Raw genomic sequence first — 55,505 nt, 5'->3', positions numbered from 1 at the left:
GCACAGCAGGGTCCGGGCCTGCTCGAACGGCTCGCGGATGCGCTCGTGCGCCGCGAGGGCGGTGGCGAACGCGGCCCGCGCGGCCTCGTACGACGCGGCCAGCAGGCCCCGGCAGCGGGCGGCGGCGGCTTCCGCGGCCGCCAGCCCGGTGGCCCGCGCCCGTGCCTCCAGCCAGTCCGCGACCTCCCCGGCGCGGGCGGTGTTGCCCGTCCGCAGCTGCGCCTCGACGAGATCGGCCGCGCACGGCACCACCAGCGGATTGCCCACCCCCTGCGCGGTGACCAGCGCGAAGCTCTGTTCCAGCTGGTCGGCGGCGGCGCAATGGTCGCCGTGGGCGAGCGCGGCCAGCCCCAGCGCGGCGGTCAGGTGCCGCTCCAGACAGCCGATGCCGTACCCGCCGACCTCCCGCCGGGCCCGGCCGACCTGCTCCTCGCACCGCACCCGGTCGCCGCGCAGCGCGTCCAGCCGGGCCAGGCACGCCAGGCTGTAGCCGACGCAGGAGATCTGGCCCAGCTCCTCCGACCAGTGCAGGGCCTCCGTGGCGTCGCCGTACCCGGCGTTCCAGTGACCGACCCGGGCCTCCAGATCGCTGCGTACGGCCAGCGTGAACGGCAGGACGCCGGGCGCGCTGTGCCGGCGGGCCGACTCCACGGCGGAGTTGAGCAGCCGGCGGCTGCGGTCGCGGTCCTCGACCCAGTTCCACGCCTGCCCGGCCAGCGCGTACAGCTGCTGATTGCGTACGGGATCGCCGGTGCAGTGCCCGTCGGCGGCGCCCAGCATGGCCACGCCCCGGCCGATCTGCCCGGAGACCGCCAGCGCCGAGCCGAGCAGAGCCATGCTCAGCCAGCGGTCCGGCCCCGACTCGGAGGCCAGACGGAACGAATCTTCGGCGGTCCGCACGGCTGCGGCCACCCGGCCGTCCATGCTGGCGGGCACCACCGCTTCAGCAAGCAGGACACACGCCCGTACGGCATCGGTGCGGCAGATGGTGCGCGCGGCCTCGGCGAGGAGTTCGTAAGCGCGCGCGGGCTCACCGTTCCAGGTGTGGATGCGCCCCAACAACAGCTCGATGTCGGCGCGCACGGAGGGCTCCGTGGTCGTACGCAGCGCTTCCTCGCACCACTGGGAACTGGACGCCGAGCCGCCCAGGAAGGCGTCGGACGCGGCGCGGTGCAGCAGGTCCGCGCGCGCTGCCCGGTCTTCGGTCAGCTCCGCGGCACGCCGCCAGGTCAGTGCCGACTCCTCGAACGCGCTGCGCCTGCGGGCCTCTTCCGCCGCCTCCGCCAGCGCGGCGGCGGCCTGGGCGTCGGGGCCGGTGGCGGCGGCCGCCCGGTACCACGCGTGCAGCGGGCCGCGCGTGACCTGCGCGAGGGCGCCGAACGCGGCGAGCCGGTGGGCCAGCGGCGCCCGACCGAGCACCAGCGGGCGCAGCACGGGATGCCGGAAGTCCAGCCCGTCACCGGTCGACGTCACCAGGCCGTCTTCCTCGGCCGGGCACAGGGACGACAGCGACAGGCCGAGCACCCCCAGCGCCTCGCACAGCCCGGCCAGCGCGGTCGACCGGTGCGCGGCGAGTACGGTGAGGGCCTGCCGGGTGGCCTCGGGGAGCGCGTTGATCCGGGCCGACCAGGCGCGCTCCAGATGCCGCCCCAGCGACGGCGGGTTGTGCATCGGCTCCTCGCCGCGCGTCTGTTCCGGGGTGAGGGAGCGGGCGGCCTCCAGCAGGGCCAGCGGATTGCCGCCACTGATCTTCACCAGGTCCGCCTCCACCGCCGGCGCCGTCACGACGCCCGCCCGCCGCAGCAGCTGCCCGCACTCGCTCCGCGACAGCCCGGTCACCTCGACGGACGGCAGGCTGTGCGGCGCGCCCGGCTCACCGGGCTCCTCGCGCGAGGTGAACGCGAGCGCCACCCGCTCGCCCGCCACCCGCCGCGCGACGAACAGCAGCACCCGCTGGGAGGACGGGTCGACCCACTGCAGATCGTCCACGAGCACCGCCACCGGCTTCTTCTCGCCGAGCGCGGCCAGCACGTTCAGCGCGCCCATGCAGGCCGCGTACGGGTTGGCCAGCGGCTCCCCCGACAGGGCCAGGCACGATTCCAGCGCCGCGCGCTGCACCCCGGGGAGCTCCCTGAATTCCGCATCAAACGGGAGCAACAGGTCGGCGAGCACCGCGAACGGCAGGACCGTCTCCGACTCGATGCCCCGGGCCCGCAGCGCGGCGTCCCCGGCCTGCTCGGCGGCGTACTCCAGCAGCGCCGTCTTGCCCACGCCGGGCTCGCCCCACAGCAGTAACGCCGCACCTCCGTCCGCCCCGGCGGCCAGCAGGTCGTCGATGAGACGGCGTTCGCGCCCGCGGCCCACCAGGCCCGGGCCCGCCGGGCGGGGGAGCCGGGACGAGCCGGTGGTCCGTCGCCTGCCGTCCATGTCGCCCCCCGGGCGCTCGCATGTCCCGTGTGCGGCCCGTACTCCGGCGCCGGGACCATCATGCTCCCCCGGGCAGCGCCCCTGAAGGGCCTCGCACATTCTTCGGGCACATGTGGGGACCTCCCCGAAGCGGCCGCGTCGCGCGAGGAGTTGAGTGGGGGCACGCGCGGACACGGAGAACCACGGGGGGCGCGCTATGACAGGCTCCGCAGGGCCCGTTCCTCGGCTGGACGCGGTCGAGATCAAGGCCACGTTCTCCGGCGCGCGGGCGGAGGTGGCCGCCAAGGCTCTGGCACCGGACGACGGGGGCGTCTGGTGCCAGGTCTTCTTCTGCGAAGGCCCCCGCCACCGCCACCCGGGCGAACTGCCGCTGCTGGAGGCCGGGGTGATCCTGCGTCTGCGGTCCCGCCAGGGGAAGAAGGGCGACGCCACGGCCAGACTCCGGCCCTGCCGCCGGGCCCGCGTCCCCGCCCACTGGCTGGACTACCACCGGCACGGTGACGACGAGCTCCGCCTGGAGAGCGACTGGGCGGGGGAGCGCCAGGTCCTCTCGGCCTCCCTCACCCGTACCCGGGACCGCCGGGGCATCGACGCGGCGGCCGCCGGGCACCGCCCGCTGCACACCGCCTTCTCCGCCGCCCAGGAACGCTTCCTCGCCGACTGCGCGGACCTCGCCGTCGACTTCCGGGAGCTGACCGTGTACGGGCCGGTGCGCGCCCAGCGCTGGCGCGACGTCCGCCGCCGGCACCACGAACTGACCGTCGAACGCTGGTCACTGACCCCGCCCACCGGGCCGCCGCTGGACTGGCTGGAGGTCTCCGAGCGGGTGGAGCCGGAGGGCTCCGAGGTCGTCCGGGCATCGCTGCTGGCCCTGCTGCGGCAGCTGGACCTGGAGCCGGACCTCGAACAGGAGAGCAAGACCCGGCGCGTCCTGGAGGCGCTGACCAGGGACGCATGAGGGCACGAGGGGGGAGGTGGGCAGCAGGGGGGCCGCCGTTCCGCCTGGCGTGTTCGAGGCCCGGGGCCAGCGGGTGGTCATGCGTACGACACCGCCCGCCCGGGCCGGTGCCACATCGGCCAGCGGCTCTCCGGCACACGGGAACCACCGGCACCACCGGCAGCCCCTACGGGCCGACGCACCGACCGGACAAGGAGGCCGTCATGGCCTATCCGCAAGGCCCGCCCGGCGAGGACTGGGGCGGCAAGACACCCTCGACCGGCCCGTCCCGGCCATCGCCCGACGGGCCCCCGCCGCCGCAGTACCAGCCCCAGTACCCGTCCCAGCCCCAGCACCAGCCGCAGTACGGCCCCGGGTACCAGCAGTACGCCAGGCCGCCCCAGACCTATCTGATCCCGGCGATCCTGGTGACGCTCTTCTGCTTCCTGCCCACCGGCATCGCGGCCGTCGTCTTCGCCACCCAGGTCAACGCCAAGGCCGGCGCCGGTGACCTGGCCGGTGCCGAACAGGCGTCGAGGAAGGCGAAGCTGTGGACGTTCCTCAGCCTCGGGATCGGCCTCGTCGGCGGCCTCGCCGTCGTCCTCTCCAACGCCGCGGGCGGTGGCTACTGACCACGCCCGCGCCGGACCGCGCCCGGCGCCGGACGCTCGAAGCCTGGTCCGGCGCCCTGCTGTTCGCCGCCCTGACCGTGCTCGTGGCCGTCCGCGATCCCGAGGCCCCGGGCCACTACCCCAGCTGCCCCCTCCGCTCCGCGACCGGCCTCCTCTGCCCCGGCTGCGGCACCTTACGGGCGCTGCGCGACCTCACCCAGGGCGACGTGGCCGCCGCCCTGGCCCACAACGCGCTCTTCGTCGCCGCCCTGCCCCTGGCCCTGTTCTCCTGGCTGCGCGCGGTCCGGGGCCGGCCGCCGGTGCTGACCTCGGTGTGGGCGGGCGTGGCGGCCGTGGGGGTGCTGTTCCTCTGGGGCGTTCTGCGTAACTGCGGATGACCGGTGCGCGGGGGCCGGGGAGGTGCGGGACACTCCTCCGTGGGGCTGACAGCGGCAGACAGGTGATATCCCGCGCGCCTGGTGCGCCCGCGCGGGAGATGCGGGCAGCTTCCTGGTGTCCGGTCCACCAGCGAGGTGCAGGAGTTCCATGACGACGACGGCCGACGACGCGGCGGGAGAGAAGAGCCCGCACCCGGCGGGGGCAGCGGGCATCAGTTTCGCGCACCCACCGTCCGACGGGACGGAGGAAGCGGCTCGGCGCGCGGTGCTGCGGGCCACGGACCACCTGCTGGCCCGGCAGCACACCGAGGGCTGGTGGAAGGAGACCTTCAGCACGGATGTGAGCTATGACGCCCACGACCTGTTCCTGCGGCACCTGCTGGGCGTCCTGGACGAACGGGTGGCCGCTGCGAGCGGCCGGTGGATCCGCTCGCAGCAGAGCGCGGACGGCTCCTGGCCCCTCGTCTTCGACGGCGCGGGTCACTTGGGCACCACCGCCCAGGCGTACGTGGCGCTGCGGCTCGCCGGGCACCGTCCGGACGAGGAGCACATGCTCCGGAGCGCGGCGTGGGTGCGCGAGCGGGGCGGCGTCGCGGCCGCCCCGCTGGAGGCCCGTATCTGGCTCGCCATGCTCGGTCTGTGGAGCTGGGACGATCTGCCCGAGATTCCGCCGGAGATCGTCGCCCTGCCCAAGTGGGCCCCGCTGAACATCTATTCCTTCGGTTTCGTGATGCGCCAGGCGCTCGTCGCCCTCAGCATCATCAGCGCGCACCGGTTCGTGCGGCCGGTCCCCTTCGGCGTCGACGAACTCGTCGCCACGTCCGACGGCACCGACGCCGCGCTCCGTACGCCGGCCCCGGTCACCAGCTGGGAGGGCGTCTTCCGGCGCGCGAACACCGCGCTGCGCGCGTACCGCCGAGTCGTCCCCCGCCCGGTGCGCGCGATCGCGGCGAACGCGGGGGCCCGCTGGCTTGTCGAACGGCAGGAGGCGGACGGCAGCTTCGGGGCGTGCACCCCCATCACCACATGGGTGGCCATCGCCCTGCGTCTGCGGGGCTACTCCACGGACCACCCGGTGCTCAAGGCCGCTTTCGGTTTCCTGGACGACTGCGCTTCCTGGCCCGCGGACGGTGTACGGAAACTGCAGACCGTGCACGGTCCGGTCTGGGACACCTGCCTGTCGATCACGGCACTGCGCGACGCCGGCCTGTCCGCCGGCCACCCGGCGCTGGTCAGGGCCGCGGACTGGCTGCTCGCCCGGCAGACCGACCGGCCCGGCGACTGGGCGGTACGGCGGCCCCACCTCGCTCCTGGAGGGTGGCCCTTCCAGTTCCACAACCAGAATTACCCCGACCTCGACGACACCTCCGAGGTGGTTCTCGCGCTGCTCCGCGTCGACCACCCCGAACCGGCACGCGTCGACGACGCCGTGCGCAGGGCGACGCGGTGGAGCCTGGGCATGCAGAGCGCGAACGGGGGGTGGGCGGCCTTCGACGCCGACAACACCAGCTCCCTGCCCAGTAAGCTCCCCTTCTTCGACTTCGGCGAGTACTGCGCCGACCAGCCGACCGCGGACGTCACGGCCCACGTGGTGGAGATGCTGGCGGCCCTCGGCATGGCGCGCGACCCCGCCACCCGGCGTGCCGTGCGCCGGCTGCTCGGGCAGCAGGAGGACAGCGGCGCGTGGTCCGGGCGCTGGGGAGTCAACCACGTCTTCGGCACCGGCAGCGTCCTGCAGGCCCTCTCCGCGGCCGGGACGCCAGGTGACCATCCCGCCGTCCGGCGCGCGGTCACCTGGCTGACGTCGGTGCAGAACGAGGACGGCGGCTGGGGCGAGGACTGGGAGTCGTACGCCGATCCGGAGCGTCTCGGCCGTGGCCCCTCCACCCCGTCACAGACGGCCTGGGCGCTGCTCGGACTGCTCGCCGCGGGGGAACACGACAGCGACGCGGTGCGCGCCGGTGTGCGCCTCCTGACCGATCGGCAGACGGACGCCGGGACCTGGGAGGAACCGCAGTTCACCGGCGTACTCGTCCCCCGGGCCGTGGCCTGCCGCTACGGGTACTACCGGCATGTCTTCCCTCTCATGGCCCTGGCCCGCTACACCCGCCGGCACCGCCCGGAGGACATCCGCTAACGAGACCGCCGCAGGGAGGCCCGCACGGCCGCCTCCGGCGGGCCGGCCGCGGTCACCGGTGCGGGAACCCCGGTGGCCGCGGCGCCCACCGCGCAGTGGGAGCGCGTACGGACGTGGAAGACGAGCAGGGCCGCAGCGCTGGTCGCGGCGGCCCAGGCGAGCGAAAGCAGGCTGTGGGACCAGGGGGCGCCGGAGGTGAACGCGGCGGCCAGCGTCAGCTGGTTCGCGCCGTACAGGGGCAGTACTTCGAGACCGGACAGGTCGACCACCGTGAAGACCGGGTTCTGCAGGCCGGTGTCGACCAGGCTGAGCATGATGACGAGGAAGAAGCCCTCCAGCTCACCACGGACCAGCGATCCCAGCAGCAGGCCGATGCCGCCGTAGGCGAGGCCGGCGCCGCAGAGGCCGAGGGCCAGCGGGCCCAACTGCCGTACGGACACCGAGGTCCCGAGCACGGCCACGGTGTACAGGGCCAGGAGAGCGGCGATGAGGGCGACGGCGGTGACCTTCGCCAGCAGCATCGGGACGCGGGGGTAACCGGCCAGCAGCAGCCGGCGGTCCACCTCCCCGGCCTTGAACGTCTCCATGAACGTCACGAAACCGGTGACCAGGGTGACGGCGGCGAGCGCGTTGACGACCTGGCTGACGTGGCTCGCCTGCGCGGCGGCTTCCGTGCCGAGGGAGTCCAGGGGGAAACGCACCTCCCGGTCCGAAGCGCACAGGCGGGCCACGGCGATCCACCCGGGAATGAAGGCGACCGCCAGGAGCAGGGCCATGCGATTGCGCAGCTGGCCGAGGAGCGTGCAGTGCAGCATCTCGGCGAACGCCGCCGGGTACGGCCTCATCGGGCGGTCTCCTCGGTTTCCAGGCGGCCTTCGCGCAGGTGGCGGACCGCGTCGAAGTGGTGCAGGTCGTGCAGCAGGTGCGAGACCACGACGATCGAGCGGCCCGCGTCGCGCAGGCGGGCCGCCAGCGCCCAGAAGCGCTGGTGGGTGTCCCAGTCGAAGCCCTGGTACGGCTCGTCCAGCACCAGCAGCTGCGGATCGTGCATCAGGGCGATCAGCAGGTTCAGCTTCTGCTGCGTCCCTCCGCTGAGCTCCCCCGTCCGCCGGCGCCCGCAGTGGGCGAACCCCAGTACGTCCATCAGCTCGTGGGCCCGCGCCAGCGACGGCAGCCGGTAGGCCACCTGGAACAGCCGCAGATGCTGCAGGACGGTGAACGACTCGTTCAGCACCGCCTGCTGCGGGCAGTACCCCACCGCACCGGCGCGCACCACCGTGCCCCGGTCAGGTGTCAGCTGCCCCACCGCGATGCGCAGCAGCGTGCTCTTGCCCGCGCCGTTCTCGCCGACCACACCGACCAGTGCCCCGGGTGGTACGTCGAGGTCGGCGCCGCACAGCACCTGCCTGCGGCCGTACGCCTTCCAGACGCCCTCGATACGCAGCCGTGACTGCCGTTGCGTGACCTCTGACGGCACATGGGCCCTTTCGTCAGCGAAGTGTGTAGATGGAGGCGGCGAGGGCGAAGGTGTACCACTGCTCCACCAGGCGGTAGCTGCGCTGGTCCTGCTCCGGGCCGCGCAGGAGCAGCACCCTGGCCGCCAGGAGCAGGCTCAGGCCGCAGAGAAGGACGTCGGTGGCCACGAGCCACCAGTGCCGGCCGGCGGGCGCCATCAGGAAGTGGTGGATGAACACGGGGCCGACGGCGAAGCCGGCGCACAGGAAGATCCGGGTGGGCAGTTCGCCGAAGACCAGCGGCATGGTGGAGCGGCGGACCGCGCGGTCACCGTGCATGTCGCGCAGGTCCTGGACGGACATCAGGAAGGTCACCGTGATCGTCAGCGTCCAGATCCAGCGCCAGGCGTCCGGCGTGAGTCCGGTGACGATCTCCCACGCGGCCGCCAACTGGGCGATCACCCCGATCCCGGCGTACAGGTTCCTGCCCAGCCAGTGGCGGCCCCAACCGTACTCGTGCTGGAGCAGGGAGAGGATCTGCCACATCAGCGCCCATTTCAGGACGCCCAGGCAGTAGCCGTAGACGGGGAAGGCGATCCGGACGGCGATCAGGCGCAGTTGGGCGCCCCGCACGGTGCTCTCGCCGGTGACCAGCGGCCGGAAAGGCTTGTTGAGGCGGTCCTCCTCGACGCCGACCAGCTGATTGGCCAGGGTGTGCTCGTAGATGAACAGCCAGAAGTACACCGCTCCCAGAGCCACGGTGGCCCCGGCCCCGGGCAGGGACAGCCGCGTGTGCACGGTGGCCGCCGCGACGAAACAGGTGCCGGGGAAGATCGTGGTCCAGCGGTCGACGCGGATGAACAGCCAGCTCAGGCGGATCTCCCGCCAGACGGTCTGCGCCACCGCCGTGGGTGCGCTCGTCGTCGGGGTCGTCATGGGGCGGCTCCGTACTGGTCGGGCAGCGGTTCCCGGTCCGCTCGGCTCGCGGTGCCGTCGGCGGCCGGGGCCGCCGTACTCATGCCGTGCGGTGGACGGCCGCCTCCGCTACGGCCCTGAGCGTGCGCACCGCGCTGCGCGTGAAGGGCGCCGCGTCCAGGACGTCCAGCGCCTGCCGGTACCGTTCCGCGATCATCCGCTCGACGTCGGCCCGGGCTCCGGTGCTCGTGAGGATGTCGCGGACCTCCGCGGCGCCCGGCTCGTCCAGCTCCGGATCGCCGAGCAGCGCGCGCAGCCGGTCGGCCTGCGCGGGAGCGGCGGCCCGCAGCGCGCGGACGACGAGGCTGGTGCACTTGCCCTCACGCAGGTCGTCCAGGTGCGACTTGCCCATCCGGTCCGGGTCGCCGAACACCCCGAGCACGTCGTCCCGGAGCTGGAACGCCTCGCCGAGGGGCACACCGTAGGCGCTGCAGGCGTCCAGGACCTGCTGGCCCGCGCCGGCCAGGGCGGCGCCGACCTGCAAGGGCCGTTCGATGGTGTACTTGGCGGTCTTGTAGCGGACGACGGTCAGCGCCGTCTCCATGCTCACGTCGAGATCGCCGGTGGTCAGCAGGTCCAGGTGCTGGCCTGCGATCAGTTCGGCCCGCGCGAGGTCGACGACGCGCAGTACGGCGACGCGGTGGGCGTCGGGCATGGGCGTGGTGTGCAGCAGTTCGTCGGACCAGACGAGGGCGAGGTCGCCCACCAGAATGGCGCCACTGGTGCCGAAACGGTCCGCCATTTCCGGCAGCGGATGCCGGTCGGCCAGCAGCCGGTGGACCGAGGGGCGTCCCCGGCGACTGTCGGCCGCGTCCATGATGTCGTCGTGCACGAGGGCGCAGGCGTGCGCCAATTCGATCGAGGCGGCCAGTCTGACGGCGTGCGCGGGGTCTCCCTCACCGCCCGCGGCCCGCCAGCCGGCCACGCACAGCAGCGGGCGGACCCGCTTGCCCCCGTCGATGAAGTCGCGCAGCAGGAGGACGAGCGCCGACTGGCCGGGGACCGCGGCGGCCTGCGCCCTCTCCGTCAGGAACGAGGACAGCAGGTCGTCGATGGCGGCGCGGGGGGCGAAGAACTCGGACTCGACCGGAAGCGTCTCAGTACGCATCGGAAGGGCGCGTCTCCGCTCCGTGGGCCGACTCGAGCGGGTGCCCGACCAGGTGCGGACCGCGGCCGGCCGGGCCGGGCCGTCGCCGGGCCCCCGGATCTCCGTAGCTGCGGCGAGCACGGCCCGAAAGGACCGAAGCCGGCGGGGTCTGGGCCGGCCGAACGCGCTGTTTGTTCATTCATCCAATCCTTCGGTCAACTTCCGCCCGTGCCTCCGAACGAAACGTGGGCTTAGTTGATGTACACCGAAGTCCAAGGAAATCATGCCTGTACGGCCGTTTTATACCTATTTGTTGTAACCGTTTGGCGGAGGAAGGTTCAGGCGGCCGCGCCCAGCCCCTCGCCCAGCGCGGCGATGGCCTCGGGGGAGTGGCCCGCCGCGCGCAGCGGGGCCCGTACGTCGTGTTCCAGGTCGGGGAGGTAGCCGAGGAGTACGTCGGCGGGGCCGTGGACACGGACGCCGGAGGCCGTCGCGGCGGGCAGCAGAAGCGTCTCGGCCGGGCCGAGGGTCTCCCGTACCGCCCCGCAGGTCACCTCCGTCGCCGCACCGATGTTGCTGAGCACCACGCACGTGTCGAACGCCGGCACGGCGTCCCCCGGCGCCCGTACCCGCCAGTTCTCCAGCGCGAAGTACGGCCCGGCGCACAGCATCCGGCGCTCCACCCCGCCCTCCGCCGGCAGCCGCAGCCCGGCGTGGAAGTCCGGGCGGTGCTCCGGCTTCCACTCGCACAGCAGCGCCTCGACGTTGGCGCGCCACTGCGCGTCGTCGATCGGCGCGCCGTCCTCCATCCGGTGCCGCATCGCGTGCTGTTGCAGGTCGGAGGTCTGCTCGATCTCGTAGACGAGGGTGTTCGGGCCGAAGCTGTGCGGGGTGCCGCCCGGGACGTACAGGGTCTGGCCCGCGCGTACGGGCAGGCGCCGCAGCACGGCGTCGAAGTCCTGGTCGAGCAGCGCCTGCCGCAGCCGGCCGTGGTCCACGCCCGGCCGTACCCCGGCCAGCGCCGTGCTGCCGGGCGGCGCGTACAGGATGTGCCAGGCCTCCGTCTTGCCGTTCGGCTCGCCCTCCCGCTCACGGGCCGCCGTGTCGTCGGGGTGCAGATGGACCGGCAGGGGCCGGTGCGCGTCGATGAACTTCGTCAGCAGCGGGAACCGGGAGCCGCGCCAGCCGCGCCCGACCAGCTCGTCGGGGTGGCTCAGGGCCAGCTCCCGCAGGGTGTGACCGGCCAGCGCCCCGTTCAGGACGTGGGAGTGTTCCCCCTCGACATCACTGATCTCCCACGTCTCCGCCACCGGCCCGTCGGGCAGCCCGGTCCGGCCGAGCCGTTCGGGAACGGCCCGGCCGCCGAAGACGTGCTGCTTGGCCGGTGTGGTCAGCCGCATCGGATACCAGTTCATCGTTCGAGTACACCCCTGCTTTCCGCGCGTCCGGATTCATTACGCCGACCACTGGCGCGCCCCGGGCCGCCCGTACGGCGGGCGCGGCGGCGCCGCGTGGCGCATGGCGGCGGGTGCCCGGCGCGGACCGGCCGAATCCCGCCCCTCGTCGGCGCGGGGATTTCCGCCCGTTCGAAATCGGTCTGTTTACCGGCCGGGCCGACGGGCACGCGACTGACTGTCAAGGAAACGGCCCGATCGAAAAGGAGCGCGACCATGACCGCCGAGAAGAAGACTTCCACGAAGGCCGACCGCGCCAAGGGCGCCGTCAAGGAGAACGTCGGCCGTGCGGTCGGCAACGAGCGCATGACGGCGGAGGGCCGCGCGGAACGCGCCAAGGGCGACATACGCGAGGCGGGCGAGAAGGCCAAGGACGCCTTCAAGCGGTGACATCACCGGTGTGACCCTGCCCTTTCCGGGGCAGCCGCTCCGATGTGACCCTTTGTGCCCCTGGGTGATTTTCTGCGCGCCCCTCTGAAAAAGCGCGCGGATATGCGCATACACATCAGAGTTCCGGGCGGTGGCTCGGCGGAATTCCCGCCGGACCATCGCCCGGCCCTTTTTTTCGGGACGTGTCCGGTAACGTCGACGGACACGTCCCGGACCCGTTGCGGTCCGTCGCCGCTACGCCTCGGCGTCCTGCGGGTACCAGCGCAGCTCGACCGTGTTGCCGTCCGGGTCCAGGACGTACACGGACTGCGCGTCGCCCCGGGCGCCGTACCGCCGGCCGGGGCCGTCCACGACCGTGAAGACGCCCGACTCGACGACCTCCTGCCAGTCCAGCGGCTCGACGACCAGGCAGATGTGGTCGACGTTGGACTCGCCGCGGTCCCCTTCGACGAGGTCGATGATGGTCGTCGGGCTCACGCGGGCGGAGGGGAACGGGACCTTGCCCGCGCGCCACTCCTCGACGCGTACCGGTTCGAGGCCGAGCGGGCCGCAGTAGAAGCCGAGGGCGCGCTCGGCGTCCGCGACGTTGAGGACGAGGTGGTCGAAGGCGATGACGCGCATGGGGTTCGTCCGTCTCCTGGCTGGAAAAGGGGCTCGCACGGTGCGGTCCGCCGCTGGCCGGCGGGTTGGAATGGACGATAGCGGGTGCGCCCGGCCGTGTGATCGGCCGCCGGGTCTGCGTCCGAGGTCCCGGTGGGTGGCGACGGAAGTCCCGGTCGGTGGCGGACCGGCAGGTGAGGCCATTGATCCAGACCAATCGGGACGTTTCTGAATCAACTACAACTTTACCGTCACTTGGTGTTATGGAAACTCTGTTTACACCAGCCTCTCAGACAACAGGCGGCGGTCGTAGGCCTGTTGAGGAGTCAACGACCGGTCGCGTTCACGAGGCAAGGCGAGAGGCAGGAACAGCAACATGGCGATGAACCGCACCGTGCGGTACGGAGGGCGTGCGCTGGTGCTCGCGGCGGCGGCCGCGGGCCTGGCCGCGGCGACGGCCGTGCCCGCCGCGGCGGCCGGAGGGCCGGACCGCAAGCAGCTGATAGCCGACTGCGCCTCCGGCGAAGGCAAGTGCACCTTCAACGAGCCGGTACTCGGCAAGGCGTACCTGGGCGACTTCCGGCAGGTCTCCAACTCGCTCTACAACTGCAGCACATCGCCCGCCACACAGTCGATGGGCTGGTCCGACACGGTGGGCTCCACCGACACGGCCGGGGTCTCCGTCACCGCCGGCGGCAAGCTCGCGGGCATCATCGACCTCAGCGTCACGGCGCAGTACAGCCACACCTGGTCCAGCTCGCACACCGAGAACAGCTCGCTGAACATGACGGTCCAGCCCGGCGAGGTGGGCTGGATCTCGCGCGCCCAGGTCATGCAGACCGTCTCGGGCACCTGGCAGACCCACTACGACAGCCCCAAGTGGGGGCACTACTACTGGTACGTCCCCGACACCGTCACCGGCCCGGCCGCCAACGGTACGGACGGCGTCAGCAACGCGGTGGTGGTCAAGACCCGCACGATGACGGCGTCCGAGAAGGCGTCCTGCTCCGCCGGCGCGCACCAGGGAGAGACGTTCCAGCTCAAGCGCTGACGGGCGACGGCGTGCGGGCACGGCGCGGTGTCCGCACGCGTGCGTACGTCAGCCGGCGCCGCCGCCGTCCATGCGCAGCCGTACCAGCTCGTCCAGCCGCTCCAGGCTGCGGTCCAGCTCGTCGGTGACCGCGTCGGCACCGGGGTCGTGCTGCTCCTCGAAGAAGGACAGGTGGACCGTCACCTCGCTGGCGCCGCTGCCGATGCCGGCGACCTGGAGCCAGCCGGCGTAGCTGCCGCTGTCCCTGGTGCCCCACTCCAGCCGCATCTGGTCCCGCTCGGCGCGGAAGAGGCCGGCCTCGTCCGCGCCCGTGCGGTCCTCGTGCACCGTCACGGCCGGCAGATCCCCCGCCTCCACGTGCAGTCCCTGCGGCAGCCAGCTGTCGAGTTGACCCACGACACTCGCCTGGTCGAACACATGCTCGGGAAGTGCGGGCATCGTACGGGAACGCTCGTATTCGCTCATGCCAAACCCATCGTCGTCGCAAGCCTTCCGTGCCCCCTCCGTACCGTGTGCCCGCGAACGGCGTCCGAAGGCCCACAACCACCCGTTCGCTGGGACCGGGTCCGCCCATCAGCCGCACCGTCATGGGTCGCGGCGCCGACGGCGGCAACAGGCAAGCGCGGTGTCCGCCCCGGGAAAGACAGGGCGGCCGTGGCCGGGTTGACTTCCGGCCACCGACCCCACCCGACCGGACGGAACGCGGAGCACGCCATGCCCGAGCAGCCAGGCGACGAGTTCTGGAAGAACCTCCAGCCGATCAAGGACTCCGTCCAGCCGGACGCCCTGCCCGAGGTGTACGTCCCGGACGCGGCCACCGACGACGACCGGTACTACGCCCCCTTCACCGAGACCGTGGGCTCCCGCCCGCTGTGGATCAACGTCAAGGACAACACCTGGTCCGACATCCTGTGCGCCAGGGAGGCGGGGCTGGTCAACCGGCACTACCACCCGCACGAGGTGTTCGCCTACACGATCTCCGGCAAGTGGGGCTACCTGGAACGGCCCTGGACCGCGACGGCCGGGGACTTCGTGTACGAGGCGCCGGGCGAGGGGCACACCCTGGTCGCGTACGAGAGCGACCAGCCCATGAAGACCCTGTTCATCGTCAAGGGGCCGCTCATCTGGCTCGACGAGAACGGCGACCCCACCGGCTACTTCGACGTGCACGACTACATCGCGATGTGCCGCGCCCACTACGAGCGGGTGGGCCTCGGCGCCGATCACGTCGACGGGCTGTTCCGCTGAGCGGGCGCCGCCCCTCCCGGGCCGTGTCCGGGCGCGGCGCCCGGGAGTAGGCTGCGCCTCCCGGCCCGGCCTGCCCGGCCGGGGCCACGCCATCGGACACTCGCGCACGGCAAGGAGGCGGAGGTGCCCGGACATTCCGCCGCCCGCTACTCCCGCATGTCGACCCGGACCGTCGCCCCGGCGGACCGGGTGGGTGTGTGGGAGGACTACAACCGGCGGGCCCTGGTCGGCCTGCGCTGCTCCCCGTACTCCGAGGACGGCCTGCTGGCCACCCAGACCAACACCGGACTCGGCGGTCTGCGGCTCGCCGACATCGCGGGCAACGAGCACGTCGTCGAACGCAGCCCGCAGACCTGCCGGACGTCCCCCAAGGACTCGGTCTTCGCCTCGCTGCTCGTCTCCGGCCAGGCGGTCTTCCTGCACAGCGGAGGCTGCTTCACCCTCGCCGCCGGCGACCTGGTGCTGTACGACACCCGGCGCTCGTACCTCCTCGGATTCCCCACCGCCATGCGCCAGCTCCTGGTGGACGTGCCCCGCGAGGTGTTCACCGAACGGTGTCTGCCCGGCGGCGTGCCCGTACCGCTGGTCTTCAGCAGCGACACGGCGGCCGAGGCGCCGCTCCTGCGCCGCCTCGAAGCCGTACTGTCCGGGCGCTTCGGCGGCCCGCACCCCGGCGACGCGGCGGCGGCCGAGCGCGGCGTGCTGGACCTGCTGCACTGCCTGGCCGTACGCGGCGGCCCGGACGGTACGGACCAGGGAACCCGGTTGCTGCTCGCCCGGGACCACATCGACCGGCACCTCGCCGACCCCCGGCTGTGCGCCGCCCACGTCGCGGACGCGCTCGGCATCTCCACACGCCAGCTGAGCCGCGACTTCCGGCAGACCGGCCGCAGCCCGTCCCGCCACATCCTCGAACGCCGCCTGGAACGGGCCCGGCAGCAGCTCGCCGACCCCGCGTCCGCCCGGCTGACGGTCGCGGACATCGCCCACCGCTGGGGATTCGCCAGTCAGCCGCACTTCACCCGGGTCTTCCGCGAACACTTCGGGCGGACGCCGGGAGAGGTCCGCCCGCCGCGCCGTGCCCGGAGCGACGGGCAGGAAAAAGCCCTCCGCGCGGAGAACTGACCGCACGGAGGGCGCCGGGTCCGCACCGGCCGGCGCGGACCCGGCCGGGTGTCAGTCGTCGAGGGGCACGTTGTAGACGACGCGCCCGTTCAGCTCGGGGCGGGGGCGTACGTACTTGCGGTACGGGGATTCGTTGGAGACCCAGAGCTGCTCGGTGGCGGGCCAGTACGAGAGGTTCTCGGCGGCCGCCGGGGTACGGCTCCACACCCGCACGGCACCGCCGGAGTCGCCCCGGTACAGGCAGTACGGCTCACCGAACACCCGGCGGGCGTCCGGGCACATCGCGGTGAAGTAGAACCGCTCGTCGTGCTGGACGACGCCTTGCGGACCGGCCAGCGGAACGCGGTACCCGGCGCTGGCCCGCACCAGCCCACGCCCGTCGGAGCGCAGGAGGTGGGACGACGTGCTCAGCGGCCAGCGCACCACACGGGAGGTCGGCGAGCTGGTCTCGACGGTCACCAGCGACGGCGCGAACGACGAACCGTGGTCGATGGAGGCACCGCTGAAGCACGGCGTCTCGTTCGAGCCGCTCCCACACCCGTTACGCCCGACGAAGGAGTACTGCGCGACCTGCGGCAGCGCCGCCGCCTGCCAGTTGGCGCTCACCGAGCCCCGGCTCACCCCCACGCGCCCGGAGGACGTGGTGGTGGCCCACAGGTGGCGTACGTCGAAGACGCGCAGCCGCTCGCTGCTGTACAGGAAGAGGTAGGGGCCGTACCAGGAGAGGGTGTCGCCGTGGCCCTTCAGGGCGGTGAACCCGCCCTTGCCCTGCGGGGTGACGAGCAGGGCACTGCGGTACCGAGGCCGTCCCCGGTCGGTGACGTCCGTGAAGGACACCTTCATGAAGTGGTCGACCAGCTTGGCGCCGCGCCAGGGGCGGTTCCTGGGGTTGCGCGGGGCACTCGGGTGGTCGTAGCTGGACGCCCAGCTCGCGGCGACGATGCTGCGCCCCTGCCAGCGGCCCGAGCGCGGCTCGGCCTCACCGGACCCGGTGAGCCCCTGCGGAACGTACGCCCAGCCCAGGTCGTCCGCCGACCCGCGCTGCCAGCAGAAGCCGTCCGCGCCGCTCAGCGGCACCCTGGTCGGGCAGCGCGACAGATGCGTCGCCGCCTGCGCACGGGAGTTCAGCCAGGACGTGAGGGAAGCGGGGCGCAGCTGGCGGTGGCGCCGTTCGAGTGCCAGAACGCGTCCGCCGTCCGAGCCGTCGTACCGGAGCTGGAAACCCTGGTGGCCGATGGGGGTGATGACCCCCTTGGACCTGCCGCCGGGCATGGCCCGCTGCGGGAGCTGCTCGTGCTGGAAGGCCCGCTGCTCGCCCTCGTGGGCGTAGCGCGACGAGTCCGCGGCGGCCGGCGGCGGCTCCTGGGGCGTCGCCGCCGGGGCGCCGACCGTGAGGGCGGCCGCCAACGACCCTACCGCGGCCACCAGGGCTGTACACCGAGAAAACTTCAATTCTACCAGCCACTCTTTCCGCAATTCCGTCCCCGGCCCGCGCGCACGGCGGTGCCGGGGCACGGCGCGGTGCGGACGCGGGGCGGGGGGAGGTGGTTGCAGCGTCATGGGGCTCCCCGAATGGCAGCTCCCTGATCACGGCAGAAAGGATTCCACTGATAAGCCGTCCTGGTGGAGTACGTCGGCGCCAACAGGCGCGTACTTCACCCGTACGAGGTATGCGTGGTGAGGGCTGTGCTGGTGCTGAAACGTTTTCGTCGGTAAATAGGATGAGCTTTTGGAAAGATGATGGGAATGCGGAAAACGGGCCGTCCTGCTCCTGTTTTCCGTGCGTTTCCGCCGAGTGCGGCGATGTTCCGCCGAGCGGCGCCGCGTTCTCCGGAGGCGGCCGGGGGTCATCCCGAATGCCCTTCCGAAAGTCGATCGGAGGGCCATGGAGGACGCCGCCGCCCCGCGGGTCTTCCGCGGGGCGGCGGCGCGTACGGTGCTATCCGGCCGCTCCGGCGCACGCGGGATGACCCCACCCGTCCGGATTCTTCGCGATCGTCTCGCCCTTGCCGTACGACTGTCCGCACCGGCACTGACCCGGGAACCGCGCCTTGACGGAACCGCCCCGCGGCCGCGTGCTCTTGCCCGCCCGCGCGGACGGGACGCGGGCGGCCGACGACTGCCGGGGGCGCCCGCCGGAGGCCGCGCCGGCCGGTTCCGGCGCCGGGAGCGCGGAGCCCTGGGCGCTGCCGATGGCCTGCTGGCTGCGCGCGGTGTCGCTGGCGGCGCCGTCCGCCGCCGCGTTCAGCGGGTCGCCGTCGACCTGGTGGGCCGGTACGTAGACGAACTCCACCGCCCGCCCGGTGAGCAGCTCGTCGATGCCGACGATCAGGTCACGGTTGGCCACCGGCTTGCCCGCCGCGGTCTTCCAGCCCTTCTTGCGCCACCCCGGCAGCCACGTCGTGACCGCCTTCATCGCGTACTGCGAGTCCATCCGCACCTGGAGCGGTACGGCGGGGTCGGTGGCCGCCAACAGCTCCCGCAGCGCGGTCAGTTCCGCCACGTTGTTGGTCGCGGTCCCCAGCGGGCCGGCCGCCCAGCGCTCCACCGTCCCCGCGCCGTCCCCGACGACCCATGCCCAGGCCGCGGGCCCGGGGTTCCCTTTCGACGCCCCGTCGCACGCGGCTGTGATCTGTTCTGCCATCCCTCGATACTGCCAGCCTTCGCGGCCCGTGCCGACCACCGGCCTGCCCGGCCCCCGGAGCCCCGGCGGGCAGGCGGCCGTGCACCTGCCCGCCCGCCGGGGCCGTACCGTCTCAGCAGGTGGGGCGCTGCGCGTGGGCCGGGTCGAGGGCGTTCTGGACGAGGCGGGTCGCCGTCCGGTCGTAGGTGATGTTGATGTGGGCGGTGGTGTTGACGAGACAGTGGCTCTGGATCGTCTGGTTGCTGACGTTGCGGGCCGGTGCCAGGAACGCCGAGGTGTACGGGGTCACGACCTCGTCGTACCAGGTGGCGATCACCGTGTAGTCGACGGCCGGATCGGTCTCGCCACCCGCGTTCAGCTCTTTCAGGAAGCGCGAGCCGACGATCTGCTGCTCGCAGGCGGGACAGGCCGCGCCGACGACGACGTCCGCGCCGGGGACCAGCCGGGCCAGCAGGCCGAGGCCGAGGAGCGAGGTGCCGTGGTTGGACGGGACGACGGCCACCAGCCGGGCGACCTTCGCCGCCCCGCCGAGGTTCTTGATGTAGTGCCGCGGCATCATGCCGCCCTGCGAGTGCCCGACGATGTCTACCTTGTCCGTGCCGGTCGCCGCCCGCACCCGGTCGACGAACGCGGCGAGCTGCCCCGCCGAGGCGGCGATGTCGCCGGTACCGAGCACCGGGCCCGTGGTCCCGCCGTAGTTGAGGGCGAAGACGCAGTACCCGTCGTCCTTGAGCTTGGGGGAGAGGGCGGCCCAGTTGGCGTACCGGTTCTCGAAGGTGCCGTGGACGAGGACGACCGGGCGGGGGTGCGCCCGGCCCGGCTTGCACGTCCAGTCGTTGGCGCCGGTGGGCAGGGCGGTGGGCCGGGTCGTGGAGTAGAGGAAGGCGGACAGGAAGTTGCTCTGCGGGGGGCCGACCGGGTCGGCGGCCGTGGAAGTGCCCGAGGCGGCCGTGTCGGGCACTACTGCTCGGTCCGCCGGTGCTTGAACGGCCGGAGCGGTCGGCGTGGTCGCCGCGGCCCGGCCGCCCGGTGCCTCGGCCGCCGTCCGTGCCGTCGCGGGTGCCGCGGTCGCTCCGGCCAGTACCAGGCCGGCCGCCACCGCGAGCCCGGTCAGCGCGGCGAGCGGCCGTCGCCGGTGTCTTGCGCGCATGGTCCCGTTGCTGCGCATCAGTTGTTCTCCTCATGCCGTGGTTCGGTACGGGCGCCACAAGGGCGGACGCCACGGCGCCGGACCGGGACCGCGTGGTGCGTGCGGGCGGCGCCCGGAGGCTACCGGCTCGTAACGTCGAGGCCACGTTCGCGCCGTACGGCCGGTGGCACCAGGGAAAACGGTGAGGAGAGGGGAAAGGTGTCACCTGCGTGACACTTTCGTGCAGCGCCGGGTCAGCCGCCACAGCCTCCGCACAGGGGGCCGGAGGCGGTACGGCACGTGCGCTGCCCGCACAAGGCTGGACCGGCGGGGCCGGGAGAGGGCACGATCCCGGCCCGGGGACATGCGTGTCCCGCCGCCCACGGTCCGGAGGAGGCCCGCGATGCACCAGCCGCCGGGTGACACGTTCGCGCGCGGCCCCTGGCACGAACTGCCCGCGGCGTTCGGCGCGTTGCTACGGCCGCGGATCGACGCCATCGCCGCGTCGATGGTCGAGGCCATCCGCCAGGAGGTGCCCGCCTACCGGCGCCCGCTCGACTCCTCCGTGGGCCGGGATCTGGTCGCTTCGGCGTGCCGCGCGATGCGCCAGTTCGCGGAGCTGACGGAGGCCCCGGAGAGCTCACAGGACCACCACGTACGGCACTTCCGCCACCTGGGGCGCGTGGAGTTCCGCAACGGGCGCACCACGGACGGCCTTCAGGCCGCCTTCCGGGTCGGCGCGCGGGTGGGCGGCCGCCGTTACGCCGAGATCGCCCGTACGGCGTCGCTGCCCACCGAGATCGTCCTGCCGCTGCACGAAGCCGTACTGACCCACATCAACGCCCTGTCCAACGAGGCGGTCAAGGGCTTCGTCGCCGCCCAGGCCCACGCGGAGGGCGAGGTCCAGCGCAACCGGCGGGCCCTGGCACAGGCGCTGCTGGAACAGCCGCACGGCACACCGCGCGAACCGCTCGGAACCCTCGCGGCGCGGGCCCGCTGGCCGCTGCCCGCCAAGGTTGCCTGCCTCGTCGTCCGCGGCGCGGCGGGCAGCCGCGGCACCGTGCCGTGGCCGGACGCGCTGGTGGTGCCGCGCGGCGCCGACCTCGTGGCGGTCCTCCCGGAGCCGCCCGGCGGCGGCCCCGCCGGGACCGAGGAGGTACGCGCCGCGGTACGCGGCCGCACCGCGGCGCTCGGGCCGGCCGTCGCGCCGCAGGACGCCTGGGTGTCCCTCCTCTGCGTACGGCTCGCGCTGAACCATCACCGGGACACGGGCGCGCCGGACGGCGAGCTTTTGATCGTCGGCGACCGGCTGGCCGACGTCCACCTGCTCGGCGGCGCGCACATCGGGCGCCTGCTGGAGGACCGGATGCTCGGTGTCCTGGACGGGCTGCCCGCGGGCCGGGCGGCACGGCTGGCGGAGACGCTCGAAGCGCTCCTGATGTCCTGGGGCCGCACCGCCCCCGAGGTCGCGCAGACCCTCGGCATCCACCCGCAGACGGCACGCAAGCGCCTGCGGCAGCTGGACGCGCTCTTCGACGGCCGGCTCGCCGACCCCGGATTCCGCTTCGGGGCACTGCTGGCGCTGCGCACCCGGGCGCTACGGGGCTGAGCCGTACGGGCCGCCCGGTACGGGACAGCAGTCCGGTACGGGCCGCACGCCGCCCGGCACGGGGCAGCCGCCCGGTACGGGACGAGCGCCCGGCACGGAACCGCCGTGCAGCCGGTACGGCCCGGTGCTCACTCCTTCAGCGGGTCGTGGCCGATGTCCATCAGGCCGTGCCGCCAGTCCGCGCCCCCGGCCTTCGGGTCCGTGCCCTCCGGGTGCTGGCTGCCGACGATCTCCACGACGCGGCGCATCGCCTCGGCGTCGTTCCCGGTGAGGTCGGTACGGCGCTTGCCCAGGATCTCCAGCACCTGCCGCCCCAGGGGCCGCCCGGCCCGGTCGGGCACCTCCTCGCTGTTCTCGCCCGCGGACTCGACGCTCAGCCATTCCCGCAGCTCACGCGAGGTCATGTTGACGGCCTTGTGGAACTCGTCCCACAGCCCGTCGTCGATCTGCGCTGTCATGGACGCCTCCTGGAGATCGTTTCGAACGTACGCACACTGGGTGTCCGGTGCCCCGCTCGGACAAACCCCGTGCTCACCCACGCAGCCCCACCAGCACCGGCCGGTGGTCGCTGCCCACGCGGTCCGGGAGCACGGCGGCCCCGGTGGCGCGCAGCCCGCGGACCAGGACGTGGTCGATGCGGACGAGCGGGAACGCCGCGGGCCAGGTGAAACCGGGGCCCCGCCCGGCGTCGCGCTGGGTGGAGGCGAGCTGCCGGGCCAGCGGCGCCAGGCCCCGGTCGCGCAGGCTGCCGTTCAGGTCGCCCAGCAGCACCACGCGCGCGGCCCGGTCAGCGCCGATCCGGGACGCCAGGTCGGCCGCGCTGCGGTCCCGCGCCCCTATGGTGAAGCCCGCGTCGGCACGGACCCGTACGGACGGCAGGCGCACCGCGTAGAAGGCGGTGTCGCCTCCGGGGGTGCGGACCACGGCCCGTATCGCGTGCGGCCAGGCACCGCCCAGGTCCAGGGGCGTCACCTCGCCCACCGGGTAACGCGACCACAGGCCCAGGGTGTTCGCCGTGGTGTGGTGGGGGTAGGCCGCGCCGAGCGCCTTCTCGTACGCGGGCAGGGCGGACGCCGGGACCTTCTCCAGCGCCACCACGTCGGCGCCCGTGCCGGCCACCTGCCGGGCGACGTCGGCGGGGGAGGTGCGCTCGCCGCCGACGTTGTACGTCAGGACGTGGAAGTCGGCCCGCGCGTCGTCGCCTCCCGGGAGGTACCCCGGCAGGAACTGGCAGGCCCACACCACCGCGGGCACCAGCGCCGCGGCCATCCCCACCACGGAGCGGCGCAGCGCCGCCCACCCGAGCAGGACCGGGACCGCGGCGCCGAACCAGGGCAGCGCGGTCTCGACCAGGCTGCCCAGATGTCCGGGCGTGTTGGGCAGCAGGCCGGGGAAGGCCAGCAGAGCGGCGAGGAGCAGGGCCGGTACGGCCATCCGGAGGCCGGGCCGCCGGGCGCCGGATGGCCGTACCGGCCCCCGCCACCGGTTCACCGACGCCGTCCGTCCGTACGGCGCGAGAGGCAGCGCCAGCCCGCGACGGCGAACCCGACGGCGGTGCAGCCGGCCCCCAGGAGCCCCGCGCAGATCAGCCGGGTGGCGGCCGGCGGGGACAGGGCGACGGCGGCCACCACCACCGCCGGGAGGACGGCCACGGCGAGCAGGACGCGGACGCCCTCCGCCACGCCGGCGGGGTGTCCGGACGAGCCGGGTGCGGTCTCGCGCTGGGGGTGGGGCTGACGCATGGTGTTTCTCCTCGGGTACGGCCGTTCGCGGATGACAGCTCCCGTCGGCCCGGGACGCGACCGCCTGACGGCCCTGGCGTCCTGGGCGTCCGGGTGTCTAGGCGGCGTTCGCGGGGCGGTGTTCGGCGGGCAGCAGCAGGACCCGGTCGTCGGCGTCGTACTCGTACAGCTCGGCGTAGCGGCCCCAGGTGACCGCCGTGGCCAGCTGCCGGCGGGCGGCGTGCTCGGGGACGTGGCCGCAGAGCCGGCCGACCAGGTACGGCTCGCGCAGCCGGCCGCCCGCCGAAGCCAGCAGGAGCGTGCGGATGGTGGCGATGAGCGGGACGTTGGCGAGCGCGGCGGCCGCGAACAGGTGCTTGCGGGGCAGGATGTCGGCGCGCGCGAAGCCGCGGCCGGTCGTCGTGAGGTGCAGCCGGCTGGCGGTGACCTTGGCGTAGCCGAGCAACTGCGCCGCCTCGACCAGCGGCATCAGGTCGTCGAGCTCGTACGACAGCGCGTCGCCCAGCGCCGCCAGGTCCAGCGAACCGCCGCGGGTGTCCAGGAACTCCAGCAGTCCGGTCAGCGCTTCCACGGAGACGTCCGGCAGCGGACCGGCGACCCGTAGCGGGTCCTGGGCGACCGCGTCGTCGGGCGCGGCCATGGTGCGCCGGCCGGTCAGCGCTTCGTACGCGTCCTCGACCAGCGCCTCGAAGCCGGGGTCGCGGCGGTCACGGGGGCGCGGCAGGGCGACGCGCAGCTCGGCCTTGACGCGGCCCGGGCCGGTGTCGAGCACCAGGATCCGGTCGGCGAGCTGGACGGCCTCCTCGATGGAGTGGGTGACCAGCAGCGCGGTACGGGTGGGGGAGTCGGGGTGGGCGAGCAGGTCCAGCAGCTCGTTGCGGAGGGTCTGCGCGGTCAGGACGTCCAGGGCCGAGAACGGCTCGTCCATGAGCAGCACGTCCGGCTCGACGACCAGGGCACGGGCGAAACCGACCCGCTGCCGCATCCCGCCGGACAGCTCCTTGGGGTAGGCGTTCTCGAAGCCGTCCAGGCCGACCATGTCGATGGCGCGCAGCGCCCGGCCCCGCCGTTCGACGGCGTGCACGCCCCGGGCCTGGAGGCCGAGTTCGACGTTCTGCTGCACCGTCAGCCACGGCATCAGGGCGAAGGACTGGAACAGCATCGCCGTACCGGGGTTCGGGCCGGTGACCGGCGTCCCGCGGTAGTGGACGGTGCCGCCGGAGGGCGCGAGCAGCCCGGCGACGTGGCGCAGCAGCGTCGACTTGCCCGAGCCGGACTTGCCGAGCAGGGCGATGACCTCGCCCTCGTACAGGTCGAAGGTCACGTCGTCGAGGACCGGCAGGACGCCGCCGGAAGGGGCGGGGAAGGTCTTGCGGAGGGTGCGGACGCTGATGACAGAGGTGTTCATGGTGAGGCTCCGAAGGGGGAAGTGGCCAAGGGGGCGATGGTGGGGCGGGCGTGGCCGGGCCGCGGGCACCGCTACAGCGAGCAGCGCTTCATCGCGAACCGGTACAGCCGCCGCCAGAACAGCCGGTTGATGACGACGACGTAGACGCTCATCAGGACGGCGCCGAGGAAGTTGCGGGCGAAGTCGCCGTCGGTGGTGGCCTGCTGGATGTACGCGCCGATGCCGAACGCGGTGAGCGTGGTGGTGCCGTAACTGACGGTCTCCGCCTGGATCGAGGCGTTCCAGGCGCCGCCCGACGCGGTCAGCGCCCCGGTGACGTAGGAGGGAAAGACGGCCGGCAGGATCAGCTTCCGCCAGCGCAGCCAGCCGCGCAGCCCCAGGTCGGCGGCGGCCTCGCGCAGGTCGCCGGGGATGGCGCCGGCCCCCGCGATGACGTTGAACAGCACGTACCACTGGGCGCCCAGCGCCATCAGGACGATGCAGCCCCAGTTCAGCGAGATGCCGGAGGCGCCCAGTACCACCACCGCGAGCGGGAAGACGAAGTTGGTCGGGAAGGACGCCAGGACCTGGACGACCGGCTGGGCGATCCGGTTGACCTTGGGGTTCATCCCGATCCACGCGCCGATGGGCACCCACACCACGGTCGAGAACGCGACCAGCAGCAGCACCCGGCCGTAGGTGACCAGGGCCAGCAGCGCGTCGTGGCCGATCTCCGGCAGCGGCACGTGCGCCAGAACGTAGGAGAACGCCTTCCACACGATGGCCGCGACGGCCGCGGTGTAGAGCACGGTGAAGGCGATGTCGGCCGCCCTGCGGCGCGCGGCGTCGTGCCGCAGCCTTCCGCGGCCGGTGCCCAGCACCCGCATGGCACGGTCCAGCCGCTCACCGGCCGGGCGCAGGGCGCGCGCCAGGTGGCCGGGCAGGGTGGAGCGGCGCAGCAGCTGCAGGAACCAGCTGCGCGGCTGCTCGGCGATCTCGCACTCCTCGGTGCGGAACCGCTCGGCCCAGGCCGTCAGCGGCCGCCAGAAGAAGAAGTTGACCGACACCACCGTCACGATCATCACGACGACGGCCAGCCCGACCCGGGCGCCTTCACCGTCGTCCAGCGCCTGGGCCACGTACGAGCCGATGCCCGGCAGGGCGTTGTCGCGGTGGTTGACGCTGATCGTCTCGGAGGCGCTGAGCGCGAACCAGGCGGCACCGAAGCTGATCATGCCGTTCCAGACCTGGGAGATCATGCCGCTGGGCACGTCCAGCTTCCAGAACCGCTGCCACCGGGTGAGCCCCATCAGCCGGGCCGCCTCGTCCAGCTCCCGGGGCTGGGTGGCCAGCGACTGGTAGAAGGCCAGCGCCATGTTCCACACCAGCGCGGTGAAGACGGCGAAGACCGAGGCGCACTCCAGGCCCAGCGTGGAGTGCGGGAACAGGGCGACGAAGCCGGTGACGGTGATGCTGAGGAAGGTCAGGACCGGTACGGACTGGAGGATGTCGATCGCCGGGACGATCACCTTGGCGGCCCGCCGGGACCGCGCGGCCCAGGTGCCGAACACGAAGGTGAAGAGCACCGCGGGCACCAGTCCGGCGAACATCCGCAGGACGGAACGCGCCGCGTAGTACGGCAGATTTCCGGGGTCGGTGGAGACGGCCGGCGGATTTCCCGGACGGAAAGGCTGGTCGGTGCTGGCCCCGACCCGGGCCACGAGGTAAAAGAGTGCGACGACACCGCAGAGAATGAAGAGGTCCACGGGGCGCATTCGGGCAGCGCGTATCGCGCCGCCGGACGGGAACTGGCGGAGTTTCGTCATGGAGGTACCCGAGAGAATTCGTGCGGGCAGGCCGGCGCGGCGGCGCAGTGGCCGCCACGGGGCGCGCTGCCCGGCAGCGGGACGCAGCGGGCCGTACGGGGCCCGATCAGCGGGGACGGCGGCCAGCGGGACTGGGAGGATCGCCGTACTGCACAACGACCACCTCCTCGAATTCTTCGGCACAGGGCTGCGGCGGCCTCGGACGGCCGGCAACGAAAAGAATGATGGCACGCAATGCGCGACCTGGTCAAAAACTCATGCGAGATTTCGGAAAGCTGAAAGCCTCCTCAGGAAACCGGCCCCGGCCGCCCCGTGGCAGCGGGCCGGTGAAAGGGAATCCGTAATTCCTGAGGAGGCTTTCAGGATTTCCTGAAGGCGCATTCAGAATCGACCGGTGCGGGCCCCGTCGCCCCGGCCCCGGGCCGGACCGGCCCCCGGGGCACCGGCGTCCCGCCGGGTGATGGGACAATGGCGGTGATGATTAAGGAAGACCACCGCAGCGAGAACCAGACCGACCCGGCCACCTCCGAGGACACCGAGGCGGACACCGTACGGCGGCAGGCCCGGCTGACCCTGGCGGGCCAGGCCCGTGACGCCGACGAGCTGAAGATGCTCCTGGAGATGCTGGGCCTGCACCCCTCCCAGGAGGGCGAGAGCTGAGCGCCCCAGGAGGCGAGAGCTGAGCGGACACGCGGGCGGGCCCGGCCTGTGACCGGGGCCCGCCCGTGTACCGTCCGCTCGGCGCGGTACGGGGATCAGCGTCCCTGTAGTGCCTTGACGTTGTTGCCGAACGACCACGCTTTCGAGCCGTCCCAGTTCAGTGACCAGGTCATCAGGCCCTTGAGCCCGCCCCGGTAGGTGTTCCACGCCTGGCTCACCAGCCCGGGCGACATGTAGCCGCCGCCCGCCCCCGGCTGCGCCGGCAGGCCGGGTACCTGCTTGTCGTACGGGACCTTGATGGTCGTGCCCTGGATGACCAGCCCCTTGTTCAGGCAGTCCGTCTGCTTCGTGAAGCCCTGGACGGTGCCGGCGGAGTACGCGTCGCCGGAGCAGCCGTACATGCTCCCGTTGTAGTACTGCATGTTGAGCCACCAGAGGCGGCCGTTGTCCGCGTACTTCTTCACGATGGGCAGGTACGCGCCCCAGATCGAGCCGTAGGTCACGCTGCCGCCGGTGACGTACGCGGTCTCCGGAGCCATCGTCAGGCCGAAGTTCGCGGGCATCCTGGCGAGCACGCCGTCGATGATGCGGATCAGGTTGGCCTGTGAGGCCGAGAGCGTGTTGATGTTGCCGCTGCCGGTCAGGCCGGTCTCGATGTCGATGTCGATGCCGTCGAAGTTGTACTTCTTCAGGATCGGCACCACCGTCTCGACGAACCGGTCGGCGACCTTGCTGGAGCTGAGGTCGATACCGGCCGCCGCGCCGCCGATGGACATCAGGATCGTCTGGCCCGCCGCCTTGGCCTCGCACATCTCGGCGGGCGTCGCGACCTTCACGGTCGCGTCCATGCCGTCCTCCCACAGGACCGTGCCGTCCGAGCGGATGACGGGGAAGGCGGCGTTGAGCACGTTGTAGCCGTGCGCGCCGATGCGGGAGTCGGTGATCGGGGTCCAGCCGAACGGCGGGTGGACGCCGTTGGCCGCGCCGTCCCAGTTCTCCCAGTACCCCTGGAGCACCTTGCCGGCGGGCCTGGACTTGACCGGGCAGGTGGTCTCCCGTGGTGCGGCGCTCGGCGCCGCGGCGGTCAGCAGTGAGACGGCGCAGGCCGACGCCAGGCCGATTCCGAGCAGGCGGGACGCCCGACCGAACATGAGGTGCTCCTTTCCGGCCGTGGCCGGGGAGACTGAGGAGGGGGAACGGTGGCGCGCGGGGAGGGAACGCGTGGTGCTGGTGGTGCGCGGGGGGTGATTGGGGCACTGCACGGTGCGTTGCCCGAACCGTAGGGTGGCCCATGGAGACCGTCAATAGGTCTGGACCAACTCGGTGCGAGGGCGCGCTCGGTACGCGGTGGGGCGCGGTACGGAGGTGGGCGGTACGGGGCGGACGCGGTACGGGGGCGGACGTGCGCCGCCCGTACGTCACGACCTGGGCAGCGCCGGCGCCCCGTCGCCCTCGGTCGGTACCCCGCCACCCTTGCTGCCCCCGCTGCCCTCGGCCCGCAGCTCCTGACGGGGCGTCGGCAGGTCACGGGCCCGCCGGAGCGGCGAGCAGAGCAGGAACACGGCGGCCAGCGGAATCCCCGCCGTGGTGATCCAGATGGCCGCGCGCAGGCCGAGCGCGGAGCCGAGCGCACCGCCGAGCAACGCGCCGAGCGGGATCGTGCCGTAACCGAGGAAGGTCGAACCGGCGGTGACCCGGCCGAGCAACTGCGGCGGGCAGTAGCGCTGCTGGAACCCTGCCTTGATCACATTCCCGGCCACCACCCCGGCCGAGACGCAGCAGCCGCCCGCGACGAAGAACACGACCCCGGCGCCGTCCGTGGTCAGCGGGATCAGCAGCGCGAACAGCGCCAGGCCGAACTCGAACAGCAGCGTCGCGCGGGCCGTCCCCACCCGAACGGCGGCCCGGCGGGCGAGGAAGGCGCCCACCACCCCGCCGGCTCCGGTCGCCGCGACCAGGCCGCCGACCACCGCGGGGGACAGGCCGACGGTCTGCACGAGGAAGATCACCAGGACGGCCTGGTACCCCATCAGGGCCAGGTTGGAGGCGGCACCGAACAGGGTCAGCGTACGCAGCCAGGGATCACCGGCGATCAGCCGCAGCCCTTCGCCGACCTCGCCGACGAGCGCTCCCGGGCGCCGCTCCGTCCGCTCGACGCGGGGCTCGCGGTGCCGGATGCCCGCCAGGCACAGCAGCGCGACGAGGAAGGTCGCGGCCTGGGCGAACATCCCGTTCACCGCCCCGGCCGCCTGCGTGATCAGACCGCCGGAGCCCTGCCCGGCGACCTGCGCGGCGGACGCGCTGCCGTGCAGCTTGGCGTTGCCCTCGGCCTGGTCGTCGGGGGCGAGGATGCTGGGCAGGTAGGCGGTGTAGGCGGTCTGGAAGAACACCGTCGCCGTACCCGTCAGCAGGGCGACGGCCAGCAGCAGGCCCGTACTCAGTAAGCCGCACCACGCGGCCACCGGCACACCGGCGAACAGCACGCACGAGACCGCGGCGGCGGTCAGCATGACCGGCCGGCGCCGCAGCCGGTCCACCCAGGCGCCCACCGGCAGCCCGATGACCAGCCAGGGCAGCCAGGCGGCGGCGCTCAGCATCCCCACCTCGAAGGCCCCGGCGTGCAGGGTCGACACGGCGACCAGCGGCATCGCCACTCCGGTCACCGAGGCGCCGAACTTGCCGGCGGTCTCGCCGCACCACAGCAGCCGGAAGTCGCGGTGGCGACGCAGCAGGCTGCCGCGCCGCTCGGTGTTCCGCGTCACGCCTCGTCCCGTTCTCTCCGCGGGAAGGACTGGAGCTGGACGACGACGGGGAGCGCGTCCGGCGCGGCGGCGTCCGGGGCGGGGGTGTGGCGCGCGACGACCGCGAACAGTTCGGCGTTGAGCGCCTTGAGCTGGGCGGGGGAGAGCCGCAGGTCGTGCCAGTCCGCGACGGTGCCGGCCTGCCGCCAGGTCTGGTCCCAGTCCTCGGTGACGTAGTCCGTGACCCGGTTGAAGTACTGCTGCACGAGTTCATGGAGATAGACGGAAAGGGCGCCCCGGGAATCGGGGTCGTCGTGGAAGTCGGCGGTGTTCAGATCGTTGGTGACATCGACCCGTTTCCACCAGCGCTCGCGTTTGGTGCCGCGTCCGGTCTCCTCCTCGATGAAGCCGTGTTCGGCGAGGTGGCGCAGGTGCCAGCTGACGGTGCCGGTGTTCTCTCCGAGGCGTTCGGAGAGCCGGGCGGAGGTGGCCGGTCCGTCGAGGGTGAGCAGTTCGAAGATGCGCATCCGCAGCGGGTGGGCGAGCCCGCGCAGACTGCGGGCGTCCAGGCGGCGGGCGGGGCGGGAGGGCACGGGGCGGGTGGCGCCGGAGTGTTCGGGGGCGCGTTCGGGGGCGCGTTCGGGCTGGTGGGACATGGCGGCAGCATAGGTTGCAGAGAGTTCTCTGCACAGGGGTTGCAGAGAACTCTCTGCAAGGTGTCCCAAGGATGACCGTCCCACTCGGCCGGGGGAGGCGCGTCCCGCGCCGCCCGGCGGCAGGTGCCGGTGTCTCGCACGCACCGGTGCGCGCATACCGGTGCGCGCACACAAAAAACCCCGGTCCGTATTGACGGCCGGGGTGAAACTCTGCGTATATTAGGCGTTTGCATGTCTTGGTAATTCTTCAATACATGACTTGCCACTAGAGAACACGGTATCGGAGCGGAGCTGAATTGTCAAACGAGGAATTGCGGCAGGAGCAGGAATTCACCGACCTGCTCTACGGGCGCCTCGCCGAACTGCGGGCCGGGGCCGAGTCCGCCGTCCAGCGCGCGCTGCCGCTGGAGGGGAACAACTTCCAGGCACGGCTGGAACGCGATGTGACGGTCGCCGAACAGTCCGGGCTGCTGGCCGCCCTCGACGCGGGGGAGAACGGCCTGTGCTTCGGCCGCCTCGCGTTCCGCGACGGCGCCGACCACCACATCGGCCGTATCGGCATCCGCCGCGACGACGCCGACCGTACGCCGATGGTCGTCGACTGGCGGGCCGACGTCGCCCGCCCCTTCTACCTCGCCACCGGCCACACCCCCATGGGCCTGCGCCGCCGGCGTCACATCACCACCCAGGGGCGGCAGGTCACCGCCCTGCACGACGAGATCCTGGACCTCACCGACGCCGAACGCACCGGCCACGAGGGCTCCGACGCGGACGCCGTGCTGCTGGCCGCCCTCGACGCCGCCCGCACCGGCCGGATGCACGACATCGTGCAGACCATCCAGGCCGAGCAGGACCGGATCATCCGCGCCCCGCACCAGGGCGTCATGGTCGTGGAAGGCGGACCCGGCACCGGCAAGACCGCCGTTGCCCTGCACCGCGCCGCGTACCTGCTGTACGCGCACCGCGAGCACCTCGCCCGCCGCGCCGTGCTGATCGTCGGCCCCAACCCGGCCTTCCTCGGCTACATCGAGGAGGTACTGCCCTCGCTCGGCGAGACGGGTGTCCTGCTCGCCACGCCCGCCGAACTGTTCCCCGGCGTGACCGCGACCGGCACCGACACCGCGCGTGCCGCCGAGGTCAAGGGCGGGGCGGCGATGGCGGACGCGCTGGCACGGTTCGTCCGCGACCGGCAGGCCCTGCCCGACCCCGCCCGCGTCATCGACCACGAGGACGGCGAACTGCTGCTGGACGCGGACATCGCGGCCGCCGCCCGGGAGCACGCGCGCACCACCCGGCTGCCGCACAACCTCGCCCGCCCCTACTTCGCCTTCCACGTCATCGACGCGCTCACCGCGCAGTTGGCCGACCGGATCGGCGCCGACCCGTACGGCGGTCCCAACCTTCTCGGCCCGGACGACGTCGCCCAGCTCGGCAAGGCGGTCGCGGCCAGCCCCGACGTGCACGCCGCGATCCAGGAGCTGTGGCCCGAACTCACCCCGCGGCAACTGGTCGCCGACTTCCTCGCCGACCCCGTCCACCTCCCGGACGCCGACGCGGACGCGATCCGCCGGACCAACGGCCACCACGGCCCCTGGCCGGAGGAGGACGCCTGGACCCCCGCCGACATCCCGCTGCTGGACGAGGCCGCCGAACTCCTCGGCGAGGACGACTCCGCGGCCCGCGCCGCCCAGGAGGCGGAGCGCCAGGAGCGGATCAAGTACGCCCAGGGCGTGCTGGACCTGTCCTACGGCTCCCGTACCCAGGAGTTCGAGGACAAGGACGACGAGGACTCCGAGGTGCTGGCCGCGCACGACCTCATCGACGCGGACCGGCTCGCCCACCGCCACGAGGAGGCCGACCACCGCAGCGCCGCCGAACGGGCCGCGGCCGACCGTACCTGGGCCTTCGGCCACATCATCGTGGACGAGGCGCAGGAACTGTCCGCGATGATGTGGCGGCTGCTGATGCGCCGCTGCCCGACCCGCTCCATGACGCTGGTCGGCGACCCGGCGCAGACCGCGGAACCGGGCGGCTGCGGCGCCTGGGAGTCGATCCTCGCCCCGTACGTGGACGACCGCTGGGAACTGGTCCGGCTGGGCGTCAACTACCGCACCCCCAGCGAGATCATGGACGTCGCGGCCGAGGTGCCCCGCACCGCGGACGCCTCCTTCGAGCCGCCGCGCTCGATCCGCTCCACCGGCGTACGGCCCTGGGCCCTCGGCACCACCCCCGGCGACCTGCCGCGGGCGGTCGCCGACGCGGTGGTACGGGAGACGGCCGACGGTGCCCGGTCCCGCCCGGCGGAAGCGCGAGAAGACGGCGACGGCGGTACGGCGGCAGGCGGCCCCGGGGAGGGCCGGCTCGCGGTCATCGCGCCGCGGGACCGGCACCCGGCCCTGGCCGTCACGCTCTCCGCCGCCCTGCCGGACGTGTCCACCGGCGCCGACCTCGACCTGACCCGCCCGGTCGTCCTGCTCGACCCGCGGCAGGCCAAGGGCCTGGAGTTCGACACCGTACTCGTGGTCGAACCGGCCGAGTTCGGGACCAGCGACCTGTACGTCGCCCTCACCCGGGCGACGCAGCGACTGGGCGTGGTGCACACCGGAGCGCTGCCGACGGCGCTGCGGTCCCTGGCGGAGGCGGCTACGCAAACCGAGACGGCTACGGAACCCAAGGCGGCTGTGGAATCCGGGACGGCTACGGAACCCGAGGCAGCCGACCCGGGCCGCTGACCGTCCGTACGGGGGCGCCGCACACCCGATGCGGCGCCCCCGTACCGCGCCCCGTTTGCCGAACCGGCAAAAAGCCTGGGAAGAGTGGCCGCCCGTCGCGGATGATCCCGTCAGCGGCGCAGGGGGACCGGCGCCGCCGGACCGCCGAAGCGAGGAGCCCGCGATGCATCAGCACACCGATACTCCGCCCCCTGCCGAACACCGCACGGTCGAAGTTCCCGGCGGGCGCATCCATGTGGTCGAGCAGGGCAGCGGGCCACTGGTGCTGCTGCTCCACGGCTTCCCCGAAACCTGGCGCTCCTGGCGCCACCAGCTCCCGGTTCTGGCCGCCGCCGGCTACCGCGCGGTCGCCATGGACGTGCGCGGTTACGGGCGCTCCTCGAAGCCCGCGGACACAGCGGCGTACCGGATGACGGCGCACGTGGCCGACAACGTCGCCGTCGTCCACGCCCTGGGGGAGCGGACCGCGACCGTCGTCGGCCACGACTGGGGCGCCACCATCGCCGCGAACACCGCGCTGCTCAAGCCCGACACCTTCACCGCCGTCGGACTCCTGGGGGTGCCCTACGCGCCGCGCAACGGCGTCCGGCCGTCGGACGCCTTCGCCATGATGGGCGGTGACGAAGAGGTCTACGTCAGTTACTTCCAGCGGCCGGGCCGCGCGGAAGCGGAGATCGAACCGGACGTGCGCGGCTGGCTGGCGGGCTGCTACGCCAGTCTGTCCGCCGACACCATGGGCCCCGAAGCCGTCCCGAGCTGCTTCTTCGTCCCGCCGGGCAGGAAGATGTCCGACCGGTTCGTCCGCGGTGTCCGCCCGGCCTGGCTCAGCGAGGACGAACTCGGCACGAGGGCGGCGGAGTTCGAACGTACGGGCCTCACCGGCGGACTCAACCGCTACCGCAACGCCGACCGCGACTGGGAAGACCTCGCCGCCTGGGACGGCGCGCCGATCACCCAGCCCTCGCTCTACATCGGCGGCGACCGCGACGCTTCCACGACCTGGCTGGCCGACGCCATCGAGGCGTTCCCCACCACGCTCCCCGGCCTGTCGGCCAGTCACGTGCTGACGGACTGCGGCCACTGGATCCAGCAGGAGCGGCCCGAGGAGGTCAACCGGATCCTCGTCGACTGGCTCGGCTCGCTGAACTGACGGCCCGGCGGCGGCCGCGCTGCCTGATCTCTACCAGGCGCTCGCCGTCGGCCGTACGACCAGCTCGTTCACGTCGACGTCCGCGGGCTGGCCGACCGCGAAGGCGATGGCGTTCGCGACCGCGGCGGCCGGGAGGGCGACCGCCCGGTAAGCCCGCATCGCCTGCCGGGCCGACGGATCACCGATGCCGTCCGCGAGCTCGGACTCGGTGACGCCGGGGGAGACGACGGTGACACGGATGTCTCCCCCGGACTCCTGGCGCAGCCCCTCGGACAGGGCCCGCACCGCGAACTTCGTGGCGCAGTAGACCGCGGCGGTCGGTGACACCTCGTACGCGCCGACCGAGGCGATGTTCACGAAGTGCCCGCCGCCCTGCGCCCGCATCACGGGCAGTGCGGCGGCGATGCCGTGGAGCACGCCGCGGACGTTCACGTCGAGCATCCGGTCCCACTCCTCGGTCCGCAGCGCCTCCAGGGGTGACAGTGGCATCACACCGGCGTTGTTGACCAGGACGTCCACCCGTCCGTACGTGGCGCGTGCCGCGTCGACGAATGCCCGTACATCGGCGGCGTCGGTCACGTCCAGGCGCCGGTACGCCGCCGAGCCGCCCTGGTCGGTGAGCCGGCCGGCCAGCTCCGCCAGCCGCTCGGTGCGGCGGGCGCCGAGGAAGACCCGGTGCCCGCCGGCGGCCAGCCGCAGCGCGGTGGACTCGCCGATGCCGCTGCTCGCACCGGTGATCAGGACGACCTTGCCGGAAGCGGCGGCCTCCGCGCTGTCCTGACCGCCGGTACCTGGGGCCGGAGCGGTGTCCGTGGGCGCGGGGGTGTTCGCGTTCATGCTGTGCTGCCTCTCGAAGCCGCTGTGCCAGGCTCGATCGCCTGCTTCCAAGAGGCTGGGCCACGGCGCGCACCGCCACCAGGACGGATCGTGCCCGGGTGCCCCGCACCCACCCCACCCTCGGCGCCGGTCCCGGTCCTTCGTCGAAGGGGGCAGGGACGGGTGTGCGGTGCTTGTCGTTCCGCGGTGCCGGAGATGATCCGGGTCGGGAACGTACCCCTTGAGCCGGGAGGTCGCATGGACGTGTCGGAGCGGTACCGCGAAGCGTGGGAGAGCTACTGGCGCGACACGTCGGACGCTCCGGGCGCGGCCATCTTCGACTGCGCCGCCGAACTGGCCGCCGGGCACCACTTGCCACTGCTCGCCCCCTTCGCCGACGCCACGCTGCCCGTCGTCGACCTGGGCTGCGGCACCGGCACCCAGACCCGTCACCTGGCCCGGCACTTCCCGCTGGCCGTTGGCGTGGACCTCGCCGAGGCGGCCGTCGCCCACGCGCGGCGGGCCGACACCGGCGGCGTCGCCCGGTTCGAGCAGTTGGACGCCACCGACCAGGACGCCGTCCGGCGGCTGCACCAGCGCATCGGCGACACCAACGTCTACCTGCGCGCGGTGATCCACCAGAGCGAACCCGACGCCCGCCCGGCGATCGCCGCCGCGGTCGCCACCCTGATCGGCGACCGCGGACGCGCCTTCGTCGTCGAACTGCTGGCCGGCGCCAAGGATGTCCTGTCCCACGCGGCCCAGGGTGCCGACGGCCCGCCCCCCAAGCTGGCCGGCATCTTCGCGCACGGCCTGACTCCCGCAGCCGTGGACGACGACGCCGTCCCCGGCTTCTTCCGCGACCTCGGCCTGCCCGTGCTGGACCGTGGTGTCATCGACCTGGTGATGACCGAACACCGCGCGGACGGCGTACGGATCGACCTGCCGGCCCAGTGGATGGTCCTCGGCCGCTGAGCGGACCCGGCAGCCCGGCGCCCGGCCACCCGTCTGCGCCCTGACACGGGAGCGGCCACCGAGCCCACCACGAACTCCCGGGCCGCCGGGCCGGATTGGCTGTTCGCGCGGCTAAGATGAAGCCATGCACCTAGTCACTCCAGGCGCATAAAGGGGAGCCGGGCCCCGCGACGCAAAGGGGGTGTTGCGGGGCCCGGCGTCCCTTCGCCGGGCAGGGCGAGCACCCTTTCTCGCCCTGGCAGTGAAGGCACGTCCGCTTCACTGCGACGTCTGGAGTAGAGGAAGGTGCAAGATGGCCGCGAAGGAGCAGAGGTCGTGGATCAAGGAGCTGGCCTCACGATTCGCCGTCGCAGTCGCCGCTAAGGCGCTGTGGACGGTGATTTCGAGGATCGCTCTGCGCGACGACGCCTGAGTGCTGCCGTCCGGCTGACCCCCGTCGGGTCCCCTTCCCGTACGGGGGTCAGCCGTTCCGAACGCCCCGCGATCTCGTCCGCGTGTGCGCCGTTCGCTCGTAAGCACATCCGTATGGCGTGTAGTTGCTGCTCCGGCAGCGTCTTTTCGGCCGGGTGTGCAGCGGGTGCGTACCGGCTGCGCCTGGGAAGCATCGACGCACGGCCCAGCTGGGCAGGCTCCCCGCCTACATCGTCTGAACACGTGCTGTACGGGGGTGCCGGTGGGGCGCAACAAGGACTACATGACGGCTCTGCTCATGGCCCGCAAGGGGCTCTCCAAGGAGGTCGCTGGGCTGGGCCGGCGCCTGGACGACGTCCGGAGCGAGGTGGCGCTGCTGCGGCAGGAGGTCGCCGACGTACGGCAGTTGCTCGCCGGGAGCGCGAAGCCGGCCGAGGTGGCGGAGCCCGAGTGGGCCGACCCGGACCTGGCCGACACCGGCCGAGAGCCGCCCTTCCCTCCGCTCGTGGACGACGACGTGGACGACGACGTGGACGGTGACATGGACGACGGCGTGGATGACGAGGACGACGTGGACGGTGCGGAAACGGACGTGGCCGCGGGTGCGGGCGCGGCCGGGGCGGGCGCCTTCACCGAGAAGATCGGCGCCGCCCCCGGCCGCCACGAGACGCAGGAGGACGTCGATCACGGAGTGCTGCTCCTGAAGGCGGCCCAGGCCGGGTCGCTCGCCCTGATCTGCCACCGGGAGGTGTGGGAGTTCCTTGCCGTCTGTGCCGCCGACGAGGAGCACTTCCGCTTCGCGTACGAGCTGACGGACGAGGGCGACGGACGGGTACGGGCCATGCTGTCCGGCCGCTCCGTCATCGGCGCGCTGATCGCCTTGCGCCGCACCCGCGACGCCAGTCACCTGGACGGCACCTGGGCCCTGGCGAGCGTCTTCTACTCCCGTATCGCCGAGAGCCTGCGGGCCACGGTCCGGGACGGGAAGCGGCCGCCGGCCGTCCATCTGGACGACGGTGAACGGGACGCGGCGGCCGGCGCGGCAACCAGTACGGACTCCTGACTGGCCGTCATTTCCTCCTCATCGATTGATTTTCGATAGGTATCCATCGATCATCGATAGATGCACCGTTACTTCATCGCCATACTCCGTGCGGGCATCGCCGCCGCCCTCCTGTTCGGTCTCTTCGGGCAGGCCGTGGTCATCCCGTCGGCGGCCGCCGACGAGGTCGACCGCTTCCCGCCGTACGCCGCGTTCGCCACGCCCTACGTGCTGGTGGCGATCGCCGGTGTCGCCTGTGTGCAGGTCGCGCTCGTCGCCGTCTGGATGCTGCTGACCATGGTCGAACGCGACGCCATCTTCACGACGCGTGCCTTCCGCTGGGTCGACACCATCATCGGCGCCTCGGTCGTGGCGACCGTGCTGGCGGCCGGTGTCACCGCGCACCTGGGCCTGGCGGAGATCCCCTCGCCCGACGACGGCATGGACGTGGTCGGCGCGCTGGCCGCCGCGACCGTGGCCGTCGGCGTGGGCGCGGCGTTCGCCATGCTCGTCGTCGTCCTGCGGAGCCTGCTGCGCAAGGCGACCTGCCTGCAGAGTGAGATGGCCGAGGTGGTCTGATGGCGATCATCGTCGAACTCGACGTCCAGCTCGCCCTGCGCAACCTGTCCGTCGGCGAATTCGCCGACGCCGTGGGCATCACCCCCGCCAACATCGCCGTACTGAAGAACGGCCGCGCCAAGGCCGTACGGTTCACGACGCTGGACGCGATCTGCCGCACCCTGGGCTGCCAGCCCGGCGACGTACTGCGGTGGGCCCCGGACGAGGAGGCGGACGGCAGGACTTAGAGCTCCACCACCCCCGGCGGGCGACTCGCGGTGGGCGGGCGGCTGTGAGGCTGGGCGGGCCGTGAACGAACTGCCGTGGGAGGGCGGGGCCATGGCGAACATCCGTCTCGTCCGGCCGCTGGCGGCCCGCGTCGTGCGGCAGCTGGTCAGGGTCAATGTGCTGGATCTCGCGACCCGGCTGGCGGCGCAGGCGTTCCTGGCCGCGTTGCCGATGCTCATCGCCGTCTCGTCCTTCTGCCCGCACACCGTACGGCAGGAGCTGCTGAGTTCGCTGCGTGCCGTGTTCGGGGCGGACAACCCTCTGCGCGGCCAGGTCGAGGCGGCGTACGGGTACCGGGAGCAGGTGTCGAGCAACTGGGGAGCGGTCGGTGTGCTGGTCGCGCTGGTGTCCGCCACGGCTTTCACGCGGGTGCTCCAGCGGGTGTGTGAACGGTCCTGGCACCTGCCGCACTCGGGGGCGCGGATCGTGGCGTGGCGCTGGGCGCTGTGGCTCGTGGTCTGGGTCGTGGCCCTGGTGTACCAGGGGCTGCTCCACCGGGCCTTCGGCGTGGGCACCGTCCTGGGGGTGCCGCTCCAGCTCGTCTGCGCCGTCCTGATGTGGTGGTGGACCCAGCATCTGCTGCTCGCCGGGCGGCTGCCCTGGATGTTGTTGCTGCCGGGGGCGTTGCTGACCGGTGCCGGTGTGGTGGTGTTCTCCCTGCTCTCCGGGTTCTGGATGCCGCCGGCGCTGACCCGGAGCGTCGAACGGTACGGGCCGCTCGGCTCCGTCTTCACCCTGTTGTCCTGGCTGATCCTCTTCTTCGCCACCGTGGTGCTCGGCATCGCCGTCGGACAGGTGCTCGCCCGTACCGAGGCCGTCCGGCGGCGGCTGCGGCTGCCGCCCGTCCCGTCGGACTGACCTCGCCGTCGGACTGACCTCGCCGTCGGGCCGACCTCGCCGTCGGACCGGCTTCGCTGTCAGGCCGGCTTTGCCGTTACCCGGCCGTCGCGCGCCGCCTCGGCCAGTGCCCGGTGGTCGCGTTCGTTCTGATCGGCGTAGCGCTCGGCGAACCGCGCCAGCGCGCGGTCGAAGGCGTCGGAGCTGCCCAGATAGGCGGCGATGGCGATGCGGTCGCCGGAGCGGGCGTGGGCGCGGGCCAGGGTCGTGCCGCACAGCCGGCCGAACAGCCGCATGATGCGGGGCGTCATCGTGTCGGCCTGGGGAACGGCCTTCCAGTCGCGCAGTTGGCGCAGGTAGAAGTCGCGCTCCCGCCCGTCCAGCCCTTTGACGCGTTCCCAGCCGAGGAACATGTCGCCGGCCGCCTGCATCAGCCGCTGTCCGGTGACGACCCGCTCCCCCTGGTTCCCGCCGGGGGCCGGGCCCGCGAGCGGCGCGAGCACCGATTCCTGCGCCTCCTTGGCCTGGAGGAAGAGCGGGTCCGCGTCGTCCCGGCCGAGCAGCAGCAGGATCCAGCAGCGGGTCCCCACGCTGCCGACCCCGACCACCTTGCGGGCCATGTCGACCACGCGGTACTGCGCGAGGAGCGCCTGGCGGTCGGTCTGCAAGGTCCGCGCGTAGCGGTCGACCAGGTCCTGCAACTGCTCTTCCAGGTGCTCGCGTTCGACGTCGGGGAGGAGGTCGCCGAGCGGTACGACGAGGGGCGGGTCGGGAGCGATCCGCAGCTCGCCGTCGACGGTGTGGGCGAGCCGTTCCAGAGCCTGGTGGTGGTCGCGGGTGCGGGCCTTGGTGAGGGTGCGGGAGAGCCGCCGCTTGGCTCGCCTGCCCAACTCCCCGCGCAGCGCGCTGTACAGCTCGTCCGCGTCGATGCGCGCGTACCACACGTCGAGGTTGCGCATCGCGGCGAAGCCGCCCATCGCCTCGCGGTACGCGCGAACCGCCTCCCGGACCGTACGGGAACGCTCCGGCCCGCTGAAGCCGTTGGCGCGCCCGGCGATGACGAGGCTGGCCGACAGCCGCTTGACGTCCCACTCCCAGGGGCCGGGCAGTGTCTCGTCGAAGTCGTTGACGTCGAACATCAGATGCCGCTCCGGAGAGGCGAGCAGCCGGAAGTTCAGCAGGTGGGCGTCCCCGCACAGCTGGGCCCGCAGCCCGGTGGACGGCGTGCCGGCGAGGTCGCCCGCCATGACGGCGGCGGCTCCGCGGAAGAAGCGGAACGGGGATTCCAGCATCCGCCCGTACCGGATCGGCACCAGTTCCGGGAGCCTGCTCGCCGACTGCCGCTCGACCACGTCGACCGGGTCCGGCCGGTCCGGCGCGGGAGCGAACTCCGCGTGGCCGGACCGCGGTACGCGGGTACGGGCCTCCCGGCCGCGGGCGGCCCGCTCCTGGGCGGTGGCGTGGGTGCGCTGGGCGTCGGGCATGGCGCCTCCCTCCTGACGGGCGGGCACGAGGCACGAATGTCGGCCCGTACGGCCGGTTCGTCATCACCCCGGCGGTGTGAGGCGGGGCGGGGACGAGGGCGGGGAAGAAGAGGTGCGCGGCGGCCGGTCCGACGCCGGTTCGCGGGTCGCCCGTCCCGGCCGGCGCGGGTCGCCTTGCCCGGGTGATGCCCGTACGGCCGGGCCGGCGCACGGTGGCGGCATGGAAGCGACCCTGCGGAAGCAACGGTGGCTGGCGCGCGCGTCACTGGCGGCCGCCGCGGCGGCGGTGCTGGTACTGGGCGTGTTCGCCGGAATACGCACCTTCGCCCTGGTGGGAGTCGGATTCGCGGGCCTGGCGGTCACCGCCGCCGCGGTCTGGTGGACCCTGAGCCGGCGAGGGGTCCTGCGGGTCCTCGCCGCCCTGCTGGCCCTGGCCGCTCCGGCGTGGGTCCTCCTGGAGTACACCGGCGCCCGCCTGGCGTGGGTCGCCGCCCTGTCCGCCGGACTGTGGCTGGCCGCCGCCGGCGCGGGCCGGGCGGCCCTCGTCCTGCACGACAGGCCGGCCCCGATGCCCGAACACCCGGCGCCGAAGACCCGCCACCCCGTTCTGATCATGAATCCGCGCTCGGGCGGTGGCAAGGTACGCCGGTTCGCGCTGCGCGAGAAGGCCACGGCCCTGGGCGCGGAGGTGCTGCTCCTGGAGGGCCCGGCGGAGACCGACGTGGCCGAGCTGGCCCGTAAGGCGGCGGCCGGGGGCGCCGACCTGCTCGGCGTCGCGGGCGGGGACGGCACACAGGCCCTGGTCGCCGATGTGGCCGCCGCTCTCGGCCTGCCCTTCCTGGTGATTCCGGCCGGTACGCGCAACCACTTCGCCCTGGATCTGGGCCTGGACCGGGACGACCCGTCGAAGGCCCTGGACGCCCTGCACGACGGCGTGGAACTCCGGGTCGACCTCGGCCGCGCCGCCGGCCGGCCCTTCGTCAACAACGTGTCCTTCGGCGCCTACGCCGAGGTGGTGCAGAGCCCCTCGTACCGGGACGGCAAGACCCGCACGACCTTGGACCTGCTGCCGGACCTGCTCGTGGGACACCGGGGCGGACGGCTCACCGCGCGGGCCGGGGAGCACACCTTCGACGGTCCGCAGGCGCTGCTGGTGAGCAACAACCCGTACGGCACCGGGGACGTCGCGGGGCTGGGGCGCCGGGCCCGCCTGGACGCCGGCGTACTGGGCTGCGTCGGTGTCGAGGTCAGCGGTGCCGCACACGCCGCCGGTCTGGTGCGGGGACGGCGGGCCGCCGGTCTGACGCGGGTGACGGCCACGCACGTCGTCGTCGACGCCGACCAGGAGCGGATCCCGGTCGGTGTCGACGGGGAGGCGCTGCGGCTGCGCGTGCCGGTGCACTGCGACATACGGCCGCTGGCCCTGCGGGTGGTCGTGCCCCGGCGGCGGCCGGGCGTGCGGCAGGCCCGGCCGCCGCTGGACTGGCGGCTGCTCGTCAGACTGGGGCTGTACCGGCGCGAAAGCCGCACCGGACACCGCGACGGACCGGCCTGACGCGTTCCGCCCGGGCCGCGGCGGGTCTACAGCGGCGCGTTGTAGACCTTGTGGGCCTCCTGGTGGCCGTACGTGGCCAGGGACCAGATCACCAGGACGTCGAGCGCGATGATGATCGCCGACCACACGGGGTAGTACGGGGTGAAGAAGAAGTTCTCCAGCGCGCTGACCGCCGCGACCCCGATGCCGACGGCACGCGCCCAGGCACGGCCGTTGAAGAGGTGGAACGCGGCCGCGAGGACGACGAGGCCGGAGAGCAGCTGGAGCCAGCCCCATCCGTTGATGCTGAAGTCGTAGGCGTAGTTCTCCTGCGCCCGGTAGAAGTTGTGGTCGAGGATCGCGGCGAGTCCCGCGATCACGTGGTAGGCCCCGACGAGGGCCAGGACGCACACGGCGAACACGACCCCGCCGAGCGCGACCGGGCGAATGCGGGGCTCGGGTGCCGGCGCCCCCTGCCGGCTCTGTCCAGCCGACGTCTGCTCGGCCATGCCTGCACCTCCTCCTCGGTGGGCCTCCTCGGTGGGCCGGAGCATCCTCCCCGCGGCACCGCGCCCGGTTCACCCGCGGAGGATGAGACCGGGCGGACCGCGGTGCGCCGTCACCCTCCTGAGGTGAGGCCGGCCTGTGCCGTCCGGCGACAATGGCGGGGAGGCCAGGCCGCCGCAGCGGAGGTGACGCCATGGGCGCGCAGGCGGGTGCGGGGCCCGGGCGACCGGGAACGCCGTCCGGCGGCGGCGCTTTCGAGATCCGGGTCCGGGGCAGGGTCGGTGCTGCCCTCACCTCGGCCTTCGGTGAGCTGACGGTCCGGCTGCGCCCGGCCGAGACGGTCCTGTACGGCGCGGAGCTCGACCAGGCCGCGCTGTACGGCATCCTCGACCGTATCCAGGCGCTGGGACTGGAGTTGCTGGAGGTCCGCCGACTGCCCGGGACGGGCGGCCCCGACGGGCCGAACACCCACGCCGAGGGGCCGTAAGGCCCCTTCCGGAACCGGACCGCCCCACGCGAAGCTGAGCGTGTACCACCTGCCGCCAGGGGGTGAGGACATGCCCGCCGCGCTCCGAACCGCACGAAGACACCGGATGTCCGCCAGGCCGAAGGGCTCCGACCGGGTGACCGACCTGCGCGCACGGTTACGGGCACTGGACCGTGCCACCGGACCGGCGGACGCGGCCGTGTCGGCCTGCCTGGCGTGGGTCGCCGACCTCCTGGTGGAGACCGCGGAACGCCTGGACGACCCGCGGACCGCCCGGGCGCTGATGGACGAGGCGGCGGCCGTACTGGCGTCGGCACCCCGGCGGAACCGGACCGTGGCACACCCGGCGCCCGCCGAGCCGCTGACGGTACGTGAACTGACCGTCCTCCGGGCCCTGCGGAAGGAAGCCTCGCTGCGGCGGGTCGCCGACGACCTCTTCGTGTCGTACAACACCGTCAAGAGCCACACCAGCGCGGTGTACCGCAAGCTCGGCGCCCACTCCCGGGCCGAGGCGCTGAGCCGGGCCCGGGAACGGGGGCTGATCCTGTAGTCCGTCAGCCACCTTTCCCGTCGACCAGCAGCTTCAGCTCGCGGGCCCGCCGGACCGCGGCCGACCGGCGGGTCACGGCGAGCTTGCGGTAGACGCTCTTCAGATGCGTCTTGACGGTGTTGACCGACAGATACAGGTCCGCGGCGATCTCCTCGGTCGTCATCATCTGCGCGAGGCGGCCGAGCACCTCCCGTTCCCGCGCGCTGAGCCGCTCGACCGGGTCCGGGGCGGGGCGGACATGTTCGGGACGGGTCAGGACGCGCGTACGCGGGCCGCCGGACGAGTCGAGCACCGCCGCGCACACCGGCTCCACCGTCCGCAGCAGCCCTACGGGCAGCCGACAGCCGGCCACGGTGTCACCGATCCGGCCGGCCGGCGGCCCGCTCTGCTCCGCCGCCCTGGCGAGGCCGGCGGTCAGCGCGCAGATCTCCGTGACGAACGGGTCGGGTGCGCTGCTCAGCGCGGCGCGCGCGTACCCGAGTTCACGGTGCGTCTGCGCGGGCTCGCCGCGCGCGAGGCCGATCCAGGCGCGTACGACGTGCAGCGAGGAGCGGGAGCGGTCCGTCGCGGTCCAGGCCGGCAGGGGCGGCTGGGACGCGTGCGTGGCGAGTTCGTCGGCCGCGCGGAAGCGCCCGCGCAACGCCTCCAGCAGGGCGAGGTCGACCAGGCAGTCCCGGCGCAGCGCACCGTTCCCGGCCGCGCACGCGGCCTTGAGGCCCGCGGACAGGGAGACCGTAGCGGCATGCAGGCTGCCGTCGCGCAGTTGGCCCTGGCCGCGGATCGCCAGGGTGAGAGCCGGGATCTCCGGGTGCGCCGCCATCGTCGCGCGCGTCAGCCGCGGGCTGAGGAGCTCCGCCTCGGCCGCCGCCGCCCCCGCGGTGTCCGGGCAGCGGGAGCGCTGCTGGGCCATGCGGATCACGGCGTGGGTGAGCCGGCAGCGGACGATCCGGTCCTCTTGGCCGGCGGGCAGTCGGGCGATGAGCCGCGCGGCGTGGTCCAGGGAGCCGGTACCGGCCGCGTTGTCACCGTGGGCCGGCGCCGCGGCCGCCGCGACGAGCGCGGCTTCGGGCTCGACCGCCCGCGGAGCCTCGGACAGCTGCCGGACCAGCTCGTCCGGCAGACGGGTTCCGGTCAGCCCGAGGACCTGGCCGATCGCCAGCCGGCGGACGATCAGCCGGCCGGCCCTCCCGTGGTCGCCGGCCGCGAGCCAGTGCCGTACCGCGTCGGCGAGCAGCCCGTGTTCGCCCAGCCAGGCGGCGGCCCGGCGGTGGAGTTCGGGCACCAGGCCGACTGTTTCTCCATGGACATGGCCGCGAGGCGCAGACCGGCGGCCCAGCCGTCCGCGCGCTTCCTGAGGGTGCTCACCACCTGTCTGGACACCTCGACACCGTGCTGGGCGAGCAGCGCGGCCGTCTCCCGGTCGTCGAAGGCAAGGTCGCGGGTGCGCAGTTCGGTGAGTTCGCCGGACAGCCGGAAACGGTGCAGGTGCAGGGGCGGGTCCCGGCGCGAGAGCACCACCAGGCGCAGTACGGGAGCCGCGTGCTTCACCAGGCCGATCACCGTCTCGGCGGTCGGCGAGCCCGGTTCCGTACGGAAGTCGTCCAGGACCAGCACGACCGGTTCGCGGCGTGCGGCCAGCCCGGCCGTCAGGGCGGCCACGAGCAGCGGGCCCCCGGAGGCCGGCGCGGCCGGCGGCACGGCCGCGCCGGCCGCGCCCAGCGCGCCGAGCACGCGCGGCCACAAGACGCCGGGCTGCTCGTCGCGGCCGTCGCAGGTCACCCAGGCCACCGGCCCCGGCGTCCGGCCGGTGTGCGCCCACTCCACGGCGAGCGCCGTCTTCCCGGCGCCGACCGGGCCGACGACCACGGTCAGTGGCCCGAGCACGCCCCAGGAGAGCCGGTCCGTCAGCCGGGGTCTGGGCACCAGCCACCTGGGCAGCGCGGGCACCGTGACCGAGGGCGTGAACGAAGGCCCGTCGCGCTGCTCCTCCGGACACGAGTCCATGGGCGGCACCTCGCTCTCGGAGCGGGAGGGTGCGGCTCAGGCAAGTGTGCGGCGGGCACGGCGGCGCGGACAGCGCGACGGGCGCCGTTTCACCCGGGTGAAGTTCCCGGGCGGTGCGCTCACACGGAGTGCAGCGCCGCGGCCAGTTCGTCCTCGCGGTCCTTGGTCAGCGACGTACGGATGACGCTGGGGTTGAAGGGGCGTACGGCTTCGCGCACCCGGTCCGGTGTGGAGCGGCGCACCAGGGCGAACACCGCGGCCCGGCCCGGTTCGAGGGTGCCGGCGATCTCCTTGACGAAGGCGTCGTTGATCCCGACGTCGGTGAGCTTGCCGGCGACCGCGCCGGTGGCCGCGCCCACCGCCGCTCCGAACACCGGCATCAGGAACAGCATCCCGAACAGCGTGCCCCACAGGGCGCCCCCGGCCGTACTGGTCGCGGTGGGGTTGTACGACTGGCGGACATGGATCTTGCCGTCCATGGTCCGCCAGGCCAGCGCCGCGTCGTCCAGGTCGAGCAGTTCCTGGCGGGACAGGTCCGCGGCGAGCCGCAGCACCGCGTCCGCCTTCTCCTTGTCCGAGAATCCGAGTACGACGAGATCTGCCATCAGTGCCTCCTGGTGGAACGGCCGGTCGCCCGGCCTGGCGTGGGCGGGACGGCGGCCGGATCGCCCAGCCGCCGGGCCGCGGCCGCGAGTTCGGCGGCCACGGGCGCGAGCGCTTCTTCGGTGAGGAACCCTTCCGCGACCGGCACTCCGCCCGTGTCGCGGATCGCGGCCTTCAGACGGATCGCCCATACGTGTTCGAGCAGGACGAATGCCGCCGCGACGCCCGGGTCCATCGCCTCGGCCAGTCCGCCGATCTCGGCGGGGGACAGACCGAAGGCGCCGCCGCCGTCCGGCGAGGGGGCGGCCGGCGGAGTGTCCGGCGTCCTGCTGCCGGAGAGGCCGAGCAGCGCGGCGACGGTGTCGCCCATGCTCTCCGCCTGGTAGTCGAGGGCGAACAGCCGCCCGTTCGGCTCCTTGCGGACGAAGAGCATGTCCAGGACACGGAGCTGGCCGGTCGCCTCCAGGACGTCCAGTTCCTCGATGATCCGGCCCTCGGACTTCGCTTCGGGACCGAACGCGACGGTCAGCAGCTGTACCGGTCCGATCATGGCCATGATCGCCCTCCTCCGACGAGCCGGTGCCGAGACCGCCTCCATCCAGCCGGAGCCCGCCGTCCGCCGCGTCACCCACCACAGGTGAGGGCCGGACGGCGCGGGCTCCGCGACGGTGGCTGCGGAGGTGCGACGACATGGCCCACGAGGGAGCAGCGGGCGAGGGGGCGGCCGCCGGAGGCTCCGCGGCCGGCGGCGAGCTGGAACGTCTGCGGGCGGAGGTACGGGAACTGCGGGCGCGCGCCGGTACGCAGCGGCGACGGCGGGCCAGGCTGCTGGCTCTCCGGCGGCTCGTCGCCGCCGTGGTCATCGCGCTGGTGGCGGTCCTCACGGTCACCTCGGTCGTCGGCGTGTGGGGCGCGCGCACCGCGATGGACACGGACCGCTGGGTCTCCACGGTCGAGCGGCTGCCCGAAGACCCTGCCGTGAACGCGGCCGTCTCCAGCTACCTCGCGAACCAGGTCCTCGACCAGCTGGACGTCGAGCGGCGGCTGTCCGACGCGCTGCCGCCACGGGCGTCGTTCGTCGCGGGGCCGGTCACCGGTGCCGTACACGGCTACGTACGCGACACGATCACCAAGCTGCTGGCGACCGAACGGTTCCAGGACCTGTGGCGCTCCGCCAACCGCTTCGCGCACGAGCGGATCACCGCCGTGCTGAAGGGCCGCAGCGAGGGCGTACGGGTCAAGGGCGACACGGTCACCCTCAATCTGCTACCGCTGGTCAACAACCTCCTCAACGCCTTGGAGGACCGGCTCCCCACCTTGTTCGGCAAGCGCCTCGACCTGCCCACCCTGTCGTCCGGAGAGGTGCCGCCCGGGCTGCGCGACCGGATCGGCAAGGCGCTCGGCGTGTCACTGCCCGCCGACTTCGCACAGATCAAGCTCTACGACCGCACGACCCTGGGGCAGGTACAGCAGGCCGTGGTGCTGTTCACGCGCGGGCTGGTGGGCCTGGTGCTCGCCGTGCCGCTGCTGCTCGGCCTCGCCCTGTGGGTCTCCCCGAACCGCCGGCGCACCCTGCTCCAGCTGGGCCTGTGGCTGGTGATCGGCGTCACCGCGCTCTCCGGCGTCCTGCGGGCGGTACGGGACCAGATCCTCACCCAGGTGCCGTCCGGCGTCTACCGGGAGGGGGCGCGGAACGCGCTGTGGACGATCTTCACGACGCTGCGCGACCGGGGCGACCTGCTGCTGTGGCTCGGTGTCGTCCTGGCCCTCGTGATGTACCTGGTGGGCCCCGGGCGGCTGCCCGCCGGGCTGCGCCACCAGACGTCCCGGGGCACCCGGGCCACCGGCCGGCTCGCCGTGCGCACCGGCCGGAAGGTGACCGCGGGGAGCGGACCGCACGCCTGGGTACGCGGCCACGCCGATGTGCTCCGGGTCGCCGGCGTGGTCGTCGCCGCCCTGGTCGCGCTGCTGCTGTCGTCCTGGGCGAGCCTCTTCGTGGCCGCCGCGGCGCTGGCGGCGTACGAAGCCGCGATCACGCTCGCACTGCGCGACGGCTCCTCACCCCGGCGAGGTGAGGCGGACACCGGTACGGGGACCGAGCCTGCTGCCGGGAGAGCCCCTGAGGCCGGGAGGCAGGCATGACCACGCAGACGAACGCGGCACAGGCGGACCCGTCCGGCGACGACGACCGCCGGCAGTTGTGGGGCCCCTACCTGAGCGAACGCCAGTGGGGCACGGTCCGCGAGGACTACAGCGCGGGCGGTGACGCCTGGTCGTACTTCCCGCACGACCACGCCCGCTCCCGGGCCTACCGGTGGGGCGAGGACGGGCTCGGCGGCATCTGCGACGCGAAGCAGCGCCTCTGCTTCGCCCTCGCGCTGTGGAACGGGCGCGACCCCATCCTCAAGGAGCGGGCGTTCGGCCTGACCAACGGCGAGGGCAACCACGGCGAGGACGTGAAGGAGTACTACTTCTACCTCGACAGCACGCCCAGCCACTCCTACATGCGCTACTTGTACAAGTACCCTCAGGCGGAGTTCCCGTACCAGGACCTGGTGGCCACCAACCAGTCTCGCGGCCGCCAGGAGTTCGAGTACGAACTGCTCGACACCGGCGTCTTCGACGACGACCGCTACTTCGACGTCACCGTCGAGTACGCCAAGGCCGACGACGACATCCTCATCCGTATCACCGTAGCCAACCGCGGCCCCGACGAGGCGACCGCGCACGTCCTGCCCACCCTGTGGTTCCGCAACACCTGGTCCTGGCACGAGGGCGCCGCCGCACCGCGGCTGGCCACCGCGTCCGGACCACGCCGGACGGCGACCGTCCGGGCCGTCCACCCCGAGCTGGGCAGCTACGACCTGCGCTGCGCCGGAGCGGTCCCGCTGCTGTTCACCGAGAATGAGAGCAACACCGAGCGGCTCTTCGGCACGCCCAACGCCACGCCGTACGTCAAGGACGGCATCGGCCGCGCGGTCGTCGACGGGGAGAAGGACGCCGTCAACCCGGCCGGGGAGGGGACCAAGGCGGCCGCGCACTACACCCTGACCGTCCCCGCCGGCGGCGAGGAGACCCTGCGGCTGCGCCTCGCGCCCACCGGCTCCTCCCTGTCACTGGCCGGCGGCTTCGACACCGTGTTCCGGGAGCGGATCACCGAAGCCGACACCTTCCACCGCGAACTGGCCCCGCCCGGCGCGGGCGAGGACGAGGCCCGGGTGCTGCGGCAGGCCGTCGCCGGGATGCTGTGGTCGAAGCAGTACTACGGCTTCGACCTGGAGACCTGGCTCTCCGAACACGGTCTGGACCCGTGGAGCCTGCCGCGGCCCGGCGTCCGCAACCGCGAGTGGTTCCACATGGTCAGCGACGACATCATCGCGATGCCCGACAAGTGGGAGTACCCGTGGTTCGCCGCCTGGGACCTGGCGTTCCACGCCGTGGCCCTGTCGGCCGTGGACAGCCGGTTCGCGAAACAGCAGCTCGAACTGCTGCTCCAGGACACCTACCTGCACCCCAACGGACAGGTCCCCGCCTACGAGTGGAACTTCGGCGACGTCAACCCGCCGGTGCACGCCTGGGCCGCGTACTTCGTCCACCTGATGGAGGAACGCACCACGGGCCGCGCCGACCCCGCGTTCCTGGAGCGCACCTTCCACAAGCTCCTGACGAACTTCACCTGGTGGGTCAACCGCAAGGACCCCGAGGGCCGCAACCTCTTCCAGGGCGGCTTCCTCGGCCTGGACAACATCGGCGTCTTCGACCGCAGCGCGCCGCTGCCCACCGGCGGCCGGCTCGAACAGGCCGACGGCACCGCCTGGATGGCCCTGTACTGCCAGTCCATGCTCCAGATCGCGCTGGAACTCGTCGAGCACCACCCCTCCTACGAGGAACTGGTGCTGAAATTCGTCGAGCACTACCTGTGGATCGCCGGCTCCATGGACCGCGTCGGCGACCTCGGGGAAGGCCTGTGGGACGAGGAGGACGGGTTCTACTACGACGTGCTGCGCCTGCCCGACGGCCAGGCCGTCCGGCTCAAGGTCCGGTCGATGGTGGGACTGCTGCCGCTGTGCGCGTCGACCGTCTTCCGCCCGCGGCAACTGGAGCGGATACCGGGCCTGGGGGAGCGCCTGCGCCGCTTCGCGGACCGCCACCCCTCCCTGTCCGTCACGCTGACGTCGGCGCAGGCGGGCGAGACCGGCGGGGCCCGGCTGCTGTCCGTCGTGGACGAGAAGAAGCTGGTGCGGGTCCTCGGCCACCTCCTGTCCGAGGACGAGTTCCTGGGCCCGTACGGCATCCGGTCCCTCTCCCGGCACCACGCCGAGCACCCGTACACCTTCTGGGTGCACGGGGAGGAGTACCGGGTGTCCTACCTGCCCGCCGAGTCCGACACCGGCATGTTCGGCGGCAACTCCAACTGGCGCGGCCCGGTGTGGTTCCCGATGAACGCCCTGGTCGTCCGCGGGCTGCTCAATCTCTACGGCTTCTACGGCGACGGGTTCACCGTCGAGTGCCCGACCGGCTCGGGCGTGCGGATGACCCTGTTCGAGGCCGCCGAGGAGATCTCCCGCCGGCTCACCCGCCTCTTCCTGCGCGGCGAGGACGGCCGGCGGCCGGTCTACGGTGGACAGGAGAAGTTCCGGAGCGACCCGCACTGGCGCGACCTGATCCTCTTCCACGAGTACTTCCACGGCGACAACGGCGCCGGGATCGGCGCGGCCCACCAGACCGGCTGGACGGGCCTGCTCGTCACCCTGATGAAGATCTTCGGCACGCTCACGCCCGGCGACTTCCTGGCGGAGCCGGCCCGGAAGGAGAGGCCATGACCGAGCTGCCGGCACAGCCCGTCGTGTACGAGGCCAACACCCGGGTGTGGCTGCGTGAGGTCCGGCGCCGCACCGGCGCTCCGGCCGGACTTGGCGACGTGTCCAAGGACGCGTGGGACGAGATCACCCCGCACGGCATCGACGCCGTCTGGCTCATGGGGGTGTGGGAGCGCAGTCCCCAGGGCCGCGGCATCGCCCTGGGGGACCCGTCGCTGCGCACCGCGTTCGCCCAGGCCGTACCCGGCATCGAGGAGAGCGGGATCGCCGGTTCGCCGTACTGCATCCGGCGCTACGAAGTCGACGCGACGCTCGGCGGCGCCGAAGGGCTGGCCGCCGCGCGCGCCGAACTCGACAGCCGCGGCATCGGGCTGCTGCTCGACTACGTCCCCAACCACGTCGCCCCGGACAGCCCCTGGGTGACCGAGCACCCCGAGTACTTCGTACGGGGCACCGCCGACGACGCCCGGCGCGACCCGGCCGCCTACCTCGACACCGGGGCCGCCGTCCTCGCCCGCGGCCGCGACCCCTTCTTCCCGCCCTGGCCGGACGTGGTGCAGCTGAACGCCTTCGACCCCGCCCTGCGCCGGGCGACGACGGACGTGCTGGGCCGTATCGGGCAGGTCTGCGACGGGGTGCGCTGCGACATGGCCATGCTGCTGATGAACGACATCTTCGCCCGCACCTGGGGGCAGCGCGCCGGGGCCCCGCCGCCGGACGACTTCTGGCCCACGGTCATCGACGGCGTACGGCAGCGCCACCCCGGCATGACCTTCGCCGCCGAGGCGTACTGGGACCTCGAATGGGCTTTGCAGCAGCAGGGGTTCGACTTCTGCTACGACAAGCGGCTCTACGACCGGATCCTGAACGAGAGCCCCGAGGCGGTACGGCAGCACCTGACGGCGGACGAGAGTTATCAGCGCAAGCTCGTACGGTTCCTGGAGAACCACGACGAGCCCCGGGCCGCGGAGACGCTGCACCCGGCCAAGGAGCGCGCGGCGGCGGTGCTGATCGCCACGCTGCCGGGCGCGACACTGTGGCACGAGGGCCAGTTCACCGGGCGTCGTACCCGGCTGCCGGTCTTCCTGGACCGGCGTCCCGACGAGCCGGTGGACACCGCATTGCGGGCCTTCCACGAGCGGCTGCTGGCCGGCGTGCACCGCAGCGGGATGCGGACCGGACGGTGGGAACTGCTGGAGTGCGCGGGCTGGCCCGACAACGCGTCCGCCGGGAACATCCTCGCCTGGTGCTGGGCGGGCCCCTCCGGGCGGTTCCTGACGGTGCTGAACCTCTCGGACCAGCCGGCCCAGGGACGCGTCCGGCTGCCGTGGCCGGAGCTGGGCTCCGGCGCATGGCTGCTGACCGGACTGCTGAACGGTGAGCGCTACGCGCGGTCCGGGACCGAGCTGGCCGGCCCCGGCCTGTTCGTCGACCTGGAGGCCTGGGGCACGCATCTCCTGGCCGTCGGCCCGGACCGGGACTGAGACCGACCGGCTCGGCGGTGCGCCTCACCCCGCGCGCCGCGGACCGCCGTCCGTGCCGGGACCGGGAGGCGGACCGGCCGCGGTCCAAGCCGCCCCGGTCCCGGCACGGTACGCGTCCACGGCGGACTCGACGGTGGGGAAGAACCGGTCGGCACCGAAGGCACGGGTCAGCCCGTACGTGTCGAGCCTGCGCAGCACCGGGTCCTTGAGTTCGGCGAACACCAGGCGGACCCGCCGGCCGTCGAGCGCCGTGCGCAGATCCGCCAGCACCTCGGCGGCGGTGGTGTCCACATCGGTCACGGGCTCGGCGGCGACCAGGATCCACCGGGGCGGCGGCTCGCCGTGCGACAGGCGCAGCACCTCGTCGCGGAAGGCCTTGGCGTTGGCGAAGAACAAGGGCGCGTCGAAACGGTGGATCACCAGCCCGGGCAGGTGGTCGGCGTCCGGGTAGGAGCGCACGTCGTGATAGCCCTCCAGGCCCGGCACCCGGCCCAGCACGGTGTTGTACGGCCACCACGCGCGCCGGAAGACGTTGAGGATCGACAGGCCGACCGCGACCGCGATGCCGGGCAGCACCCCGAGCAGCGCCACACCGAGGAAGGCCGCGACCGACAGGGCGAACTCCGTCCTGCGCCGCTGCCACAGCCGTACCGTGCCCGTGAGGTCGGCCAGCGACAGCGCGGCCGTGACGACCACCGCGGCCAGCGCGGGCTGCGGCAGACTGCGGAACAGGCCCGGGAACAGCACCAGCATGACGATGATCAGTACGGCTCCGACGACGCCGGTGAGCTGGGTCCGGGCGCCCGCGCGTTCGGCCACGGCCGTCCGCGAGCCGCTCGTACTGACGGGGAAGCCCTGGAACAGCCCCGCCGCCAGGTTCGCGGCACCGATCGCGTGCATCTCCTTGTTGCCCTGGACCTCCTGTCCGGTGCGGGCCGCGAACGCCGACGCGTTGGAGATGGTGTCGGCCAGGGACACCAGGGCGATGCCCACCGCCCCGGCGCACAGGGGAGCGAGATCGTCCCAGGCGACATGCGGCACGGACAGCGGCGGGAAGCCGGTGGGCAGGGAGCCGACCAGGCCGACGCCACGGTCGGCCAGACCGAACAGGGACGTCGAGGCCATGGCCAGCAGCACCATGACGAGCACCGCCGGCACCTTCGGCAGCCACCGCTGCAACACCAGGATCAGCACGACCCCGCCCGCGCCCACCGCCAGGGCGGCGGGCACCACCTTCCCGTCGGCCAGCCCGCGGGCGAACCCGGACACCTCGCCGAGCAGCCCGTCGGCGTCCGTCGAGAGGCCGCACAGCTTCGGCAGCTGCCCGATCAGAATGGTCAGCGCCAGCCCGTTCATGTAGCCGATCATGGTCGGCTTGGAGATCAGGTCGGCGATGAAGCCGAGCTTCGCCACGCTCGCCAGGACCATCACCGCACCGACCAGCAGGGCCAGTACCGAGGCGAGCGCGACCGCCCGTCCGCTGTCGCCGCCGGCGGCGGCCAGCGGCAGCACCGTCGCGGCGATCATCGGGCCGAGGGAGGAGTCCGGGCCGAGCACCAGGATCCGCGACGGGCCGAAGACCGCGTACGCCAGCAGGCACAGGACGGACGTGTACAGGCCGTTGATCGCGGGCAGCCCCGCCAGTTCCGCGTACGCCATGCCCTGCGGCACCAGCAACGTGGTCAGCACGACGCCGGCGACGACGTCCTTGACGAGCCACTCCCGCCGGTAGTCCGAGAACGTACGCAGGCCGGGCGCCGCCGCCCGGGCCTTCGCCACGGCCCGGGCGCCCCGGCCGGCCGTCTTCCGGGGGCCTTGGCCGCCGGCGTCCGTCATCGCGGCCGCCCGCGTTCCGCCTCCAGTTGCTTCCGGGCCCGCGCCAGGTCGCGCCGGGCCTGCTCACCGACGTCCGGGTACCGCGGACCGATCTCGGTCAGGACGTGGGCGAGCACCGCGGCCGCGCAGATGCGCGCGAACCACTTGTGGTCGGCGGGGACGACGTACCAGGGCGCCCAGCGGGTGCTGGTGGCGGACAGCATGGCGGAGAACGCCCGCTGGTAGTCGTCCCACCGGGCGCGCTCGCGGATGTCGGCCGCCGAGAACTTCCAGTTACGCTCGGGGACGTCGATCCGCTGCAGGAAGCGGGCCCGCTGCTCCTCCCGGGACAGGTTCAGGAACAGCTTCACGAGCCGGAAGCCGTTGTCGGTCAGATACCGCTCCCAGTCGTTGATCTCCCGGAACCGCCGGTGCCACAGGTCCTGCCGCCGGCCCCGGCCCGGCAGGCGCTGCCGGTCGAGAAGTTCCGGATGCACCCGCACCACCAGGACCTCCTCGTAGTGCGACCGGTTGAAGATCCCGATCTCCCCGCGCCGGGGGAGGTGGCAGGCGTAGCGCCACAGGTAGTCGTGGTCGAGTTCCTCGGCGGACGGCTGTTTGAAGCCGACCACGTGCACCCCTTGCGGGTTCACTCCGGTCATCACGTGCCGGATCGTGCCGTCCTTACCGCCGGCGTCCAGCGCTTGCAGGCACACCAGCACTCCGTGGGTGCCCTGCGCGGCCAGCCGCCGCTGCTGGTCGGCCAGCAGGGTGACACCGGTGCGCAGCAGCTCCTGACCGTCGCTCTTGCGCTTGATGCCCGCCTTGTGTCCGGGGTCGAAGTCCTTGCCCAACTCGACCTGCGACCCCGGCTTCACCCGAAGGGGTGCGATGAATTGCGCGATCCGCCCGGCCCACTCGTCCGCCGCACGCACCGCCCGGTCCGGCACGGATCCGCTCCGGTCAATCGCCGAGGGTGTCCCGGCGGACCACGCACAGGGCCCAGATGGTGGCCCCGTACAGCGCGATCAGGGTGATCGACCAGACCGGATAGTAGGGAATGGTGAGGAAGTTGACGACGATCAGCAGGGCCGCGATACCGATCGCGAGGACCCGGGCC

General features: G+C 72.9%; 51 protein-coding genes and 1 pseudogene (2 of these 52 running past the window's edge). 23 read left to right on the top strand and 29 right to left on the bottom strand.

What is annotated here, in order from left to right:
• Positions 1-2,427, bottom strand: the 5' portion of a protein-coding gene (locus JXZ78_RS02385) for a helix-turn-helix transcriptional regulator (protein WP_030018599.1). It extends 369 nt beyond the left edge of the window; 2,427 of the gene's 2,796 nt are visible here — the first part of the coding sequence; its start codon is at positions 2,425-2,427; its stop codon lies beyond the left edge, outside the window.
• A 196-nt stretch (positions 2,428-2,623) separates the two neighbouring features.
• Here JXZ78_RS02385 and JXZ78_RS02380 point away from each other — a divergent pair, with 196 nt between their 5' ends.
• The 4 genes from JXZ78_RS02380 to shc all read left to right on the top strand — a co-directional run bounded on the left by JXZ78_RS02380 (position 2,624) and on the right by shc (position 6,510).
• Entirely contained in the window at positions 2,624-3,385 is a 762-nt protein-coding gene (locus JXZ78_RS02380; protein ID WP_030018598.1) for a hypothetical protein, read from the top strand.
• Positions 3,386-3,588: 203 nt separating this feature from the next.
• On the top strand, positions 3,589-3,996 hold the full coding sequence (locus JXZ78_RS02375) for a CD225/dispanin family protein (RefSeq protein ID WP_050502168.1): 408 nt from the start codon (positions 3,589-3,591) through the stop codon (positions 3,994-3,996).
• An 83-nt stretch (positions 3,997-4,079) separates the two neighbouring features.
• Positions 4,080-4,373, top strand: a complete 294-nt coding sequence (locus JXZ78_RS02370) for a DUF2752 domain-containing protein (protein ID WP_050502167.1) — start codon at positions 4,080-4,082, stop codon at positions 4,371-4,373.
• A 148-nt stretch (positions 4,374-4,521) separates the two neighbouring features.
• Entirely contained in the window at positions 4,522-6,510 is a 1,989-nt protein-coding gene (gene shc, locus JXZ78_RS02365) for a squalene--hopene cyclase (RefSeq protein ID WP_033037208.1), read from the top strand.
• On the opposite strand, the gene JXZ78_RS02360 is transcribed toward shc, so the two are convergent.
• The 5 genes from JXZ78_RS02360 to JXZ78_RS02340 all read right to left on the bottom strand — a co-directional run bounded on the left by JXZ78_RS02360 (position 6,507) and on the right by JXZ78_RS02340 (position 11,441).
• Positions 6,507-7,355, bottom strand: a complete 849-nt coding sequence (locus tag JXZ78_RS02360; protein ID WP_030018594.1) for an integral membrane protein — start codon at positions 7,353-7,355, stop codon at positions 6,507-6,509. The two genes, shc and JXZ78_RS02360, sit on opposite strands and share 4 nt — an antisense overlap.
• Complete coding sequence (locus JXZ78_RS02355) at positions 7,352-7,987, bottom strand: ABC transporter ATP-binding protein (RefSeq protein WP_106968696.1); 636 nt, start codon at positions 7,985-7,987, stop codon at positions 7,352-7,354. The genes JXZ78_RS02360 and JXZ78_RS02355 overlap by 4 nt, the downstream gene beginning before the upstream one ends.
• 13 nt (positions 7,988-8,000) lie before the next feature.
• The gene (gene stsC / locus JXZ78_RS02350) at positions 8,001-8,900 is read right to left on the bottom strand and encodes a somaliensene A/B synthase (protein WP_030018592.1); all 900 of its coding nucleotides are present in this window, start codon (positions 8,898-8,900) and stop codon (positions 8,001-8,003) included.
• 79 nt (positions 8,901-8,979) lie between these two features.
• Positions 8,980-10,047 (bottom strand): polyprenyl synthetase family protein, encoded by a 1,068-nt coding sequence (locus tag JXZ78_RS02345; protein ID WP_030018591.1) that lies wholly within the window; start codon positions 10,045-10,047, stop codon positions 8,980-8,982.
• Positions 10,048-10,364: 317 nt separating this feature from the next.
• The gene (locus JXZ78_RS02340) at positions 10,365-11,441 is read right to left on the bottom strand and encodes a type I phosphomannose isomerase catalytic subunit (protein WP_030018590.1); all 1,077 of its coding nucleotides are present in this window, start codon (positions 11,439-11,441) and stop codon (positions 10,365-10,367) included.
• A 255-nt stretch (positions 11,442-11,696) separates the two neighbouring features.
• Here JXZ78_RS02340 and JXZ78_RS02335 point away from each other — a divergent pair, with 255 nt between their 5' ends.
• Positions 11,697-11,870, top strand: coding sequence for a CsbD family protein (locus tag JXZ78_RS02335; protein ID WP_030018589.1), 174 nt, complete (start codon positions 11,697-11,699; stop codon positions 11,868-11,870).
• Positions 11,871-12,104: 234 nt separating this feature from the next.
• Here the strand turns inward: JXZ78_RS02335 and JXZ78_RS02330 are convergent, their stop codons facing one another.
• Positions 12,105-12,491, bottom strand: coding sequence for a VOC family protein (locus JXZ78_RS02330; RefSeq protein WP_030018588.1), 387 nt, complete (start codon positions 12,489-12,491; stop codon positions 12,105-12,107).
• A 355-nt stretch (positions 12,492-12,846) separates the two neighbouring features.
• On the opposite strand from JXZ78_RS02330, the gene JXZ78_RS02325 reads away from it, so the two are divergent.
• Complete coding sequence (locus tag JXZ78_RS02325) at positions 12,847-13,521, top strand: hypothetical protein (RefSeq protein ID WP_030018587.1); 675 nt, start codon at positions 12,847-12,849, stop codon at positions 13,519-13,521.
• A gap of 48 nt (positions 13,522-13,569) precedes the next feature.
• Here JXZ78_RS02325 and JXZ78_RS02320 read toward each other — a convergent pair whose 3' ends face one another.
• Entirely contained in the window at positions 13,570-13,986 is a 417-nt protein-coding gene (locus JXZ78_RS02320) for an SRPBCC family protein (protein WP_030018586.1), read from the bottom strand.
• A 249-nt stretch (positions 13,987-14,235) separates the two neighbouring features.
• Between JXZ78_RS02320 and JXZ78_RS02315 the strand changes: the two genes are divergently transcribed.
• Together JXZ78_RS02315 and JXZ78_RS02310 are read left to right on the top strand one after the other, a co-directional pair.
• Positions 14,236-14,769, top strand: a complete 534-nt coding sequence (locus JXZ78_RS02315) for a 2,4'-dihydroxyacetophenone dioxygenase family protein (RefSeq protein WP_030018585.1) — start codon at positions 14,236-14,238, stop codon at positions 14,767-14,769.
• Positions 14,770-14,892: 123 nt separating this feature from the next.
• Entirely contained in the window at positions 14,893-15,894 is a 1,002-nt protein-coding gene (locus JXZ78_RS02310; RefSeq protein ID WP_078624028.1) for a helix-turn-helix domain-containing protein, read from the top strand.
• Between the two features lie 51 nt (positions 15,895-15,945).
• On the opposite strand, the gene JXZ78_RS02305 is transcribed toward JXZ78_RS02310, so the two are convergent.
• The 3 genes from JXZ78_RS02305 to JXZ78_RS02295 form a co-directional block, all read right to left on the bottom strand.
• Entirely contained in the window at positions 15,946-17,319 is a 1,374-nt protein-coding gene (locus tag JXZ78_RS02305; protein ID WP_157851487.1) for a hypothetical protein, read from the bottom strand.
• Positions 17,320-17,833: 514 nt separating this feature from the next.
• On the bottom strand, positions 17,834-18,538 hold the full coding sequence (locus JXZ78_RS02300; protein WP_030018582.1) for a ribonuclease H family protein: 705 nt from the start codon (positions 18,536-18,538) through the stop codon (positions 17,834-17,836).
• A gap of 112 nt (positions 18,539-18,650) precedes the next feature.
• Entirely contained in the window at positions 18,651-19,706 is a 1,056-nt protein-coding gene (locus JXZ78_RS02295; protein ID WP_030018581.1) for an esterase/lipase family protein, read from the bottom strand.
• Between the two features lie 364 nt (positions 19,707-20,070).
• On the opposite strand from JXZ78_RS02295, the gene JXZ78_RS02290 reads away from it, so the two are divergent.
• Positions 20,071-21,276, top strand: a complete 1,206-nt coding sequence (locus JXZ78_RS02290) for a PucR-like N-terminal domain-containing protein (protein ID WP_030018579.1) — start codon at positions 20,071-20,073, stop codon at positions 21,274-21,276.
• A gap of 128 nt (positions 21,277-21,404) precedes the next feature.
• Here the strand turns inward: JXZ78_RS02290 and JXZ78_RS02285 are convergent, their stop codons facing one another.
• From JXZ78_RS02285 to JXZ78_RS02265, 5 genes are all read right to left on the bottom strand, one after another.
• The gene (locus tag JXZ78_RS02285) at positions 21,405-21,734 is read right to left on the bottom strand and encodes a DUF3140 domain-containing protein (protein ID WP_030018578.1); all 330 of its coding nucleotides are present in this window, start codon (positions 21,732-21,734) and stop codon (positions 21,405-21,407) included.
• A gap of 73 nt (positions 21,735-21,807) precedes the next feature.
• Positions 21,808-22,710, bottom strand: coding sequence for an endonuclease/exonuclease/phosphatase family protein (locus tag JXZ78_RS02280; protein ID WP_050502165.1), 903 nt, complete (start codon positions 22,708-22,710; stop codon positions 21,808-21,810).
• A 53-nt stretch (positions 22,711-22,763) separates the two neighbouring features.
• Positions 22,764-23,018: a hypothetical protein gene (locus tag JXZ78_RS02275; protein WP_030018576.1), complete on the bottom strand. Its 255-nt coding sequence runs from the start codon at positions 23,016-23,018 to the stop codon at positions 22,764-22,766.
• A 97-nt stretch (positions 23,019-23,115) separates the two neighbouring features.
• Positions 23,116-24,426 carry an ABC transporter ATP-binding protein gene (locus JXZ78_RS02270; protein WP_030018575.1) on the bottom strand — a complete coding sequence of 437 codons (1,311 nt, stop codon included), beginning with the start codon at positions 24,424-24,426 and terminating at the stop codon, positions 23,116-23,118.
• Between the two features lie 71 nt (positions 24,427-24,497).
• The gene (locus JXZ78_RS02265; protein ID WP_030018574.1) at positions 24,498-26,231 is read right to left on the bottom strand and encodes an ABC transporter permease; all 1,734 of its coding nucleotides are present in this window, start codon (positions 26,229-26,231) and stop codon (positions 24,498-24,500) included.
• A gap of 477 nt (positions 26,232-26,708) precedes the next feature.
• On the opposite strand from JXZ78_RS02265, the gene JXZ78_RS02260 reads away from it, so the two are divergent.
• Complete coding sequence (locus tag JXZ78_RS02260; RefSeq protein WP_157851486.1) at positions 26,709-26,891, top strand: hypothetical protein; 183 nt, start codon at positions 26,709-26,711, stop codon at positions 26,889-26,891.
• A gap of 95 nt (positions 26,892-26,986) precedes the next feature.
• On the opposite strand, the gene JXZ78_RS02255 is transcribed toward JXZ78_RS02260, so the two are convergent.
• The 3 genes from JXZ78_RS02255 to JXZ78_RS02245 form a co-directional block, all read right to left on the bottom strand.
• Positions 26,987-28,042, bottom strand: coding sequence for a chitinase (locus JXZ78_RS02255; RefSeq protein WP_030018572.1), 1,056 nt, complete (start codon positions 28,040-28,042; stop codon positions 26,987-26,989).
• A gap of 267 nt (positions 28,043-28,309) precedes the next feature.
• Positions 28,310-29,653 carry an MFS transporter gene (locus JXZ78_RS02250; RefSeq protein ID WP_050502164.1) on the bottom strand — a complete coding sequence of 448 codons (1,344 nt, stop codon included), beginning with the start codon at positions 29,651-29,653 and terminating at the stop codon, positions 28,310-28,312.
• Positions 29,650-30,288, bottom strand: coding sequence for an ArsR/SmtB family transcription factor (locus JXZ78_RS02245; RefSeq protein WP_078624027.1), 639 nt, complete (start codon positions 30,286-30,288; stop codon positions 29,650-29,652). Before JXZ78_RS02245 ends, JXZ78_RS02250 begins: the two co-directional genes overlap by 4 nt.
• A 311-nt stretch (positions 30,289-30,599) precedes the next feature.
• Here JXZ78_RS02245 and JXZ78_RS02240 point away from each other — a divergent pair, with 311 nt between their 5' ends.
• Positions 30,600-33,020, top strand: coding sequence for a HelD family protein (locus JXZ78_RS02240; protein WP_050502163.1), 2,421 nt, complete (start codon positions 30,600-30,602; stop codon positions 33,018-33,020).
• Between the two features lie 163 nt (positions 33,021-33,183).
• A complete protein-coding gene (locus tag JXZ78_RS02235) occupies positions 33,184-34,170 on the top strand; it encodes an alpha/beta fold hydrolase (RefSeq protein WP_030018568.1) in 987 nt (328 codons plus the stop codon).
• A 30-nt stretch (positions 34,171-34,200) separates the two neighbouring features.
• On the opposite strand, the gene JXZ78_RS02230 is transcribed toward JXZ78_RS02235, so the two are convergent.
• A complete protein-coding gene (locus JXZ78_RS02230; RefSeq protein WP_238782621.1) occupies positions 34,201-35,007 on the bottom strand; it encodes an SDR family oxidoreductase in 807 nt (268 codons plus the stop codon).
• 237 nt (positions 35,008-35,244) lie between these two features.
• Here JXZ78_RS02230 and JXZ78_RS02225 point away from each other — a divergent pair, with 237 nt between their 5' ends.
• From JXZ78_RS02225 to JXZ78_RS02205, 5 genes are all read left to right on the top strand, one after another.
• Positions 35,245-35,961, top strand: a complete 717-nt coding sequence (locus tag JXZ78_RS02225) for a class I SAM-dependent methyltransferase (RefSeq protein ID WP_030018566.1) — start codon at positions 35,245-35,247, stop codon at positions 35,959-35,961.
• A gap of 673 nt (positions 35,962-36,634) precedes the next feature.
• Positions 36,635-37,435, top strand: coding sequence for a hypothetical protein (locus JXZ78_RS02220; protein ID WP_157851485.1), 801 nt, complete (start codon positions 36,635-36,637; stop codon positions 37,433-37,435).
• Positions 37,436-37,495: 60 nt separating this feature from the next.
• On the top strand, positions 37,496-37,993 hold the full coding sequence (locus JXZ78_RS02215; RefSeq protein ID WP_030018564.1) for a DUF2975 domain-containing protein: 498 nt from the start codon (positions 37,496-37,498) through the stop codon (positions 37,991-37,993).
• A complete protein-coding gene (locus JXZ78_RS02210) occupies positions 37,993-38,220 on the top strand; it encodes a helix-turn-helix domain-containing protein (RefSeq protein ID WP_030018563.1) in 228 nt (75 codons plus the stop codon). The genes JXZ78_RS02215 and JXZ78_RS02210 overlap by 1 nt, the downstream gene beginning before the upstream one ends.
• Before the next feature lie 91 nt (positions 38,221-38,311).
• Positions 38,312-39,118 carry a YhjD/YihY/BrkB family envelope integrity protein gene (locus JXZ78_RS02205; protein WP_030018562.1) on the top strand — a complete coding sequence of 269 codons (807 nt, stop codon included), beginning with the start codon at positions 38,312-38,314 and terminating at the stop codon, positions 39,116-39,118.
• 59 nt (positions 39,119-39,177) lie between these two features.
• Here the strand turns inward: JXZ78_RS02205 and JXZ78_RS02200 are convergent, their stop codons facing one another.
• Positions 39,178-40,581: a DUF2252 domain-containing protein gene (locus JXZ78_RS02200; RefSeq protein ID WP_030018561.1), complete on the bottom strand. Its 1,404-nt coding sequence runs from the start codon at positions 40,579-40,581 to the stop codon at positions 39,178-39,180.
• Between the two features lie 220 nt (positions 40,582-40,801).
• On the opposite strand from JXZ78_RS02200, the gene JXZ78_RS02195 reads away from it, so the two are divergent.
• Positions 40,802-42,136, top strand: coding sequence for a diacylglycerol/lipid kinase family protein (locus JXZ78_RS02195; protein ID WP_050502161.1), 1,335 nt, complete (start codon positions 40,802-40,804; stop codon positions 42,134-42,136).
• Positions 42,137-42,162: 26 nt separating this feature from the next.
• On the opposite strand, the gene JXZ78_RS02190 is transcribed toward JXZ78_RS02195, so the two are convergent.
• Positions 42,163-42,624 carry a DUF7144 family membrane protein gene (locus tag JXZ78_RS02190; protein ID WP_030018559.1) on the bottom strand — a complete coding sequence of 154 codons (462 nt, stop codon included), beginning with the start codon at positions 42,622-42,624 and terminating at the stop codon, positions 42,163-42,165.
• 191 nt (positions 42,625-42,815) lie between these two features.
• On the opposite strand from JXZ78_RS02190, the gene JXZ78_RS02185 reads away from it, so the two are divergent.
• Both JXZ78_RS02185 and JXZ78_RS02180 read left to right on the top strand, forming a co-directional pair.
• Complete coding sequence (locus JXZ78_RS02185) at positions 42,816-43,109, top strand: DUF8691 family protein (protein ID WP_050502160.1); 294 nt, start codon at positions 42,816-42,818, stop codon at positions 43,107-43,109.
• A gap of 106 nt (positions 43,110-43,215) precedes the next feature.
• Positions 43,216-43,659: a helix-turn-helix transcriptional regulator gene (locus JXZ78_RS02180; protein ID WP_030018557.1), complete on the top strand. Its 444-nt coding sequence runs from the start codon at positions 43,216-43,218 to the stop codon at positions 43,657-43,659.
• Positions 43,660-43,663: 4 nt separating this feature from the next.
• Here JXZ78_RS02180 and JXZ78_RS02175 read toward each other — a convergent pair.
• From JXZ78_RS02175 to JXZ78_RS02160, 4 genes and pseudogenes are all read right to left on the bottom strand, one after another.
• A pseudogene (locus JXZ78_RS02175) lies at positions 43,664-43,888 on the bottom strand (helix-turn-helix domain-containing protein); the annotation flags it as partial.
• A 941-nt stretch (positions 43,889-44,829) separates the two neighbouring features.
• The gene (locus JXZ78_RS02170; protein WP_050502157.1) at positions 44,830-45,663 is read right to left on the bottom strand and encodes a MalT transcriptional regulator family protein; all 834 of its coding nucleotides are present in this window, start codon (positions 45,661-45,663) and stop codon (positions 44,830-44,832) included.
• A 119-nt stretch (positions 45,664-45,782) separates the two neighbouring features.
• Complete coding sequence (locus tag JXZ78_RS02165) at positions 45,783-46,268, bottom strand: DUF1269 domain-containing protein (protein ID WP_030018556.1); 486 nt, start codon at positions 46,266-46,268, stop codon at positions 45,783-45,785.
• The gene (locus JXZ78_RS02160) at positions 46,268-46,822 is read right to left on the bottom strand and encodes a hypothetical protein (RefSeq protein ID WP_030018555.1); all 555 of its coding nucleotides are present in this window, start codon (positions 46,820-46,822) and stop codon (positions 46,268-46,270) included. The genes JXZ78_RS02165 and JXZ78_RS02160 overlap by 1 nt, the downstream gene beginning before the upstream one ends.
• 134 nt (positions 46,823-46,956) lie before the next feature.
• On the opposite strand from JXZ78_RS02160, the gene JXZ78_RS02155 reads away from it, so the two are divergent.
• From JXZ78_RS02155 to JXZ78_RS02145, 3 genes are read left to right on the top strand one after another with little or no spacing between them, the layout of a single operon-like run.
• Entirely contained in the window at positions 46,957-48,408 is a 1,452-nt protein-coding gene (locus JXZ78_RS02155; RefSeq protein ID WP_238782620.1) for a hypothetical protein, read from the top strand.
• Positions 48,405-51,089 (top strand): MGH1-like glycoside hydrolase domain-containing protein, encoded by a 2,685-nt coding sequence (locus JXZ78_RS02150; RefSeq protein WP_030018552.1) that lies wholly within the window; start codon positions 48,405-48,407, stop codon positions 51,087-51,089. The genes JXZ78_RS02155 and JXZ78_RS02150 overlap by 4 nt, the downstream gene beginning before the upstream one ends.
• Entirely contained in the window at positions 51,086-52,570 is a 1,485-nt protein-coding gene (locus JXZ78_RS02145; protein ID WP_030018551.1) for an alpha-amylase family protein, read from the top strand. Before JXZ78_RS02150 ends, JXZ78_RS02145 begins: the two co-directional genes overlap by 4 nt.
• A 24-nt stretch (positions 52,571-52,594) precedes the next feature.
• Here JXZ78_RS02145 and JXZ78_RS02140 read toward each other — a convergent pair whose 3' ends face one another.
• The 3 genes in view from JXZ78_RS02140 to JXZ78_RS02130 are tightly spaced (at most 13 nt apart) and all read right to left on the bottom strand, a layout consistent with a single transcriptional unit that may run on beyond the window.
• Positions 52,595-54,406, bottom strand: coding sequence for a SulP family inorganic anion transporter (locus JXZ78_RS02140; RefSeq protein ID WP_050502155.1), 1,812 nt, complete (start codon positions 54,404-54,406; stop codon positions 52,595-52,597).
• Entirely contained in the window at positions 54,403-55,335 is a 933-nt protein-coding gene (locus JXZ78_RS02135) for a polyphosphate kinase 2 family protein (protein WP_050502154.1), read from the bottom strand. Before JXZ78_RS02135 ends, JXZ78_RS02140 begins: the two co-directional genes overlap by 4 nt.
• Positions 55,336-55,348: 13 nt before the next feature.
• A protein-coding gene (locus JXZ78_RS02130; RefSeq protein ID WP_030018548.1) for a DUF7144 family membrane protein crosses the window boundary here: on the bottom strand, positions 55,349-55,505 show its 3' portion. The gene runs 266 nt beyond the window's last position; 157 of the gene's 423 nt are visible here — the last part of the coding sequence; its start codon lies beyond the right edge, outside the window; it ends in the stop codon at positions 55,349-55,351.

Source organism: Streptomyces monomycini, assembly GCF_022271435.1.
In the GTDB taxonomy this organism is placed as follows: domain Bacteria; phylum Actinomycetota; class Actinomycetes; order Streptomycetales; family Streptomycetaceae; genus Streptomyces; species Streptomyces monomycini.
Note: the sequence above shows the minus strand (reverse complement) of the source record. Positions and strands in the feature narration are given on the sequence as shown.

Excerpts from the sequence above, each read along its gene's own strand:
- JXZ78_RS02380 (WP_030018598.1), top strand. The coding sequence starts at position 2,624 with ATGACAGGCTCCGCAGGGCCCGTTCCTCGGCTGGACGCGGTCGAGATC.
- JXZ78_RS02375 (WP_050502168.1), top strand. The coding sequence starts at position 3,589 with ATGGCCTATCCGCAAGGCCCGCCCGGCGAGGACTGGGGCGGCAAGACA.
- shc (WP_033037208.1), top strand. The coding sequence starts at position 4,522 with ATGACGACGACGGCCGACGACGCGGCGGGAGAGAAGAGCCCGCACCCG.
- JXZ78_RS02360 (WP_030018594.1), bottom strand. The coding sequence starts at position 7,355 with ATGAGGCCGTACCCGGCGGCGTTCGCCGAGATGCTGCACTGCACGCTC.
- stsC (WP_030018592.1), bottom strand. The coding sequence starts at position 8,900 with ATGACGACCCCGACGACGAGCGCACCCACGGCGGTGGCGCAGACCGTC.
- JXZ78_RS02345 (WP_030018591.1), bottom strand. The coding sequence starts at position 10,047 with ATGCGTACTGAGACGCTTCCGGTCGAGTCCGAGTTCTTCGCCCCCCGC.
- JXZ78_RS02340 (WP_030018590.1), bottom strand. The coding sequence starts at position 11,441 with ATGAACTGGTATCCGATGCGGCTGACCACACCGGCCAAGCAGCACGTC.
- JXZ78_RS02335 (WP_030018589.1), top strand. The coding sequence starts at position 11,697 with ATGACCGCCGAGAAGAAGACTTCCACGAAGGCCGACCGCGCCAAGGGC.
- JXZ78_RS02330 (WP_030018588.1), bottom strand. The coding sequence starts at position 12,491 with ATGCGCGTCATCGCCTTCGACCACCTCGTCCTCAACGTCGCGGACGCC.
- JXZ78_RS02325 (WP_030018587.1), top strand. The coding sequence starts at position 12,847 with ATGGCGATGAACCGCACCGTGCGGTACGGAGGGCGTGCGCTGGTGCTC.
- JXZ78_RS02320 (WP_030018586.1), bottom strand. The coding sequence starts at position 13,986 with ATGAGCGAATACGAGCGTTCCCGTACGATGCCCGCACTTCCCGAGCAT.
- JXZ78_RS02315 (WP_030018585.1), top strand. The coding sequence starts at position 14,236 with ATGCCCGAGCAGCCAGGCGACGAGTTCTGGAAGAACCTCCAGCCGATC.
- JXZ78_RS02300 (WP_030018582.1), bottom strand. The coding sequence starts at position 18,538 with ATGGCAGAACAGATCACAGCCGCGTGCGACGGGGCGTCGAAAGGGAAC.
- JXZ78_RS02295 (WP_030018581.1), bottom strand. The coding sequence starts at position 19,706 with ATGCGCAGCAACGGGACCATGCGCGCAAGACACCGGCGACGGCCGCTC.
- JXZ78_RS02290 (WP_030018579.1), top strand. The coding sequence starts at position 20,071 with ATGCACCAGCCGCCGGGTGACACGTTCGCGCGCGGCCCCTGGCACGAA.
- JXZ78_RS02285 (WP_030018578.1), bottom strand. The coding sequence starts at position 21,734 with ATGACAGCGCAGATCGACGACGGGCTGTGGGACGAGTTCCACAAGGCC.
- JXZ78_RS02280 (WP_050502165.1), bottom strand. The coding sequence starts at position 22,710 with ATGGCCGTACCGGCCCTGCTCCTCGCCGCTCTGCTGGCCTTCCCCGGC.
- JXZ78_RS02275 (WP_030018576.1), bottom strand. The coding sequence starts at position 23,018 with ATGCGTCAGCCCCACCCCCAGCGCGAGACCGCACCCGGCTCGTCCGGA.
- JXZ78_RS02270 (WP_030018575.1), bottom strand. The coding sequence starts at position 24,426 with ATGAACACCTCTGTCATCAGCGTCCGCACCCTCCGCAAGACCTTCCCC.
- JXZ78_RS02265 (WP_030018574.1), bottom strand. The coding sequence starts at position 26,231 with ATGACGAAACTCCGCCAGTTCCCGTCCGGCGGCGCGATACGCGCTGCC.
- JXZ78_RS02260 (WP_157851486.1), top strand. The coding sequence starts at position 26,709 with ATGATTAAGGAAGACCACCGCAGCGAGAACCAGACCGACCCGGCCACC.
- JXZ78_RS02255 (WP_030018572.1), bottom strand. The coding sequence starts at position 28,042 with ATGTTCGGTCGGGCGTCCCGCCTGCTCGGAATCGGCCTGGCGTCGGCC.
- JXZ78_RS02245 (WP_078624027.1), bottom strand. The coding sequence starts at position 30,288 with ATGTCCCACCAGCCCGAACGCGCCCCCGAACGCGCCCCCGAACACTCC.
- JXZ78_RS02235 (WP_030018568.1), top strand. The coding sequence starts at position 33,184 with ATGCATCAGCACACCGATACTCCGCCCCCTGCCGAACACCGCACGGTC.
- JXZ78_RS02230 (WP_238782621.1), bottom strand. The coding sequence starts at position 35,007 with ATGAACGCGAACACCCCCGCGCCCACGGACACCGCTCCGGCCCCAGGT.
- JXZ78_RS02225 (WP_030018566.1), top strand. The coding sequence starts at position 35,245 with ATGGACGTGTCGGAGCGGTACCGCGAAGCGTGGGAGAGCTACTGGCGC.
- JXZ78_RS02215 (WP_030018564.1), top strand. The coding sequence starts at position 37,496 with ATGCACCGTTACTTCATCGCCATACTCCGTGCGGGCATCGCCGCCGCC.
- JXZ78_RS02210 (WP_030018563.1), top strand. The coding sequence starts at position 37,993 with ATGGCGATCATCGTCGAACTCGACGTCCAGCTCGCCCTGCGCAACCTG.
- JXZ78_RS02205 (WP_030018562.1), top strand. The coding sequence starts at position 38,312 with ATGGCGAACATCCGTCTCGTCCGGCCGCTGGCGGCCCGCGTCGTGCGG.
- JXZ78_RS02200 (WP_030018561.1), bottom strand. The coding sequence starts at position 40,581 with ATGCCCGACGCCCAGCGCACCCACGCCACCGCCCAGGAGCGGGCCGCC.
- JXZ78_RS02195 (WP_050502161.1), top strand. The coding sequence starts at position 40,802 with ATGGAAGCGACCCTGCGGAAGCAACGGTGGCTGGCGCGCGCGTCACTG.
- JXZ78_RS02190 (WP_030018559.1), bottom strand. The coding sequence starts at position 42,624 with ATGGCCGAGCAGACGTCGGCTGGACAGAGCCGGCAGGGGGCGCCGGCA.
- JXZ78_RS02185 (WP_050502160.1), top strand. The coding sequence starts at position 42,816 with ATGGGCGCGCAGGCGGGTGCGGGGCCCGGGCGACCGGGAACGCCGTCC.
- JXZ78_RS02180 (WP_030018557.1), top strand. The coding sequence starts at position 43,216 with ATGTCCGCCAGGCCGAAGGGCTCCGACCGGGTGACCGACCTGCGCGCA.
- JXZ78_RS02170 (WP_050502157.1), bottom strand. The coding sequence starts at position 45,663 with ATGGACTCGTGTCCGGAGGAGCAGCGCGACGGGCCTTCGTTCACGCCC.
- JXZ78_RS02165 (WP_030018556.1), bottom strand. The coding sequence starts at position 46,268 with ATGGCAGATCTCGTCGTACTCGGATTCTCGGACAAGGAGAAGGCGGAC.
- JXZ78_RS02160 (WP_030018555.1), bottom strand. The coding sequence starts at position 46,822 with ATGGCCATGATCGGACCGGTACAGCTGCTGACCGTCGCGTTCGGTCCC.
- JXZ78_RS02155 (WP_238782620.1), top strand. The coding sequence starts at position 46,957 with ATGGCCCACGAGGGAGCAGCGGGCGAGGGGGCGGCCGCCGGAGGCTCC.
- JXZ78_RS02150 (WP_030018552.1), top strand. The coding sequence starts at position 48,405 with ATGACCACGCAGACGAACGCGGCACAGGCGGACCCGTCCGGCGACGAC.
- JXZ78_RS02145 (WP_030018551.1), top strand. The coding sequence starts at position 51,086 with ATGACCGAGCTGCCGGCACAGCCCGTCGTGTACGAGGCCAACACCCGG.
- JXZ78_RS02140 (WP_050502155.1), bottom strand. The coding sequence starts at position 54,406 with ATGACGGACGCCGGCGGCCAAGGCCCCCGGAAGACGGCCGGCCGGGGC.